Raw genomic sequence first — 53,258 nt, 5'->3', positions numbered from 1 at the left:
TACCTTTCACTGGACACGCAAATCGATCGGATGTTCGTTTACTGGGATCTCCGAGACGTCCGTTGTCGGCAGTAGACGCTCACGTTCTCCAACATGCGGCGTGCCACACAATCGGACCGGGTGAAAGCTCATGGCAGGAACCGACCACGAAAAAGCGCTGGACACCGCGCTCGCACAGATCGAGCAGAAATTTGGCAAGGGCGCGGTGATGCGCCTCGGCGAGCGGCCCAATGAGCCCATCGAGGTGATCCCTACAGGATCGACCGCACTCGACGTCGCCCTCGGCGTGGGTGGTCTGCCGCGCGGCCGAGTGGTGGAGGTGTACGGCCCGGAGTCGTCCGGCAAGACGACCCTGACCCTGCACGCCGTGGCGAACGCGCAGAAGGCCGGCGGCCAGGTGGCCTTCGTGGACGCCGAGCACGCCCTCGACCCCGAGTACGCCAAGAAGCTCGGCGTCGACACCGACAACCTCATCCTGTCCCAGCCGGACAACGGCGAACAGGCTCTGGAGATCGTCGACATCCTGATCCGCTCCGGCGCGCTCGACCTCATCGTCATCGACTCCGTCGCCGCCCTGGTGCCGCGCGCCGAGATCGAAGGCGAGATGGGCGACTCCCACATGGGTCTGCAGGCCCGCCTGATGAGCCAGGCACTGCGGAAGATCGCTGGCGCGCTCAACCAGTCGAAGACCACCGCGATCTTCATCAACCAGCTCCGCGAGAAGATCGGCGTGATGTTCGGCTCCCCGGAGACCACGACCGGTGGCCGGGCACTGAAGTTCTACGCCTCGGTGCGCCTCGACATCCGTCGTATCGAGACCCTGAAGGACGGCACCGACGCGGTCGGCAACCGCACTCGCGTCAAGGTCGTCAAGAACAAGGTGGCGCCGCCCTTCAAGCAGGCCGAGTTCGACATCCTCTACGGGCAGGGCATCAGCCGCGAGGGCGGCCTGATCGACATGGGCGTGGAGAACGGCTTCGTCCGCAAGGCAGGCGCCTGGTACACGTACGAGGGCGACCAGCTCGGCCAGGGCAAGGAGAACGCCCGCAACTTCCTGAAGGACAACCCCGACCTCGCCAACGAGATCGAGAAGAAGATCCTGGAGAAGCTCGGAATCGGGGCACCGGCGAAGGCCGCAGCCGCCGAGGACACGGGCGCCGCCCCGGTCCCTGGTGCCGCCCGGACCTCGGCGGGAAACGCCGCCTGACAGGCACGGGCGCGGCCTGACCGGAGGCAGGCTTCCGGCGTGTTCAGCATCTCGGCATGCTCCACGGCCCAGATCCGCTCGCGTCCCTGTTCCGTGCCGAGAACCTGCTCGTGCGCGTCCGGGCGATACCAGCCCATGGCGAGGCGCAGAGGACACCGCGCCCGGCAAGGAACCGATGACCGCGTCAGGATCCGGTTGGTCGGGAGCGGCCGGACGCGTCGGGGATGCCGGGCACTTCGGGCATGGCTCTCTCCTCGCGGGGGTCGGCTGGAGGCACAGGTGACTGGGGAGCACGGGGAGTTGTGCATCTCACGTGAGCGGAGGTATTCCGTCGCGCAAGATCCGGGCCATTCCCGGACCAAGTCGCCAACCGCTACCGAAAAATCTCCCTTTGCCGCAGTTCAGAGCAGGCGCCTCGCGTGTACCACCAGCAGACGAAGAATCTGCTGGCAGTACAGCCTCTAACACCAATCCCGCGTCGGCCCGTACGTCGCTGACAGACCCATTGCCACCCTTGAATGTGCAGGACATCAGCTACTAAGGAGTTACTAAGCCGCTACTAAAACCCTCGCAGCAACCATCCGGCCCGACAGGCCTCGTGCCTTCGCATTGCTTCAGAAACTCGGATGAGCCTGGACGAAGCAAGCCTCCATGGGGTGTCCTTCGCCGCCCAACCTCCGCACAGCTCTTCGGTGTTCTCAGCCGGGTCCGACACGGATCCCACGCTCGATCTCCGGCACGCTTCCTGCACGCAGGACGGCGACCAGTGAGCGAGAACGTGCCGCGCCGATACGCAGACGCTTACGGAGCGCCTCCGCAGAGATTGGCCGCCGGTGGGTCTGCCAGTGCCGGGCGTCTTCCGCTCGGGCGCGCTCCAGGAGATCGTCATCGCCGTCGGCCCAGGCACAGGGTTCGGCTGCCGGCACGCTACGCAGCCACCCTCCGGTGGAGCCCGAGCTGTCGCGCACCGCTGTCGGGGCGACGTCGGCGACAGCACGCATCCCATTGATCGCCTGTAGCAGGCCGGGGCCGACCTCGGCCCAGCCGATCAGCAGCAGCGGGCCCACGGCGTCGAACGCCGCCCTCCCGTACGCGCCCGCAAGCAGCGGTTCCGTGACGTTGAGGGCGAGGGTGAGCAGGCTGGCCAGGAGCAGCAGCCTGCGGGCCGGGCGCAGCGTCTCCGCGGTAGCCCCGTAGAGGGCGAGGTAGCGGATCGCCAGCAGTAGCGCCAGGACCGACAGGTCCACGGCCGGTGCGACGAGTGGGGCCACCCAGGCGGACACCCCCAGGCGCAGGGCCAACGTCCATACGTTGCCGAAGCCGAAGAGGAAGACCAGGCCCACCACCATCCCGGTGATCACGGTGACGGCGCGGAAGGCCAGCTGCTGCTCGCGCTGTGTGCCCGGCCGCGTCGGTGTCACCCGGGGCTCAGACATGATCGCCGACCCCGATCCGCTGGTGGGTTTCCTGGGCGCGTTCGGCCGCGGCGCTGGCACCATAGCGGCGCGGCATCTCCTGCGACGTCCAGCCGAGCAGCAGCATCAGGTCGCCGGTGTCGGCGCCGGCACGCTTCCATTCATGGGCGAAGGTGTGCCGCCACCGGTGCGCGTGCAGCTTGACCAGCCCGGCCGCAAGCCCCCGACGCTTCAGCATGATCTTGATGCCGTTGGGGGCCAGCGGCCGCATCCCCCGCTCAGCCAGCCACAGCTCCGGCAGGGCGGCCGCCTTGTGCCTGGCGCGGGCCCGTAGATAGCGGCTCACAGCCCGCGCGGTCTTCGGCCCGAACCGCACCCGCCGGTCCTTGCTGCCCTTGCCGTGGTAGTGAACGGATTCCGTGGTCAGATCGATGTCGTCGAGCAGAAGATTGCCGACCTCGGACAGGCGCGCGCCCGTGTTGCAGTACAGGCGGATGATCGCCTCGTCCCGCAGCTGGACAAAAGCCTTGCCCTTGCACGTGCCGAGAACCTTCGTGGTCTCCTCGTCACGGATGACCGGAATCAGTTTCTGCGGCATCTTCGGCTGCCGGACCCGCTCCATCGGCGACCGGTCGATCTCGCCCTCGTCGAGCAGCAGCCACTTGAAGAACTGCTGCAGCGCCTTGTGCTTGTTCAGCGCGGTCGACGCCGACCGCGTCTCGATCATCCACGCCTGGAACGCCTCGACATGCGCGTGCGTGACGTCGACCGGATCCTCGGCCGCCGCGTCGGCGTCCGGATCCGGCGAGTACTCCCCCAGGAACCGTGCCAGCTGCGCGGCCGCCAGCAGGTAGTTGTACCGGGTGGTCTCCGGGTAGTTCCCCGACCGCAGCGAGCGGTCCCAGTCCCGCAGGAAGCTCGACCATGTCGTCGACAGCCCCGCAGTGATCTTGTCCAGGTCCAGCAGCGGCATCCTCGTAAACCTCCGAGTAAAGGTGCCGATGAGCGGCATGCTCAACCTCGAAGACCGGAAACGACCCAAACGAAAAGGGTCCCCGCAGGCTTTCACCTGCGAAGACCCTTCGCTCTGTCGGGACGACAGGATTTGAACCTGCGACCCCTTGACCCCCAGTCAAGTGCGCTACCAAGCTGCGCCACGTCCCGATGCCCGTTGTGACCTGGGGTTTTCCCTGGCTGAACGTGCACCGAAACAATACCGCACTTGGGTCGGTGGTCGCGCACTCCTTTTGTTCCGCGGCCCCACCCGACGCCCCACCCATGGCCACCGTCCGAGTTCCCCACCCAGTTGCCACTGAGCTCACTGGCCGCCGCCGAGAGCTCGGTGGGAGCGCGACCCCCGTGCGCCGCGCTCCCACCTGTTCCCGGATGATGCCACGCGGCACTGACAACGCCCCTCAACGGTCCGAAGGGCCGTCAGCCGCCGGCCGGAAGCCCCAACTCCGGGTAGGACTCCAGCAACCGGGTCGGAGCCGCCTGTCGCCAGGAGTCCGCCAGGATGTCGCTCAGTTCGGCCGTGTCCTCAAGGGCGGCGAGCCGTACCCGCACCCACGCGAAGCCGGCCTCGTGGTCGGCGATCCAGAACTTCTCGGGCTCCGCGACGACCAGTTCGTCGCGCTCCGTCTTCGGACAGCGCACCGCTATGGACGTCTCCTCCTCGGGCAGGGTGGCGAACATCTTCCCCGCCACCCTGAAAGTGGGCATGCTCCAGGCGATCTTCTCCACCGTGTCCGGGAAGGAGAGACAGATTCGGCGTACGTCCTCGGCATCCTGCATGGAACGCACCGTAGCCAATGCCACTGACAAACTGCCGTGCGCGGGCTCAGCCCACGGGTGCGACCTCCGCCAGGGCCTCCAGCACCGGCCGGATCAGCGGGTGGTCCTCGGCCCCTCGGCGTACCGCGGCGAAGACGCGGCGGGTGGGCGCGACGCCGTCGACGGGGCGCACGACCACTCCCGCGAGGTCCATGCCGTGCAGGGCGGAGCGCGGCACGAGGGCGACTCCCGCGTCCGCCGACGCGAGCGCGACGACCGCCCGGAAGTCGTCCGAGGAGTGTTCGAGGCGGGGCTGGAAGCCAGCGTGCTCGCAGGCCAGGACCACCACGTCGTGGCAGGGGTTTCCCGGGTACGGGCCGATCCACGGGTCCTTGGCCAGCTCCGCGAGCGGCACCTCCGTACGGTCGGCGAGGCGGTGGGTCTGCGGCACGACGGCGTCGAACGGCTCGGCGTACAGCGGGATGTGCGCGAGACGGGGATCGTCGGCGTCCGGGGCGCCCCGGTACTCGACGGCGACCGCCACGTCGACCTGCCGGTCGAGCACCATCGGCAGGCTGGCGTCGCCCTCGGCGTCCTGGACGCGGATGCGGATGCCGGGCGCGGTGCGCGCGAGCCGCGCCAGGGCGGGCGCGACGACGAGGCCGATACCGGTCGCGAAGGAGGCGACACTGACCGTGCCGGCCGAGCCCCCGCTGTAGGCGGCGAGTTCCGCCTCGGCCCGCTCCAGCTGTGCGAGGACGGCGTTGGTGTGGCTGAGCAGGATCTCGCCCGCGGGAGTCAGCCGTACGCCCCGGGCGCCGCGCTCGACCAGGCGGTGACCCGTCTCCTGTTCCAGGGCCGTCAGCTGCTGGGAGACAGCCGAGGGGGTGAGGTAGAGCGCGGCGGCAGCGGCCGTCACCGTACGGTGGTCCGCCACCGCTCGGAGGATGTGCAGCCGCCGCGCTTCGATCATGTGACCGATTCTCTCAAAGGTTCACGCCCACCGGCGCAGGCACGGGCTCAGGCCTCCGCCTGCACGGGTGCCTGCGCCGGTGCGTGCGCCTGCGTCTGCGTCTCGCGCTCCAGCTCCGCGCGGGCCGCCACGAAGGCGTCCACGGCGCGGTTCACGTCCTCGGTGGAGTGCGCGGCGGACAGCTGGACGCGGATACGGGCCCGGTCCTGCGGCACCACCGGGTACGAGAAGCCGATCACGTACACACCGCGCTCCAGGAGCAGCTCCGCCATCCGTCCTGCGACGGTCGCGTCGCCGATCATCACCGGGGCGATGGCGTGGTCGCCGGGCAGGATGTCGAAACCCTCCGCGGTCATCCGGGAGCGGAACAGCGTGGTGTTCGCGGCGAGCCGCTCGCGCAGGTCGTCCGCCGCCTCCAGCAGGTCGAGGACCTTGAGCGAGGCGGCGGCGATCACCGGGGCCAGGGTGTTCGAGAAGAGGTACGGGCGTGACCGCTGGCGCAGCAGTGCGACGATCTCGGCGCGGGCGGCGACGTAACCGCCGGACGCGCCGCCGAGGGCCTTGCCGAGGGTGCCCGTCACGATGTCGACCCGGTCCATGACGCCGTGCAGTTCGGGGGTGCCCCGGCCGCCGGGGCCGACGAAGCCGACGGCGTGCGAGTCGTCGACCATCACCATCGCGTCGTAGCGGTCGGCGAGGTCGCAGATCTCGCGCAGCGGGGCCACGTATCCGTCCATGGAGAAGACGCCGTCGGTGACGATCAGCCTGCGGCGGGCGCCTGCCGCGTCCTTCAACCGCTGTTCCAGGTCGGCGAGATCACGGTTCGCGTAGCGGAACCGGCGGGCCTTCGACAGGCGGATGCCGTCGATGATCGACGCGTGGTTGAGGGCGTCGGAGATCACCGCGTCCTGCGCGTCGAGCAGCGTCTCGAACACTCCGCCGTTGGCGTCGAAGCACGACGAGTAGAGGATCGTGTCCTCCTGGCCGAGGAACGCGGACAGCCGCCCCTCCAGCTCCTTGTGCACCTCCTGCGTACCGCAGATGAAGCGCACGGACGCCATGCCGTAGCCCCAGCGGTCGAGCGCCTCGTGGGCGGCGGCCACGACCTCCGGGTGGTCGGCGAGGCCGAGGTAGTTGTTGGCGCAGAAGTTGAGGACCTCGCCGGGGCGGCCGCCCGCGGTGACAGTCACGGTCGCGGACTGCGGGGAGCCGATGACGCGCTCGGGCTTGTGCAGTCCCGCGGCGCGGATCTCGTCGAGGGTGGTGCGGAGGTCGTCGCGTACGGAGTCGAACATCATCATTCCTTAGAGAGTCCGGAGCTCTTGGAGAGTCCAGAGCCTTCAGTTGGAGAGTCCAGAGCCTTCAGGGAATCCAGAGTCTTCAGAGAGTCCAGTCGAGGACGACCTTGCCACCGCGGCCGCTCGCCGCGTCCGCGAAGGCCGCCTCGAAGTCGCGGTGGCCGTAGCGGCCGGTGATGACGGGCGCGAGGTCGAGGCCGCCTTCGAGGAGGACCGACATCGCGTACCACGTCTCGAACATCTCGCGGCCGTAGATCCCCTTGATCGTGATCATGGAGGTGACGATCCGGGACCAGTCGACGGCGAACTCCTCGGACGGCAGCCCGAGCATGGCGATTTTGCCGCCGTGCGTCATGTTGGCGAGCATGTCCCGCATCGCGGCCGGGTTGCCGGACATCTCCAGGCCCACGTCGAAGCCCTCGCGCAGGCCCAGGGCGCGCTGTCCGTCGGCGATGCTCGACTCCGCGACGTTCAGCGCGAGGGTGGCGCCGACCTTGCGGGCCAGTTCCAGGCGGTCCTCGCTGACGTCGGTGACGACGACGTGCCGGGCGCCCGCGTGCTGGGCGACGGCCGCCGCCATCAGACCGATGGGACCCGCGCCGGTGATCAGTACGTCCTCTCCGACCAGCGGGAACGACAGCGCGGTGTGTACGGCGTTGCCGAACGGGTCGAAGATCGCGGCGATGTCCAGGTCGACGGGGACCCGGTGCACCCAGACGTTGGACGCGGGCAGCGCGACGTACTCGGCGAACGCGCCGTCGCGGCCCACCCCGAGCCCCACCGTCGCGCGGCACAGATGGCGCCGTCCCGCCTGGCAGTTGCGGCACTTCCCGCAGACGAGGTGGCCCTCGCCGCTGACCCGGTCGCCCACGGCGATGTCACCGACCTGACGGCCTGTCTCCACGACCTCGCCGACGAACTCGTGCCCGAGCACGAGCGGCGCCTTGACGGTCTGCCGCGCCCAGCCGTCCCAGTTGCGGATGTGCAGGTCGGTGCCGCAGATCCCGGTCCTCAGGACCTTGATCAGCACATCGCCGGGCCCGACGACCGGTTCCGGTACGTCCATGAGCCGAAGTCCGGGCTCCGCCTTCTCCTTGACCAGCGCCTTCAACGGAGCTCCCGTGGGTGAGGTCCCGGATCCAGGCATGCCGAAGGACGCCCGCACCGAGGAGTGGAGTGCAGTGGAGTGAAGTGGAGGATTCGATCAGCAATCTGCCGTACGCCGGCGCCCCGGGTCCATCGAGGTTTTCTTAAGCTCTGCCGCAGCTTTCCTTCACACCGGTGCCGGCGGGACCCGTACCGCCGGGACCTGTACCGGCGGGACCCGTACCGGCGCGACCCGTACCGGCGGGCCCTCGATCAGAACCCGCCCTCCCGCAACGCGATCTGCTCGACCAGCTCCGCCGCCATCGCCTTGATGGTGTCCAGCCCTGACCTGCCCCACGGCCGGGGCTCGACATCGGCGACGCACACGGTGCCGAGCGCGATGCCCGTGCGGTCGAGGAGGGGGGCGCCGAGGTAGGAGCGGATGCCGAACTCGTCGACGACCGGGTTGCCTGCGAAGCGCGGATAGTCCCGGACGTCCTCCAGGACAAGTGCCTTGCGGCGGACCACCACATGGGGGCAGAACCCGTAGTCCCGGGTCATGTGACGGCCGAGCCCCAGCCGCGCGCCCTCCGCACGTTTCGCGGCTCCCCCGGCTCCCGCGGTCGCGGCGGTTCCCAGGGGATGCAGTCCCGCGAAGAACTGCCGCTCCTCGCCGATGAAGTTGACCATCGCGTACGGCGTACCGGCCACCTCGGCGAGGCGCTCCGCGAACGCGTCGAGGGCCGGTTCCGGGCGCTCTCCCAGGCCCAGCACGCGCAGGCGGCTCGTTCGGGCGGGGGCCTCCTTGTCCTCGGGCGTGAGCAGCAGCCGACCGGCCGGGCGCGGCGGGTCGTAACTCATGTGTGTGCTCCGTGACTCATGTATGTGCTCCGTGGCTCGGGGCGTGCGAGGGCGCGTGGGCGAGCAGGTGGCGGACGAGGGTGAGCAGGGTCTGCACCCCCGAGCTGGAGATCCGCGCGTCGCAGCGGACCACCGGCACGCCCGGGTCGAGGTCGATGGCCGCCCGCACCTCCTCGGGGTCGTAACGGAAGCCGCCGTCGAACTCGTTGACGGCGACGATGAACCCGAGGCCGCGCTGTTCGAAGAAGTCGACGGCCGCGAAGCAGTCCTCCAGGCGACGGGTGTCCGCGAGGACGACCGCACCGAGCGCGCCTTCGGAGAGCTCGTCCCACATGAACCAGAACCGCTCCTGCCCCGGCGTGCCGAACAGGTACAGCACATGGTCCGGATCGAGGGTGATGCGCCCGAAGTCCATCGCGACGGTCGTCTCGACCTTGTTCTCGATGCCGTCGAGGTTGTCGGTCGCGGCGCTGACCGTGGTCAGCAGTTCCTCCGTGCTGAGCGGCGCGATCTCGCTCACCGCGCCGACGAAGGTGGTCTTGCCCACTCCGAAGCCTCCCGCCACCAGGATCTTCAGCGCGGTGGGGAACGGGTCAGAGCTGTCGTCGTAGTCCATCGAGCACTGCCTCCAGAAGAGACCGGTCAGTGGGGTTGTGGTGGAACGTAGGGGGCTTCGTGGTCAGCGCCCCGCAGTCGACGAGGTCGGACAGCAACACCTTGGTCACCGCTGCCGGCAGCTTCAGATGCGCGGCGACCTCGGCCACGGACACGGGGTCCCGGCACAGTTCGAGTGCCTGGGTGTGCTCGGGGCCGAGGTAGCCGAGGGGGGTGACGCCGGTGGCCATGACATGGGACAGCAGGTCGAGCGCGGTGCTCGGCCGGGTTCGGCCGTTGCTGACCTGGTAGGGACGCACCAGGCGGCCGGCCGCGCCGTCGAGCCAGGGCCCGTCGCCGGCCGCGGCCACGTTCAAGGCCTCATCGCCGACGGTTCGACGGAGTGCTGACGCGGCGCGGTCATCAGGTACGGGCGGACGCTCTTGACCAGCATCGCCATCTCGTAGCCGAGTACGGCGGCGTCGGCGTCACGTCCGGCGAGCACGGCCAGGCAGGTGCCGGAGCCCGCGGTGGACACGAACAGCAGCGTGGAGTCCAGTTCGACGACGACCTGGCGCACGTCGCCGCCGTCGCCGAAGCGGACGCCGGCGCTGCGCCCCAGGGAGTAGAGCCCGGAGGCCAGGGCGGCCATGTGGTCGGCGCTGTCGGGGTCGAGTCCGTGCACCGACTTCACCAGGCCGTCGCAGGAGAGCAGCACCGCGCTTCTGGTGTGCGGTACGCGCTGCACCAGGCCACTCATCAGCCAGTCGAGATCGGATGCGTGGCCGGTCGGCACATCGCTCGCCATGGGGGATCGACTCCTTGAAGTACGAAGGTCTGCGGGAGCGGAGGAGGTATGGACGGAGGTACGGGCAGAGGTACGGGCAGAGATTCGGGCGGAGGCAGCATGGGTCATCCGGCTGGTGTGCTCCCGTCGGGCCGGGTGGTGAGGTCATGGCCGGGCGCGGGCGCGCTCTCGCGCGTGGCAAACCCCTCGAACGGTTCGAGTAGTTCGGTTCGTTCAATTGGTTCAAGTCGTTCGGGGGGTTCGGGTCGTTCGTGTGCTGGACGCGCTTCGACGAAAGCCATTCCCGGCATTCCCGGTGTTCCCGGCGTTCCCGGCGTTCCCTCCAGGTGAGCCTGGGACGGACGCATGGGCTCCGCGTCCGCGCACTGGGCCTCGGCGAGCCCGATGCCACGCTGGAACGCCGCCATCAGACCGGGGTCGTGTCCGACGACGAACTCGGACTCCTGCCGGGGCACGGGCCCGCCGCGCAGTTCGGGTACGAGGTGCTCCTGGGCCCGCCGCTTGGGCAGTTGGGGCCGGCTCATGCTGCCGCGCACCACGCCGTTGCGCGGTACGGGCGGCGTGGCCGCGTTCTCGGCGACGGCCCGCCTGTCGTCGGGCCGGATGCCGGGAACGGCCTCCGCGGGGTTGGCCCTCGTCTCGGCACCGCGCACCGGAAGCGGGACCGGGCCGCCTCCACCGTTCACGACCGTCAGCCCGACCGGCGTACCGTCCCGCTGAGCCCGCGTCTGACGCCGCGTCTGCGTCGCCTGCGCCTGTGTCGCCTGCGCCTCTGCCGTCTGTGCCTCTGTCGTGTGCGTCTGCGCGGGGGCTGCGGCCCTAGGCCCCTGGGGCGGATGCCCCGCAGTCTCCTGATCCGCCCCAGGCGCTACGTAGACATGTGCCGGTACGTCGCTCTGCGCCTCGCCCTGTACACCACCCTGCGGCCGGTTCTCGGCCCCGAGCAGTTCCTGTGGCACGACCAGTACGGCCTGTACTCCGCCGTAGATGTTGGTCTGCAGCCGGACCGCGACCCCGTGCCTGCGCGCGAGCTGCGAGACCACGAACAGGCCGATCCGGCCGTCCTGCAACAGGCGCGCGACGTTCACCTGGTCCGGGTCGGCGAGCAGCGCGTTCATCTTGTGCTGCTCGGCCGGCGGCATGCCGAGCCCCCGGTCCTCCACCTCGACGGCGAGCCCGGCCGTGACCACGTTGGCCCGCAGCAGCACCTGGGTGTGCGGCGCCGAGAACACCGTGGCGTTCTCGACGAGTTCGGCCAGCAGATGGATGACGTCGGCCACGGCGTGCCCGCGCACGGTCCCGTCGATCGGCGGTACGAGCTTGACGCGCGAGTACTGCTCGACCTCCGCGGTCGCGGAACGCAGCACCTCGGTCATGGAGACCGGGTTGCTCCACTGCCGGCGCGAGACGGCACCGCCGAGCACCGCGAGGTTCTCGGCGTGGCGCCGGATGCGGGTGGCGAGGTGGTCGACGTGGAAGAGGCCCTTGAGCAGGTCCGGGTCCTCGATCTCGTTCTCCAACTCGTCGAGGATCGAGATCTCGCGGTGCACGAGGGACTGGAGTCGCCGGGCCAGATTGACGAAGACCTCGACCTTCTGCTCGCTGCCCGCGTGGCTGGAGAGCTGGGCGGCCCGGACGACCGCGCTGACCGCGCCGTCGTGGGCGGACGCCAGATCGTCGGCGAGCAGGTCGAACTCGTCGGCGTCCGGGGCGGGCCCGGGGCGCGGCCGACGGGCGGGCGGCCCGTCACCGCGGCGCAGCGCCTCGACGAGGGTGCGCAGCTCCGCCTGGCCGCGTGCGCTGGTGCGGCGCAGCGTCCCGATGCGGTCGGACACGGACCGGGCGGCGCGGTCGGCGGCCACGGAAGCGATCAGGATGCCCGCGAGAGCGACCGCGCCGGCTCCGGCGAGTACGCCCCACAGGACGGGATCTGGGCGTGCGGCGGTCGTGCGGACGGTGAAGAGCACGGCGGCGCTCGCGCTGAGCGCCACCGCGATGGGCGGCAGGACCGCGAGGCGGAGCAACTGGGGTCGTATGTGGGTCTCGGGCAGTGTGGGGGTGGTGCGGGCGACCGGTCGCCCGTGCCGCCCGCCCTCGCGGCGGTCTGCGTGGGCGGCCGGTGCGCGAAGGTGAGACATCGACGTCCTCGTACTGGTGTGTCGGGGCGGTGGGGGCTCCCCCGGTCTGCGATCACGGCGTACGCCGGCTGGGGCGTACGCCATCGCTGCGCCGGTCGAACGAGCCGGTGAGATCGGCCCTGTGTCGCTCAGCGGCGACTCACAGTAGTCGGCACCGTGTCACGTGTGGTGGGCAGTTGCCGAAGTCCGGCCGCCGACATGCCCCTTTGGTGTGAGCGTTCGTACGACAGACCGATAAGCCCGTCGAACGCGCGCTCCCACTACTCAATGAACCGATCAGACCTGGTCAGAAGCGGTCAGCAAAAAAGGCGAGGGCCGAGGAGCAGTGTGCTCCTCGGCCCTCGCCGACCGCCTTCGGACGCGTCCGGGCGCGCCCGCGTCACCCGGTCGGGACCGATTCCGGGTCCCCGGTGCCCTCCGCCTTGTCATGCGGTGCGTCACGGACCGTCTCCGCGGCGATGACGGCGGTGGGCCAGCCGCCCCGTGGCTCCAGGGCCACACCGCGCCACCAGGGCTCGGACGGAACGGTCTCGGCCGTGGGTTCGAAGGGTTCGCCGGGCCGGGGCAGCGCGATCCGGGCGCCGACCGCGCGGGCCGCTGTGACGGTGCCCTCGCCGGGCTCGGCCCAGGGGTGGATCGCGAGGTTGAACGTGGCCCAGTGGATCGGCATCATCACGCCGGAGGGCTTGCCGCCCTGGAGGTCGAGGTGGGCGCGCATGCCCTCCTCTGGCGTCATGTGGATGTCAGGCCAGAACTCGCTGTACGCGCCGATCTGGATCATCGTGGCGTCGAAGGGACCGTGCTCGGCGCCGATGTCCGCGAAGCCGGCGAAGTACCCGGTGTCGCCGCTGTGGTAGATCCGGTGCTCGTCGCCCGCCACCGCCCAGGAGGCCCAGAGGGTGTGCTGCGTGTTGCGCAGACCGCGGCCGCAGAAGTGCCGGGCCGGTGTGGCGGTCAGGGAGATGCCGCCGACCTTGGTCGTCTCGTGCCAGTCGAGCTCGCGCAGCCGGTCCGCCGGGACGCCCCAGTGCTCCAGATGGGCGCCGACGCCCAGAGGCACCGCGAACACCGTGTCCGTGTCGGCCAGCGCCTTGATCGTGGGCATGTCCAGGTGGTCGTAGTGGTCGTGGGAGATGACGACCACGTCGACCGGGCCGAGCGCCGCCAGCGGTACGGGCACGGGGTGCAGCCGCTTGGGCCCGGCGAAGTCGAACGGGGAACACCTCTCGCCCCAGACGGGGTCGAAGAGCACCCGGTGTCCGTCGATCTCGGCGAGCACGCTGGAGTGGCCCATCCAGGTCAGCCGCAGCCCGTCGGCCGGGGGCGCGGCCAGGTCGGCGAGGGTCGTGGAGTGCACCGGCACGACGCCCGCCGGAGCCCGGCGGACGCGCGCCTCCTTGTCCCTGCGGAAGTAGATCTTCGCGACTTCGCGCATGGCGCCGTCCGGACGGGGAGCGCCCTCGGGATTGCGGAAGACGCCGTCCGCGTAGTTCGGAGATCTGCGGATGCGCTCCATGCGCTCGCCACTCGGATCCGCGCCGAACGCGGCGGGGCGCAGAGCACGGAGCCCGGAACTCAGGGAACGGGAGCCGGTCACGGCACCTCCAGGTGGGTCGTCGGTCCAGGTGGGTCGTCGGTCTGAAATTCCATTATGGTCACCGCCGCCGACAGTGCCGGGTCGGGCGCGTGAGCGGGGTGGTCTCCGTGCCGGGCACGGCGAGGATCACTCCGTACGACGTCACCCGCATCGAACGTCCGTTCAGTCATCTGTTCAGTCGTGTGTTCAGTACGTTGACAGAGTCGCCCAGCGCTTTCGTTACTGACCGATCATTCAGTAACGAGGGTGCGGGACCGGCACCGGGCGCTGTGTGCTCCCGGCCTCCAGCCGGTCAAACGTTCCGAAGCCGATCCCTGTTCCCGAGTTCCGAGGAGACCTTGTGACCGCTCCGGACAATGTTCCCGTGACCGTCCCGGCCAGCGCCCCTCTGATGTCGCTCACCTGGACCGACCACGTCACCGGCCGCCAGGGGCATCTGGTCGTGGACCGGCTGGTGCGCGGGGTCTCCAGCGGCGGGCTGCGGATGCGGGCGGGGTGCACGCTCGACGAGGTCGCGGGGCTGGCCCGGGGAATGACCATGAAAGAGGCGCTGCACTACGACCCGGCGGGCCGCTACGTCCCGCTGGGCGGCGCCAAGGGCGGCATCGACTGCGATCCCCGGGACCCTCGGGCGTACGGGCTGCTCGTGCGCTATCTGCGCGCCATGCGCCCCTACATCGAGAACCACTGGACCACCGGGGAGGACCTGGGCCTCACCCAGGACCTCGTCGACCGGGCCGCGGTGGAGGCGGGGCTCGTCTCGTCGATCCAGGCCGTCTATCCGCTGCTCGACGACGAGGGGGCGGCCCGGCAGCGGCTGGCGGACGCGTTCGCGGTCGAGGTGGACGGCATCGGTCTGGACGAACTGGTCGGCGGCTGCGGGGTGGCCGAGTCGGTCCTCGCGGCCCTGGACCGGGCCGGGGTGGCGTACCGGGGGACGCGCGTCGCCGTACAGGGTCTGGGCACCATGGGCGGGGCCACGGCCCGGTTCCTCACGCGCGCGGGGCTGAGCGTCGTCGCGGTCGCCGACGTGTCGGGCACGATCGCCAACCCCGGGGGGCTGGACGTCGACGCGCTGCTCGCCGCGCGTGACGCGTACGGCACGGTCGACCGCTCCGCGCTGCGCCCCGCCGACCGTGAACTGCCCGGTGACGCCTGGCTGTCCGCCGGGGCCGACGTGCTGGTGCCTGCCGCGGTCTCGTACGCCGTCGACACCGCCAACCAGGCGCGGATCACGGCGCGTTGGATCGTCGAGGCGGCCAACATGCCCGTCCTGCCGGAGGCGGAGGAACTGCTCGCCGCGCGCGGGGTCACCGTCCTGCCGGACGTCGTGGTCAACTCCGGGGCCAACGCCTGGTGGTGGTGGACGCTGTTCGGTGACATCGGGTCCGACGCGGACGAGGCGTTCGCGTACACCCGGCGCTCGATGCGCGCCCTGGTCGACCGGACGCTCGCGCGCGCGGAGGCCGACAGGTCGACACCGCGCGCTGCCGCGCACGCCATCGTCGCGGAGCGGCTGCCGGCGATCGCGGAACGGTTCGGCTGGTACCGGTGACGGCCCCGGCCCGGCTGTGACCAACCCTCCGACGGCGCCTGCCCCGGTCACGCCATAGGGTTGCCCGGTGGCGAGAGTGCGGTTGGGCGTGGCGCAGCGGCGCGAGGAGTTGCTGCGGGCCGCCATCGGACAGATCGAGGAGCGCGGCGTGTCCGCGGTGCGGATCGCCGACGTGGCGAACGCGCTCGGAGTGAGCAACGCCCTGGTGCTCTACCACTTCTCCACGAAGGAGAAACTGGTCGCCGCCGCCTTCACGTACGCGGCCGAGGCCGACCTCGCCCGGCTGCGCAAGCTGCTCGGCCGCCGGACCACCGCGCTGCGCCGGCTGCGGGCCGCCGTCCGCTGGTACGCGCCGACGGGGCAGGCCAAGGGCTGGCGGCTGTGGATCGAGGGCTGGGCGGCGGCGCTGCGCGAGCCCGCGCTGCGGGACGTCACCCGTGACCTGGACCGGCAGTGGAAGGCCGCGCTCACCGAGGTCCTCGCCGAGGGCGTGGCCAAGGGCGAGTTCCGGTGTCCTGACCCGACGGCCACGGCGCTGCGCCTCACCGCGCTCCTTGACGGGCTCGCCGTGCAGATGACGGCGTACCCGGGCGCGGTGTCACGCGCCCGCACCCAGCAGTGGGTGGACGAGGCACTGGCCCGGGAGCTGGGCCTCGGACAGGCGGTGTCGAAGACACCGGGCGTCTGAGGCCGCGCGCGCCCCGGGCGGCGACTGCGACTGCGAGAGGGTGGTCCGGTGACGCTCGGCATCACGGGTCGAGCGGCACCGGCCACCCCTCATGTCAAACGACTGAGTCCTTCAAGCGACCGCCTCGATCCACGACTTGATGTCGCCCGGCGACAGGCTTCCCTTCGCCTCCACGCGGTCGCCCGAGGACTCCCCGCGCAGCCGCCTGCCGATCCACGGCACCAGGTACTCGCGCGCCCAGTGGATGTTGTCCCGCCGCACCTCCGACGTACCGCGCGGCGGCAGCGGCGGCCAGGGCTGGTCCGGGTCCGCGGGCACCTCAAGACCGAGGACCTGTCCGGCGCGCAGGGCGACCCGCGTGTGCCCCTCGGGCGACAGATGGAGCCGGTCGCCGTCCCAGGCCCGCCGGTCCTGGATGGTCTTGAGGGACCACAGGTCGAGCACCGGACAGTTGTACCGGTCCGCGATGGCCCGCAGATGAAGGTTGTACGTGGCGATCTTGCCGCGCATGTGCCTGAGTACGGGTACGCCCCGCGTGTCGAAGCCGGTGGTCACGAGGACCGTGCCGACGACCGACGTGAGGTCGGCGACGGCACGCTCGTAGCGCTCCGCGACCTCGTCGGGGTCGGTGCCCGGCCGGATGATGTCGTTGCCGCCCGCGCAGAAGGAGACCAGGTCCGGCGCGAGCTCCTTGGCCTGCCGCAACTGGTGCTCGACGATCTGGTCGAGCAGTTTCCCGCGAACCGCGAGGTTGGTGTAGTCGAAGTCGCCCTCGGGCCGGCGGTCCGCGAGCAGCACCGCGAACCTGTCGGCCCAGCCGACGAACGCTCCGTCCGGGCCGGGGTCGCCGACGCCCTCGGTGAAGCTGTCCCCCACCGCCACGTACGACCCGATCACCGATCTGTTGTCATTCTTCGAATCGTCTGCCACATCGGCCCATGATTCACCCGAGGTGTGAGCTACGCGACCGTAGGAAGGGGTTGACTCGCGGTGAGATAAGCCACTCGTCAAGTGTTGGTCAATCCCGGAATAAGGCGCGAGTAAAGGGACGTTACCGCAGCTCCCGGAGACGGACCCGACGGCCCGGACTGCCCGGTGGATCACCCCGGCATGTCGAAAGCCGGACCCGGGATCCCGGGTCCGGCTTTCGTGGCCTGGTGTCAGACCGAGACGCCGTTGGCGCGCAGATACGCCAGCGGGTCCACGTCCGAGCCGTAGTCCGGGGTGGTGCGGATCTCGAAGTGCAGGTGCGGGCCTGTGACGTTGCCCGTCGCGCCGGAGAGGCCGACCTGCTGACCTGCGGTCACGGTCTGTCCGGCCGATACGGACAGGGAGGACAGGTGGGCGTACTGGGCGTAGTGGCCGTCGGCGAGCTGGAGGACGACCTGGTTGCCGTACGCGCCGCCCCATCCGGCGGAGACGACCGTGCCGGCGCCGACGGACTTGAGCGCGGTACCGGTGGGAACCACGAAGTCGACACCGGTGTGGTAGCCGCTGGACCACATGCTGCCCGACATCTTGTACGGGGTACCGATCGTCGCGCCGTCGACCGGCAGCGCGAAGCCGGTGGCGGTCGAGGTGTCCGCCGCCTTGGAAGCCGTGGTCGTCTTCTTGGCGGCGGGCTTCTCCGCCTTCTTGGCGGCCTTGGGCGCCTTGGAGGCGGTGGAGTCGGAGCTCGGAGTGGCCGCGGCCTTGCCGTCGATCGTGAGCTTCAGGCCCGGGTGGATGAGGGCCGGGTCGCCGCCGATGGACGAGCGGTTGTCCGAGTACAGCTTCTTCCAGCCGCCGCTGACGTCCTGCGTGTCGGCGATCTTCGCGAGCGAGTCGCCCGAACGCACGGCGTACGTCTTGGTCGTGGCCTTCTTCGCGTCGGCCTTCTTCGCCTCGGCGGAGGCCGCGGTCCTGCTCGCCGTGTTCGCAGCGTTCGAGGCATTCGAGGCGCTCGATACGGAATCGGCGGCGGACTGCGGAGTCGCCGCGTGCGCTCCGGTCGCTCCGAGGAGCGGGAGGGCCAGCGCGGCACCCCCGGTTCCGGCGACGGCTATGGAGCGGGTGAAACGCTGGGCCTTGGGACGGCGGTGCTTACCCTTCGCGGGCATGACGAATTCCTCTCCGGCGCCTGCGAGGTGAGCTGTCGGGTGCGAGCTGGAGATGCCCGGCCGTGCTTTCGCGCGACTTAACCCCTAGCCGTTCCGAAGACCGGAACAGGCGTTTTACCTGTGGGTCCCCCGCTCCTGCCTCGTACGGGTGAGTGCGGATTCCGGGCGGCGGCAGGATTGGGCGTCCGTCCGGATTGGAGGTGAACGTAAGCGACATGAAGACGCGGGAACAACCTTCGGGGTTTCCTGTGTGCCCCGCCTTCTTGATCCCCGACCGAAATACCGGTCACCCTGCGTCGACAAGGGATCTTCACCCTTTACCAATTCCCTGAATGGAGAACGTAATTGCGTGAACATGGCGACAGCGGAACGTCACGAATATGACGCTGCTCACGGACCACCGCTCCAGGACCCTCTAACCCGGAGCGAGTTGACATGAAAGCCAATGAAATCCAATGAAAGCTTCATTACGGACACAACAGTCACATGCGACAGTCACCTGCGACGCAGCCGGATGACTGCCGCATCGAGATCCCCGCGCAGCCCCGTCCGTACTCCGTGATGCAACAGCACCGCGCCCCGGTGGATTTCACCCGTTTCAAGGCATTCGTACGACGCCGACGGGTCGAGGCCCCTCAGCCTCACCGGCGCCGCCGGCTCGCCGTAGTGCTGGGCCTGGAGCCAGGCGAGGACGACGACCTCGCCGTCACGCACGTACTGGACGGCGCTCAGCCCGCCCTCCGGCGCCCGCAGCCGATAGAGGTCGCCACGCTGCACGACCGGCCGGATCTCCTTGTAGAGCTCCACCCAGCTCCGCGCCTCGGCCAGCTCCTCCTCGCCCCACCGGGTGAGGTCGCCGCCGACTCCGAGCACCCCGGCCATCGCACTCACGAAACGGAACCGCAGCGAGCTGACACGTCCGTTGAGCTGCGTGTTCGGGCTGTCGGTGACCCAGGCGGCCATGGCCCGCGCGGGATGCACCTGGCTGAATCCGTGCTGGATGGCGAGCCGGTCGAGCGGGTCCGTGTTGTCCGAGGTCCACACCTGGTCCGTACGGGCCATGATCCCGAGGTCGATCCGGCCGCCGCCGCCCGAGCAGGACTCGAAGGCGACGGTCGGGTGCGCGGCCCGCAACCGGTCCAACAGGCCGTACAAAGCGTGCACATGGTCCACCCACAGCCGTTGCGGGTAGGCCTCGCCGGGCCATCCCGCGTCGGTGAAGCTGCGGTTGAAGTCCCACTTCACGTAGTCGATCGGCGCACTGGAGAGCAGCGCGTCGAGCTGTTCCCACAGGTACTCCTGGACCTCCTCGCGGGCGAGGTTCAGTACGAGCTGATTGCGTAGCTCCGTCCTCTTTCGTCCCGGCTGGAACTGCACCCAGTCCGGGTGGGCGCGGTACAGCTCGCTGTCCGGGTTGACCATCTCGGGCTCGACCCAGATCCCGAACCGCATGCCGAGCCCGTGCACGTAGTCGCCCAGCGGTTCGAGACCGCCCGGGAAGCGGTCCGGGTTGGGCGTCCAGTCGCCGAGCCCGGCCCGGTCGCTGGTGCGCGCCCCGAACCAGCCGTCGTCGACCACGAACAGCTCGACCCCCGTCTCGGCGGCCCGGCGCGCGAGCGCCCGCTGCTGCTCCTCCGAGATGTCGAACTCGGTGGCCTCCCAGGAGTTGTAGAGCACGGGCCGGTCCTGGTCCGCGTCCGGGATGACATACGCGCGCTGGTAGGCATGCCAGGCGCGGCTCGCCCCGCCGAAGCCGCCGTCGCTCCACAGCCCCGCGAAGACGGGAGTGACGAAGCTCTCCCCCGGCTCCAGCCGCAGCAGACCCGAGTCGTCGTACCCGGCCCCGCCGGTGATCTGCACGCGCGCGTCGGGCAGTTGGGCCACCGCGATCCGCCAGGTGCCCGACCAGGCGAGGGCGCACCCGTAGACCTCGCCCAGCTCCTCGGTCGCCGTGCCGTCGGCGTCCAGGGCGACCCACGGCAGGTGCTGGTGCCCGGTGTGCCCGCGCCGGCTGCCGATGATCTTCTCGCCGTAGGTGAGCTCGGAGCGCACCAGACGGGACTCGGCCGCCCACCGTCCGTGCAGCTGGGACAGCCGCCATCCGTCGCGCCGCGGCAGCGTCCAGGTCGCGGAGTCGGCGCGCAGCACCTCCAGGACGGGCCCTTCGTTGGCGAGGGTCACCCATCGCTCGACGACGTCGGCGCCGGCCCGCATCCGGTAGTGCAGCGTGATGCCGAGCCCGGAGTCGGAGAACCGCAGCCGCAGCTCGCCGCCCCCGGCCCCACCTTCTGGGTCGGCTCCGTCGGTCTCGTACCCCTCGAAGCGCCATTCGGTGCCGCGCCGCTCCGGGGTACGCACCGACAGTGCGGGCCGTACGAAGCGGGGGCCGCCCTCGACCGGGTATTCCTCGTGGCCGTCGAGGGTGGCCTCGAACGCCCAGTACTCCGGCCCGGGGCCCGCGGCGAGCGCCTCGGCGTCGGCGAGCTCGATCCTCGGACCCCAGTGCAGATGAACCAGCTCGTCCTCGTCACCGAGCCGCAGGCCGTAACTGCTCGTGGGCCCCGAAAGGAGCCACGTACGGCCGTCTGCGCCGATCTCTACCATCAAGCCCTCACATATTCGAACAGGCACAACCAAGTCCCAACATCATCAGGGCCCACGTGCCGTCCGGGCAACGCCTGTGGACAACTCATTGGCCCACGAACCGATGTCGTATCGTCGGGAAGGCACCTCGCCGACGAGTCGCGTCGGCGGTGGATGGGAGGAGCCCCCGTGACGCAGCAGGTCCCGTCGACCGAGCCCGAGCTGGCCGGCGTGCGCAACTTCCGCGATGTCGGCGGCCTGCCGACGACGGACGGCCGGCGGGTGGCGTACGGAAGGCTGTTCCGCAGCGGCCACCTCGCGCACGCGACGGCGTCGGACGCCGCGTTCCTCGCCTCACTGGGGCTGCACACGGTCTTCGACTTCCGCAACGCGGCGGACCAGCGGCTGGAGGGCCCCGACGTCGAGCTGCCCGGGGTGCGGAATGTGAACCTGCCGCTGACGGACCCCGCCGACGGCGCCGAGTTCTGGAAGATGGTCCGCGACGGGGATCTGGACGAGCTGCGTGCGCTGCTCTCGGACGGCCGGGCGGCGAACCGCATGATCGTGTCCTACCGCACGATCATCAAGCAGCGCACGGCCGAGCACCGTCAGGTGCTGCACGCGCTGGCCGAGGACAGCGTCCCGGCCCTGATGCACTGCGCGGCAGGCAAGGACCGGGCCGGTCTCTCCGTCGCCGTGACGCTCCTCGCCCTCGGTGTGGAGCGCGAGGCCATCGTGGCGGACTACCTGGAGTCGAACGCGGCGCACCGCCGCTACAAGGTCAACCGCAGCAGCTCCGCCGCCTCGGCCTACACGCCCGAGGTGATGGAGCTGCTCAGCCCGCTCTTCGACGCACGCGCCGAGTACCTGGCGGCGGCGTTCGAGACGATCGAGGAGACATGGGGCGGCGTCGACGCATATCTGGAACAGGCGCTCGGCGTGACCCCCGAGATACGGGAGCGGCTGCGGGAGCGGTTCCTCGACTGACCCGGCCCGGCGCCTCTACTGCCCCTTGGCCCCGAGCGTGAACAGCAGGTAGATGAAGGCGGCGAAGACATGCCCGACCGCCACGTAGATGATGAGCCGCACCCACAGCCCGCGCGGAATCTTCTCCTCCATGTCCTTCATGAGCCTTCTCCCGGGGTCGTCGTCGACGGCGTTGAGGGCGTCGAGGTCATCGGGGGCGCCGAAGCCGTCGCCGGTCCGAGGCACAGAGCGGCCGTCGGACTCTGCAGCAGGGTGTGTACGAAGAGGAGCTCGGCCCCGTCCCGGTCGGCGGCGGCGATCCGGTGCGGTGTCAGCGAGTCGAAGTGGGCGCTGTCGCCGGGCGCGAGGACGTGCGCGGTGTCCCCGAGGCGCAGCCGCAGCTGCCCCTGGAGGACGTACAGCCACTCCTCACCGGGATGGACCCGCACGATGTCGCCCTGCGCCCCGTACGGGACGTGCACGCGCAGGGACTGCATACCGCGTCCGGCGGCGCCGGCCTGCCAGTACGTCCAGCCACCGGCCCGGGTGGGCTCCATGTCGGCGGAGCGCACGACGGCGTCCCGCTCGGCGACCGTCTCACCGAGCAGCTCGGAGACGGTCGTGGCGTAGATGCGGGCCAGCGCGAGCAGCATCGGCAGCGAGGGCTGGCGCTGTCCGGTCTCCAGCCGGGAGAGGTGGGCGGGCGAGAGCCCGGCGGCGCGGGCCGCGGACTCCAGGGTGAGCGCGGCGCGGCGCCGCAGCGCCCGCAGCTGGGGGGCGACGGCGGGCAGCTGTTCCTCGGCTGCCGCCGGCTCGGACGGGCTCGTACCCTTGGCAGAGTTCATGCCCTTGGCAGGGTTCATGTGCTCCATTGAGCCGCAGGCTTGCCTCTGGGACAAATTCCTTGCCTCAGAGGCAAAAAGCCGCGGCCGGCGCCCGCGAACCCCCTACCGGGCCCTGCCGACTCCCATCGGCCCTCTACCGGCCCCTACCGGTTGGCGACCGCCTGTTTGACCAGTGTCTTCCCGAAGTCCCACATCAGCCCGCCCCCGCTGTGCGCGTCGTCCATCACGGCGGTGAACGCGTCGACGAACCGGTCCACGTCCCGCTCGCCGATCACCAGCGGCGGAATCAGCTTGATCACCTCCAGATGGTCGCCGGAGACCTGGGTGAGAATCCGGTGCCGCTGCAGCAGCGGCACGACCACCATCTGCGCGAACAGTCCCTTGCGCGCGGCCTGCAGCATCGTCCAGCGGCTGCGCAGCTTCAGCGATCTGGGCCGCCCGAACTCGATGCCGATCATCAGGCCGCGCCCGCGCACGTCGCTGAGCAGTTCGTACGTGTCGACGAGCGCCGCCAGCCGAGTCTTGAGCTGCTCTCCCGTGGCGCGGGCGTTCGCCACGATCTGCTCGTTCTCCATGACCGAGAGGACGGCGAGCCCGGCCGCCATGGCCTGCGCGTTGGCCCCGAAACTCGCGGAGTGCACGAGGACCCGGTCCATGGACGAGTAGACCTTCTTGAAGATCCAGTCCTTGCCGAGGGTCGCGCCCACGGGCACATAGCCGCCGGACAAGGCCTTCGCGACGCAGACCAGGTCCGGCTCCACACCGTCCTCGTGCTGGTAGGCGTAGAAGTCCCCGGTCCTGCCCAGCCCGGTCTGCACCTCGTCCGCGATGAGCAGCGCCTTGTGCCGGTGCAGCAGCTCCTGGGCGGCGCGCAGATAGCCGGGCGGCGACTCGTGCACGCCCTTGCCCTGGATCGGTTCGACGATCAACGCGGCGACGTCGCCCTTCTTCAGCTCCGCCGCCAGGGCGTCGAGGTCGCCGAGCGGGACCGCCGTGTCGGGCAGCAGCGGGGCGAAGCCGTCCCGGAAGCCGTCCTCGCCGTTGACGGACAGGGACCCGGTGGTCAGGCCGTGGAAGGCGTGCGCGCAGTACAGCACGCGCGGTTTCCCGGTGGCGTACCGGGCGAACTTCAGCGCGGTCTCGACGGCCTCCGTACCGCTGTTGCCGAAGAACACCCGGTCCAGGTGCGGGCTGTGGGCGAGCAGTCTCTCCGCGAGGAGTCCGGGCAGCGGCTGGCAGTCGAAGCGGGTGAGGTCGGCGAGCCCGGCGTCGAGGACGTCGTGCAGTGCCTTGCGGACGACGGGGTGGTGGCGGCCGAGGCCCATCACCCCGAACCCGGCGAGCATGTCCAGGTAGTCGTTGCCGTCCGCGTCCCAGAAGTACGCGCCCTCGGCCCGCTCGTAGACCTTGTCGAAGCCGATGGTGTGCAGCATGCGCGGCAGTTGGTGGTTCAGGTACTTCGCGTGCAGCTCGTAGCGCTCGGCTCCGCGCGCGTCGAGGAGAGCGCCGAGGTCGAACTCCTGGGACTTGCTGGTCGTCATTCCGGTTTCTCCTCGGACGCGTGCGCCTTGGCGGCCGGCTCACCGGCGGCACTCTGCTTCCCCGTGGCACCCTGTTTCCCGGCGGCCTCGCCCTCCCCGCCGGCCTGCGGCCCGGCGGCGCCCCGCCGACGGGCCGGCGTCTTCCGGGCACGCGCCGCGGCTCCCCGCCGCTCGGGAGCCTCGGCCGTGTCCGCGGGTCCGGCCCCCGCGACGGCCCCGCGGGTCTCCCCGCCGGGATCGGCCTTCCGCGACCCGGCGGCACGCCGCCCGCCGGTCGGCGCCTTCCGCACGCGCTTCGCCGCGGCCCGCCCGTCGGCACGGCCGGCAGCGGGACCGGCGCTCGAAGAGGCGTTCCGGCGGGCGTCCGGGTGGGCGTCCGGGGTGACGGCCCGGCCGGTGGCCTCCCCCACCGTCAGGCTCGCGCTGATCCGGCCCGCGATCTCGACGGGAGTCAAACCGATGTCGGCGAGCACCTCGCCCCGCTTGGCGTGCGCGAGGAACTGCTCGGGTATGCCGAACCGCCGTACGGGAACGTCGACTTCGGCGTCCGACAGGGCGAGCGCGACCGCCGCGCCCACGCCGGCGGCCCGGCTGTTGTCCTCGACGACCGCGACCATGCGGTGTCCGGCGGCGAGGCCGGGCAGCGCGGGGTCGACGGGCTTGACCCAGCGCGGGTCCACCACCGTGCAGCCGATGCCCCTGGCCGCCAGCAGCTCGGCCGCGCCCAGGCACACCGGCGCCATCACGCCGACGGCGACGAGCAGCACGTCGGGCCGCTCACCGCGGTGCAGCACGTCCACCCCGCCCACCCGGTCGACCGCGGGAATCCCGGGTCCCACCGACTCCTTGGGGAAGCGGATCAGCGTGGGGGCGTCGTCCACGGCGACCGCCTCGCGCAGCTGGGCACGGAGCTGGTCGACGTCGCGCGGCGCGGCGATCCTGAGGCCCGGCACGACCTGGAGGATCGACATGTCCCACATGCCGTTGTGTGACGCTCCGTCAGCTCCGGTGACCCCGGCGCGGTCCAGCACGAAGGTCACTCCGCAGCGGTGCAGCGCGACATCCATGAGGAGCTGATCGAAGGCGCGGTTGAGGAAGGTCGCGTACACGGCGACGACCGGATGCAGTCCGCCGGTCGCGAGCCCGGCCGCGGACACCGTGGCGTGCTGCTCGGCGATGCCGACGTCCCACACCCGGTCGGGGAACCGCTCGGCGAATTTCGCGAGCCCCACCGGGTGCAGCATGGCCGCCGTGATCGCCACGACGTCCGCGCGTTCCTCGCCGATGCGCACGATCTCGTCGCCGAACACAGAGGTCCAGGAAGGGCCGCCCGAGGGCGCGAGCGGCTCGCAGGTGAGCGGGTCCATCACACCGACCGTGTGGAAGTGGTCCTCCTCGTGCGCGAGCGCGGGCTCGTAACCGCGTCCCTTCTCCGTCAGACAGTGGATGAGTACGGGCCCGTGGAAGCGTTTCGCGCGCCGCAGGGCCGACTCGACCGCGCCCACGTCGTGCCCGTCGATCGGCCCGACGTACTTCAGCCCGAGGTCCTCGAACATGCCCTGCGGGGCGAAGGCGTCCTTGAATCCCTTCTTGGCGCCGTGCAGCGACTCGTAGAGCGTGCCGCCGACGACGGGTGTGCGCAGCAGGACGTCCTTGCCCCAGGCCAGGACCTTCTCGTAGCTGTCGGTCGTGCGCAGGGTCGCCAGGTGGTTCGCCAGACCGCCGATCGTCGGCGAGTACGAGCGTTCGTTGTCGTTGACGACGATGATCAGTGGCCGGTCCTTGGCGGCGGCGATGTTGTTCAGCGCCTCCCACGCCATGCCGCCGGTGAGCGCGCCGTCGCCGATGACCGCGACGACGTGCCCCTTCTCCCCCTGTACCTGCCGGGCCTTGGCGAGCCCGTCGGCCCAGCCGAGCGCGGTCGAGGCGTGGCTGTTCTCGATGACGTCGTGCTCGGACTCCTCGCGCGACGGGTAGCCGGAGAGGCCGCCCTTGCCGCGCAGCTTGGAGAAGTCCTGACGTCCCGTCAACATCTTGTGTACGTAGCTCTGGTGGCCGGTGTCCCACAGGATGCGGTCGACGGGCGACTCGAAGACCCGGTGGAGCGCGATGGACAGTTCCACCACCCCCAGGTTGGGTCCCAGATGTCCGCCGGTCCTGGCCACCGCCTGCACCAGGAACTCCCGGATCTCGTCGGCCAGCCGGCCTATCTCCGCCTCGGACAGCGCCTTCAGGTCGCGTGGTCCCCGGATGCTCTCCAGAATCGTCACGCTCGGGCCCCCTCTCGGTCCGTGCTGTAGCTAACTCACGGTGGCGGCGGCTGCTTGCCCCGGCACCGTGACCTGCGGCTCGCCTGACGCGACGCCGTCCGCCTCCATCTGCTCGGCGATCTTCATCGCCTCGTCGATGAGCGTCTCCACGATCTTCGACTCGGGCACCGTCCTGATGACCTCTCCCCTGACGAAGATCTGGCCCTTGCCGTTGCCGGAGGCGACTCCCAGGTCCGCCTCCCGGGCTTCTCCCGGCCCGTTGACGACGCAGCCCATGACCGCGACGCGCAGGGGCACCTCCATGCCCTCCAGACCGGCCGCGACCTCGTCGGCGAGCTTGTACACGTCGACCTGGGCCCGCCCGCAGGAGGGGCACGACACGATCTCCAGCCGGCGCTGCCGCAGCCCGAGCGACTCCAGGATCTGGATGCCGACCTTGCACTCCTCGGCGGGCGGCGCGCTCAGGGACACCCGGATGGTGTCGCCGATGCCCGCGCTGAGCAGCGCGCCGAAGGCCACCGCCGACTTGATGGTCCCCTGGAAGGCGGGACCCGCCTCGGTCACGCCGAGGTGCAGCGGGTAGTCGCTCTGGGCGGCCAACTGCCGGTAGGCGTTGACCATCACGACCGGGTCGTTGTGCTTGACCGAGATCTTGATGTCCCTGAAACCGTGCTCCTCGAAGAGCGAGGCCTCCCACAGCGCGGACTCGACCAGCGCCTCGGGCGTGGCCTTGCCGTACTTCTGGAGCAGCCGCCGGTCCAGCGAGCCGGCGTTGACCCCGATCCGGATCGGCGTGCCGTGGTCCTTCGCGGCCCGCGCGATCTCCTTCACCTTGTCGTCGAACTGCTTGATGTTGCCGGGGTTCACGCGCACCGCGGCGCAGCCCGCCTCGATCGCGGCGAACACGTACTTCGGCTGGAAGTGGATGTCCGCGATCACCGGGATCTGTGACTTGCGGGCGATGGTGGCCAGCGCGTCCGCGTCGTCCTGCGTGGGGCAGGCGACGCGGACGATCTGGCAGCCGGACGCGGTGAGTTCGGCGATCTGCTGAAGCGTGGCGCCGATGTCGGACGTACGCGTCGTCGTCATCGACTGCACCGACACGGGTGCCCCGCCCCCGACCGCCACCGGTCCGACCTGGATCTGCCGCGAGACGCGACGCTCCGCGATCGGCCGGACCGGTACCTCGGGGAGGCCCAAGGAGATGGCGGTCACGACGTCACCCGCGGTTTCCCGAGACGGTCTCACGGGCGGCCCGCAGGGACTCCTTGAGGGAGCCCATGGTGGCCAGGACCGCGGTCGGCTCGTAGCCGCAGTGCGCCATGCAGTTGGCGCAGCGCGGGTCCTTGCCGCGGCCGTACGAGTCCCAGTCGGTGTCCTCGATGAGTTCCCGGTACGTCGTGACGTACCCGTCGCTCATCAGGTAGCAGGGCTTCTGCCAGCCGAAGAGCGAGTAGTTGGGGATCGCCCACGCCGTGCAGGGGAAGTCGACCTTGCCCTCCAGGAAGTCCAGGAAGAGCGGGGAGTGGTTGAGGCGCCAGCGGCGCCGGTTGCCGCCCGAGAACGCCTTCTTGAACAGTTCGCGGGTCTGCTCGACACCCAGGAAGTGCTCCTGGTCGGGCGCCTTCTCGTAGGCGTAGGCGGGCGAGATCATCATCTCGTCCACCTTCAGGTCGTCATTGAGGAAGTTGAGCACCTCGATGATCGTCTGCGGGGTGTCGGTGTTGAAGAAGGTCGAGTTGGTGGTGACCCGGAAACCGCGCTTCTTGGCTTCCTTGATGGCGGCCACGGCCTCGTCGAACACACCCTCCTTGGCCACGGACTCGTCGTGCCGCTCCCGCAGTCCGTCGATGTGCACGGCGAACGCGAAGTAGGGGGAGGGCTTGAACTTGTCCATCTTCTTGCGCATCAGCATGGCGTTGGTGCAGAGGAAGACGTACTTCTTACGGGCCACCAGCTGCCGTACGATCTCGTCGATCTTCGGGTGCATCAGGGGCTCGCCGCCGGCGATGGACACCATCGGCGCCCCGGACTCCAGCACCGCCCCGACGGCCTGCGCCACCGGCATGCGCTGCTTGAGCACCCCGGCCGGGTGCTGGATCTTGCCGCAGCCCTCGCACGCAAGGTTGCAGGCGTAGAGCGGTTCGAGCTCGACGATCAGCGGAAACTTCTCCCGCTTGCGGAGTTTCTGTTCAGCGAGATACGTCGCGACCTTGATGGTCTGGCGCAGCGGCATGGCCATCTGGCTCACCTCCGGGGGAGCAGCAGGGAACGGTGCCATTCGAAAAAAACAGGAAGGACGGCACGAAGAACGCGGAAAGCCGATATTCCACCGCGCACCGTGCCGATCCGGACGAGTTCATGTTCTGGAGCGTCCACGACCACCCGTACGGCCGCAACCGGACGTTCGCCGGCGCGGACGGCGCTGTGGAGCGTGGCCGCCGACTCCATGTCGACCGCGATCGCGCCGGTCGCGAGCAGAGCCGGCCGTTCGGGACCGCGGACGACGTGATCGGAACCGGTGAGCGGTCCCGTGTGGACGGTGCGCCCTGGCAGGGCGCGCGTCAGCTCCTTGACGAGCAGGTCGGTGCCGACGCACGGCGTGGTGCCGTGCGGGCCCCGGGTCTCCTCGGCGACGACCAGGTCTCCCGGGTGCATACCGGGGGCGAGCCCGGCACAGAAGCCCGTGGCCAGGACGGCCGCCCGGCTGAGTGCCGGTCCGGCCAGTGCCCTGCCGACCGCCCGTTCGGCGGCCAGCGGTCCCATGCCCGTACGCAGCACGGTGACCGGTCCTTCGGCGCCGCCCCGGTCGCCGCCGGTGCGCAGGGCCAGTCGCTCGATGCCGAGCGCGCAGGCGATCAGCAGCGGGGCGGCGCCCGGTGTCGCGCTCATCAGCTCGCCCTGCCGAAGGAACTCTGGGAGCTCTGCAGGCCGGCGAACGGTTCGCCGTTGACGTACCGGCCGAGCGCGGTGAGCGGGAACACCTGCCGGTAGAGGTGGTAGTTGATCGAGAAGTCCCACGGGAACCCGGTGCCGGTGAAGTATGGCTCGTCCCAGGAGCCGTCCGCCAGCTGGGTCCGGGCGAGCCAGGCGACGCCGCGCTCGACGGCCTTGGAGTCGTGCTCCCCGGCCGCGAGCAGCGCCAGCAGCGCCCACGCGGTCTGGGAGGCGGTCGACTCGCCCCGCCCGCTCCACTCGGCGACGTCGTGGTAGGAGCGCAGGTCCTCGCCCCAGCCGCCGTCCTCGTTCTGTACGGTCTCCAGCCAGGACACGGCCCGGCGGATCGCGGGGTGCGAGCCGGGCAGTCCGGCGGCGACCAGCGCGGGCACCACCGACCCCGTCCCGTACACGTAGTTGACGCCCCAGCGGCCGAACCAGGAACCGTTCTCCTCCTGTTCCGCGAGCAGCCACTCGATGCCCCGGCGGGTGCGCGGGTCGTGGGCGAGCCCCTCGACCGCGAGCATCTCCACGACGTGCGCGGTGACGTCGGCGGACGGCGGGTCGATGACCTCGCCGAAGTCGCAGAACGGCAGCCGGTTGGGGAAGGGGCTGGTGTTGTCGACGTCGAAGGCGCCCCACGCGCCGTTCTTCGACTGCATGCCGAGGTTCCAGCGCACCCCGCGTCCGATGGCCTTCTCCACCCGCTCCGGGTCGTGGTGCTTGACGCGGCGCAGCGCGAGGACCACCTCGGCGGTGTCGTCGATGTCGGGATAGTTGTCGTTGTGGAACTCGAACGCCCAGCCGCCGGGCGAGAGTTGAGGCCTTTTGACCGCCCAGTCGCCGGGGCGGACGATCTCCTCTCCGAGCATCCAGTCCGCGGCCCTCACCAGCTGCGGATGATCGGCGGGCACGCCCGCGTCGGCGAGCGCGATGGTCGCGAGACAGGTGTCCCAGACCGGTGACTGACAGGCCTCGATCATCCGGGCCCCGTCCTCGCGCCACACGGCGAAGCGGTCCAGGGAGGCCAGACCCTCGCGCATCACCGGGTGTTCGAGGTCGTAGCCGAGCAGGTACAGGGCGATGACCGAGTAGACGGCGGGCGGCTGGATGCCGCCCCAGCAGCCGTCGTTCTCCTGGCGCTCGATGATCCAGCGGCCCGCGGTGTTCATCGCGGCCCTGCGGAGCCTGCGCGGCGCGACCTTGCGGTAGGCGTGCAGGGCCCGGTCGAGGCGCTGGAACACCCCGTCCCAACTCGCCACCGGGGCGAAGGGCTTGACCGGGTTGGGGTCGCGGGGGTCGGTGTGCAGCTCGTCCAGCGCGAAGGGCGCGGGGCGCACCGGGCGCTTCGCCGAAACGACGGTGAGCGGCACGATGGTCTGCCGGGCCCAGCAGCCGAAGTCGTAGATGTTGAGCGGCGCCCACTTCGGGAAGTAGATGAGCTCCGGGGGGAGTTCGGGGAGGTCGTCCCACTTCCACCAGCCGAACAGGGCGAGCCAGATCCGGGTGAAGACACGGGCCGCGGCGATGCCGCCCCGCTCCCGGATCCACGCGGCGGCCCGCGCCATGTGCGGATCGTCCGGCGCGTCACCGGCAAGGCGCAGGGCGACGTACGCCTCGACGGTGGTGGAGAGTTCCCCCGGTCCGCCGTAGAAGGAGGCCCAGGTGCCGTCCTCGCGCTGCTCGCCGCGGATGAACAGGGCCGCGGCGTGGGTGGTCTTCTCGTCGTCGATGCCCAGGAACTGACGGAGCAGCAGGTCTTCGGCGTCCATGGTGACGTTGGTCTCCAGGTCGCCCTTCCACCATCCCTCGGCGTCCTGCGTGCTCAGCAGGAAGCCGGTGGCGCGCTGTATCGCGCGCGCGGCGGCGTCTCGGACATCGGCTGTCCCGGCTGCCGCGGGAGTCGATTCTGTACGGATGTCGCTGGCCGAGGCAGCGCGGGGCGGCAGTGCTCCGGTGCTTCCGTCGGTCGTCGCTGTCATGGCTTCCCCTTCGTGCAGTGGTGTGTCTCTGCTGTGGGTCCGCCGTCGGCCGGTGCGCGTGACTGCGCAGCACCGGCCGGCGACTACGCGAGGTGTATTCGACCGATAGTGATCATCTCTTTCGTACGACGACGAAGTCGGCGAGCTCCACGAACTGGGCTCGTACCTGTTCGGGCATATGGATGGTGTCGAGCGCCTCGACGGCGACGGTGTGCTGCCGGCGCGCCTCCTGGGCGGTCCACTCGCGGCCGCCGGCCTCCTCGATGAGCGCGGCGCGTGCGGCGAACTCCTCCTCGGAGAAGTTCTCGAAGTCGCTCCTCTTGGCGTCCGCCGCGAGCAGTTCGCCGAGCCGCTCGGAGGCCGGGCCGCCCGCCGCGAGCGCGGCCACGACGGGCAGGGACTTCTTGCGCTGGCGCAGGTCGCTCCAGGTCTGCTTGCCGGTGGCCACCGGGTCGCCCCAGATGCCGAGCAGGTCGTCGACGGCCTGGAAGGCGAGGCCGAGGTGGTAGCCGTACTTCTCCAGCGTGTCGGCCGTGCGGTCGTCGGCGCCGCCGAGGACCGCGCCGATGGAGGAGGCGCAGGCGAGCAGGGCGCCGGTCTTGTTGCCCTCCATCTCCAGGCACTCCTCGACGCTGACGCGGTCGCGGTGCTCGTAGGAGATGTCCTGGGCCTGGCCGTCGATCAGCGCGCGCGTGGCGGTGGTGAGGCGGCGGGTGGCACGGCCCGCCTCGACCGTGCCGATCTCCAGGAGCAGTTCGTTGGCCAGCGCGAACAGGGCGTCGCCGACGAGGATCGCCTGGGCGGGGCCGTGCACCTTCCAGACGGTGTCGCGGTGCCGGCGCTGCTCGTCGCCGTCCATCAGGTCGTCGTGCAGGAGCGAGAAGTTGTGCACCAGTTCGACGGCGACCGCGCCCGGCACGCCCACCTCGGGGGCGGCGCCGGCGGCCTGGGCGGACAGCACGGCGAGGGCGGGCCGTACGGCCTTGCCGCCGTCGCCGTCGGCGGGGTTGCCCTCGGCGTCGATCCAGCCGAAGTGGTAGGCGGCGACCGTGTCCATGGGAGGTGCGAGGCGGTCGATGGCCGCCCGCAGTACCGGTGAGGCCAGGGTCCGGCCACGCTCCAGGAGCGCGGTCACGTCCACCGCGTCGGCAGCCTTCGATGCCGGGGGCACAGTGGGCACAGTCTCTCCTCTATTTGCGATACGGGGGGTGCGGGCACCGGTCCCCGCGCTCTGATCGAGCGTCACGCCGCCTCCTCGAAGAGCTCGACGAGGTGGTCGCGAGGCCGGCCCAGGGCGTCGAGCGCCGCGTCGGCCGCGCTCACGCCGCTGCGGACCGCACTCTCCATGGTCGCGGGCCACCCGGTGGCGGTCCACGCGCCGGCCAGGTACAGGCCGGGTGCCTCGGTGCGGGCGCCGGGCCGCAGCCGGCCGACGCCGGGGGCCGGAGCGAACGTCGCGGTTCGCTCCCTGGTCACGAAGAAGTCCTGGACCGCCGCGTCCCGGGCACGGGGCAGCAGTCGCTCCAGCTCCGGCAGATACCGCTCGCGCAGCGCCGAGACGGGTTCGTCGATCTCGTCCTGCGCGACCGACTGGGACAGCGCGAGGTACTGGCCCTCCTTGAGCCCGGACGCCTCGGTCCGGTCGAAGACCCACTGCACCGGGGAGCCGAGGGCGGCGAAGAACGGCCGGCTGAGCACCTTCCGGTCGTACACGACGTGGATGTTGAGGATCGGCACCGTACCGATGTCGAGCAGCCGCTCGGGGGCGTCGAGTGCGCCCTCGGGCAGCAGATCGTGGGCCTCGCGCTGCGGTACGGCGAGGACGACCGCGTCGGCGTCGAGCGTTTCGCCGGGAACCTGAACGCGCCAACGCCCGTTCTCGTGTGGGGAGATGGATCCGTCTTGGTGGATGGGTCCGGGTCGGGAGATGGAGGTGACGCGTGTACGGACTTCGGTACGGACTCCCGCGGAGTCGAGCGCCTTGCGGGCCAGCCGGTCGTGCAGTTCGCCCAGAGGGACGCGCGCCCAGCCGATGTCGGCCGCGCCCGGGGCGGAGAGCAGACCGGTCTTGAACACCATCGCGGCGAGGCCGAGCGACGCGTCGCCGGCCACCGCGTTGAGGGTGGCGACCCCCACCAGGTCCCACAGTGCCTCGATGGCCCGCTCGGACTGACCGTGCGCGGCCAGCCAGCCGCCGAAGCTCTGCGTGTCGAGCGCCGGATCGGCGAGGTCGAGTCTCTTGAGCGCCAGTGCGGCACGGCCGACCTTGGCGCGCTCGGCGAGCGACAGATGCGGGTAGGTCGCGAGGCTGCGCGCCAGATGCAGGGGGACGGGCAGCGCCGTCCGGCCGATTCTGCCGAGCCGTCGTCCGGGTTTCGCCCCGGCGTCCAGGACCGGCACGTCGAGCCGGGCCTGCAGCGGCGCGAGGTCCGCTCCGTCGACGCGGCCGAGGAACCAGCGGTAGGCCGTGCAGCAGCGCAGGTACACATGCTGGCCGTTGTCCACGGTGAGTGCGTCACGCTGGAAGGAGAAGGCGAGCCCGCCGAGGCGGGGCCGCCCTTCGAGCAGCGTCACCCGCACTCCCGCGTCGGCCAGCGCGAGCGCCGCGGTGATCCCGGCGAGCCCCCCGCCGACCACCACGGCCGTCGCGGGGCGGCTCGCCGAGTCGGCGTCGAGGCCCTCGTCCTGTGTGGCGTCGTTCATCGTGCACCTTCCCCCGCGGCCTCGCCGTGCCGGTGGAACGGGGCACGGGCGGCCGTCGAAGTCAGGGACGCGGCGTGGGGGCGGAGGGTTGCGCACCGCTTCCAGGCGCTCGGTTCACCCCGTCCGGCTTGTCTGTCTCGTCCGTCTTGTTCGTCCTGGACCGGAGTGTCCATCAAGCGCGCCTCCTGATGGTGCGGCGGGAGACGTGCCGGGCGTCGAGTCCGGACAGGCCCCGCACGGCGACGTACGCCTTCTCGCGTCCGGGCAGTGAGACCCGGCCGCGCAGGACGGCCTCCGGGTCGCGCTCGATGCGGTCGAGGAGGCGGCGGTAGATGCCGGCCATCGCGGCGACGCAGGCGCCGCTGCGGCGGTCCAGCATCGGCAGCAGGCGGTAGCCCTCCGCGAACAGCGCGCGGGCCCGGCGCACTTCGAAGTGCACGAGGCCCGCGAAGTCCGAGCCCTCCGGTGGCCGCGGCCCGTCGAACCCGGCCGAGCAGCCGAACTTCGCGAGGTCGTCCGCGGGCAGATAGGTACGGCCGCCCTCGGCGTCCTCCCGAACGTCCCTGAGGATGTTGGTGAGTTGGAGCGCGAGCCCGAGCGTGTCCGCGTACTCCGGCGCCCGCTCGGCTCCGCGCGCCCCCGATTCCGTACCGAAGACGCCGAGCGAGAGCCGGCCGATGGCGCCGGCGACGCAGCGGCAGTAGACCTTCAGGTCGTCCCAGGTCTCGTACGTCTCGCCGCGGACGTCCATGAGGACGCCGTCGATGAGTTCGTCGAGGCCGTCGAGCGGGACCGGGAAGTGGTCCGCCGTGTGCCGCAGGGCGACGGCGACCGGATCGGTGTCGTCCTCGTCCACCGCGCGGTCACGGATCCGGGCGAGCAGCACCCGGGTCTCCTCAAGCCGCGCCGCCTTGACCTCGGGGGCGAGCGCGCCGTCACCGATGTCGTCGACGCGCCGTGAGAACGCGTACAGCGCCGACATGGCACGCCGCTTCGGCGTCGGCAGCAGCCTGATGCCGTACGCGAAATTGCGGGCCTGCTGCCCGGTGATGGCCTCGCAGTAACCGTATGCGGCGAGTACCGGTGCGGACATGTGTGGTTCCGACTCCACGGTCCGGATCACCCCTTTCCTCGCAGAGTCACTCCCACCTCGCGCAGCAACTGGATCTTGCCGGGCTTCGGCGGGCCGGGAAGTACGTCGTATTGGGCGGCGGCGATCGCCCGGATCGCCGCCCTCCCTCCTGCCACGAACCCCGCGAGCAGCAGCTTCAGCCTGCCGTGGACGCTACCCACAAGGGGGGTGCCTTCATTCAGGAGGTTCCCGGCGCGTTCTGTTTCGTATGCAACCAGTGCGCGCGCCGATGCGCCTGCTGTGGCCGTGGCGAGATCCGCCTCCTGGACGTGAAAGCGCTTCATGTCCTGGGCGGGAAGGTAGATGCGGTCGCGGCCGAGGTCCTCGGCGACGTCCTGGAGGTGCTCGACGATCTGCAGGGCCGTGCAGACGGCGTCGGAGCGGCGGACCCGCTCGGGGGTCGAGGTACCGGTGACGGAGAGGACCAGACGGCCGACCGGGTTGGCGGACAGCTCGCAGTAGGCGAGGAGGTCGTCGTAGGTCTCGTACCGCTTGACGATCTGGTCCTGGCGGTTTGCCGCGATCAGGCCGAGGAAGGGCTCGGGGGTCAGGCCGGTGCGGCGGACCGTCGGCTGGAGCCGGCGCAGGAGCGGGTGGCCGGGAGTCGAGTCGAAGACCCGGTGCAGATCCGCCTCGAAGGCGTCGAGCAGGAGGAGCCGGTCCTCGGCCTCGTCGGGCGGGACGCCCAGGAGGCGGGCGTCCTGGCCGCCGGGGGCCAGGTCTCCGTCGCCGATGTCGTCGACGAGCCGGGCGAAGCCGTAGACGGCCATGAGGTCGGCGCGCCAGGCCCTGGGCAGAAAGAACGGCGCCACGGGAAAGTTCTCGTCCGCGGCCTTGTCGAGGGTGCTGCGCTCCGGGTCACCGGCGCGCGCCGTGCCGGCTGGCGTCATCGCTCGCTGCCCGGGCCGGGAGCGGTGGACCCGCAGACGGCACACGCACAGCGGCGCTGGAGAGTTTCCGTAGCCATTGCCGTCACATCTCCCGTTCTACACTGCCGACCCAATACTGCCCATTTCGGACACGCCGCCCGGTTGTCCGCGCAGCAGACCCCTCTCCGGGCGTCGCGCATTATCGCCCCACTTGCCGCGAATCAGCACCGGTACAGCTTACGTTGTACAACCCGGCACGCCTCGTCGGGGTGTCCCGCACATCACAAGAACACACCGATTGGCGTCAAGATTCCTAAGGACGCCGAGAGTTGGCTCTTCCTTTGCAGACGCAGGGCCCCGTCGAACCGTTCCGACGGGGCCCCGAGTGCTGTCACGCGATGCGGGCTACTTGCCCGTGAACTTCTCGTACTCCTTCAGAACCTCGCCGGTCGGGCCGTCCAGGCGCAGCTCGCCGCGCTCCAGCCACAGGACGCGGTCGCAGGTGTCACGGATCGACTTGTTGTTGTGGCTGACGAGGAACACCGTGCCGGCCGATTTGCGCAGCTCCCGGATCCGGGCCTCGGAGCGCTTCTGGAAACTGCGGTCGCCGGTGGCGAGGGCCTCGTCGATCATGAGGACGTCGTGGTCCTTGGCGGCCGCGATGGAGAAGCGCAGCCGGGCGGCCATGCCGGAGGAGTAGGTGCGCATGGGCAGGGTGATGAAGTCGCCCTTCTCGTTGATGCCCGAGAACTCGACGATGTCCTGGTAGCGCTCCCTGATCTGCTCCCGGGTCATGCCCATGGCCAGGCCGCCGAGAATGACGTTCCGCTCGCCCGTGAGGTCGTTCATCAGGGCCGCGTTGACGCCGAGGAGGGAGGGCTGGCCGTCGGTGTAGACGTGGCCCTTCTCGGCGGGCAGCAGTCCGGCGATGGCCCGCAGCAGGGTGGACTTGCCGGAGCCGTTGGAGCCGATCAGGCCGATGGCCTCACCGCGGTAGGACTTGAAGGAGACGCCGCGGACGGCGTGCACCTTGCGGACGCCCCGCTCCTCGCCGCGCCTGACGATGCGGCTGAGGGCGGAGGTGGCGCTGCCCTTGCCGGTCCTGGCGCCGTTGACGCGGTAGACGATGTGCAGTTCGTCCGCGATGACGGTCGGGATCGCGCTCCCGGTGTTCTGCTCAGCCACGGCCGTAACGCTCCTCAGCCTTCCAGAAGTACACGAATCCGCCGACGGCGACGAGGACGGCCCAGCCGCCCGCCACCGCCCACACGTGCGGCGGCAGGTTCTCGGAGCCGTAGCCGTCGACGAGCGCGAAGCGCATCAGGTCCATGTAGATGGCGGCCGGGTTCCACTGCAGGATGTCGGCGATCCACTCCGGGTGCTCTTCGAGCATCACGGGGATCGAGAACATGACCCCGGACGCGTACATCCACGTACGCATCACGAACGGCATGAGCTGGGCCAGGTCCGGGGTCTTGGAACCCATCCTGGCCATGATCATCGCGAGGCCGGTGTTGAAGAGGAACTGCAGCACGAGGACCGGGACGATCAGCAGCCAGGACAGCTGGGGATAGCTGCCGAAGCCGACCGCCACGACGAACAGCACGATCATCGAGAAGAGCAGCTGCTGGAGCTGCTGCAGCGAGAACGAGATCGGCAGCGCGGCGCGCGGGAAGTGCAGCGCCCGGACCAGGCCGAGGTTGCCGGAGATCGCGCGCACCCCCGCCATCACCGAGCTCTGCGTGAAGGTGAAGGTGAAGACACCCGTCACCAGGAACGGGATGTACACCTCCCGGGACATGCCGCGGTCGGCCTTCAGGATCAGGCCGAAGATCAGGAAGTACACGGCCGCGTTCAGCAGCGGTGTGGCCACCTGCCACAGCTGGCCGAGCTTGGCCTGGCTGTACTGGGCGGTGAGCTTCGCCTGCGAGAAGGCGAGGATGAAGTGACGCCGTCCCCAGAGCTGGTGGACGTACTCGACGAGGCCGGGCCGGGCGCCGCTGACGGCCAGCCCGTACTTGGCGGCGAGGTCCGCCGCGGTAAGCCCGTCATCGGGGGACGGAGGGGCGCTCACCGCGACGCCGCCGTCATGCGTTGTCTCACTCACAAGGGAAACTTTCGTCCTCAAGATGCGCGGCCTGGTAGGGCGTAGGCCAAAGACAGGGACCGGGGTACGGCCCGAATGCTCTCAGATATCGAGCTTGTCAGATGACGGGTGGCCGGCCCAGTCGGGTCAGGCGCCATACCGTACGCCACTTCATGGGGCGCCGGGGCCCGCACGGACTGGTCCAGCCCTCCTTGAAACCGCCGAACCAGGCCTGCAGGGCCGGGCGCGACGGGCGACGGGCGAGCGTGAGCAGCATCCACACGCCGAGGTACACGGGGACCAGCGGCGCGGGCAGGTTCCGGCGGGCGAGCCAGACGCGGTTGCGGGCGACCATCCGGTGGTAGACCGCGTGCCGCGAGGGCGCGGTCGTGGGGTGGTTCAGCACCATGTCCGAGCGGTAGTCGATCATCCAGCCCGCGTCGAGGGCCCGCCAGGCGAGGTCGGTCTCCTCGTGGGCGTAGAAGAACTCGTCGGGCAGCCCGCCGACCTCGGCGAGCACCTTCGTACGGACCGCGTTGGCGCCGCCGAGGAAGGTGGTGACACGGGAGTTGCGCATCGGATCGGAGGCGCGGAGCCGGGGCACGTGGCGGCGCTGGGTGATCCCGGTCTCGGGGTCGGCGATGCGGAAGCTGATGATGCCGAGTTCCGGGTCGGCCGCGAAGGCCTGCCGGCAGAGTTCGGCGGTGTCGTGGTGGGCGAGGAGGCCGTCGTCGTCCAGGAAGAGCAGGACGTCCACGTCGGTGCCGCCCGGGCCGAACGCCTCGATGCCGACGTTGCGGCCGCCGGGGATGCCGAGGTTCTCCGGCAGTTCGACCGTACGGAGCCCCGGTGCGGACCCCGCGACGTCCGGGACGGGCGAGCCGTTGCCGACCACGACCACCTCGACCGGGTCGCCGTCCTGCTTGGCGACCGAGTCGAGGAGGGCACGGAGCTCGTCGGGGCGGTTGCCCATGGTGATGATCACCGCGCCGACCTTCATGGCCGTGCTCACTTCAGCCTGCTCGACGCGAGGATGGACACCAGGTGCAGCACGGTCTGCAGCACCGCGATGCCGGCCAGGACCGCGACGCCGAGCCGCGAGAAGAACAGGTCGTCCCGAACCGTGTCCAGGACCGCGAGGACCAGGATGAGCAGGGAGGCCTCTATGCCGAGGACGAGCCGGTGGAACTTCAGCGCGCCCGCGGCCCGGCGGGCCAGCGCCATGCCGGAGGAGCGCGGCTCGGAGGCCGACTCCTGGACCGGCGCCTTGCCCGTCTGGTGGCGGGCGACACCGACGAGGTCGGTCTCGGACTTGATCAGGACGGCGCCGAGGGCGGCCAGGGTGCCGAGGAAGGCCCACAGCCAGTCGATCCGCCCGGTGCCCCACAGATCGGCGGCGCGCAGACCGAAGCCGACCAGGACGGCGGCGTCGCACAGGTAGGCGGCGACGCGGTCGACGTACACCCCGGTCATCGAGTACTGCTTGCGCCAGCGGGCGAGTTCGCCGTCGACGCAGTCGAACAGCAGGTACAGCTGGACCATGAGCACACCGAGCACGGCGCCCGGGATGCCCGGCACCAGCAGGGCCGGCGCGGCGAGCACGCCGAAGACGGTCATCACATAGGTCAGCTGGTTGGGCGTGACCTTGGTGTTCACCAGGTGCCGGTCGATGCGCAGCGAGATCTCGCGCATGTAGAGCCGGCCCCCCCAGTGCTCGCCGCTGCGCCGGTCCTTCACACCCGGCGGGTGGACGACCGGGCGAAGCTCAGCTACCGATGGCTTTTGCATAGTCGGCGTATGCGTCCCTGATCTGGTCGGTGGAGAGAGCGAGGTGTTCGAGGATGGTGTAGCGGCCCGGCCGGGTGCTCGGAGCGAACTCCACGACCTGGACGAACTCGTCCGGGGTGAAGCCGATCTCCTCCGGCAGCACGGGCAGCCCGTGGCGGCGCAGGACCTCGGCCATGTACGCCGACTCCTCGCGGGCACCGCGCAGGTGCATCGCGAAGGCCGCGCCCAGACCGCACTGCTCGCCGTGGCTGGCGGCGCGCTTGGGGAAGAGCAGGTCGAAGCCGTGGTTGATCTCGTGGCAGGCGCCGGACGCCGGACGGGAGTCGCCCGCGACCGACATGGAGATGCCGGTGAGGACCAAGCCCTCGGCGAGCACCTGGAGGAAGCCGTCGTCGCCGACGCCGCCCGGGTGCCGCAGCACGGCCTCGCCGGCCTGGCGGGCCATCGCGGCGGCGAGACCGTCGATCTTCTCGCCCTTCTCGCGGTTGGCCAGCTCCCAGTCCGCGACCGCGGAGATGTTGGACAGGGCGTCGCCGATGCCGGAGCGCACGAAGCGGACCGGGGCCTCCCGGATCACGTCGAGGTCGATGACGACGGCGATCGGGTTCGGCACCCCGTACGAGCCGCGGCCCGCGTCGTTGTCGAGGGTCGCGACCGGTGAGCACAGACCGTCGTGCGAGAGGTTCGTGGCGACGGCGACCAGCGGGAGGCCGATCCGGGCCGCGGCGTACTTCGCGCAGTCGATGATCTTGCCGCCGCCGAGGCCCACGACCGCGTCGTAGCGCCCCTTCTTCATGGCGTCGGCGAGCTTGATCGCCTCGTCCAGGGTGCCGCCGCCGACCTCGAACCAGTCGGCGCCCGGCATCGCGGGGGCCAGGCGTTCGCGCAGCTTGGCGCCCGAGCCGGCGCTGATGGCGACGGCCAGCTTGCCGGAGTGCGAGATGCGCTGGTCGGCGAGGACGGCCGCGAGGTCGTCCAGGGCGCCCGGACGGATGTCGACGACGACCGGCGAGGGGATGAGCCTCGTCAGTACTGGCACGCGATCTCACGTCCCTTGGCGAGGTCGTCGTGGTTGTCGATCTCGACCCACTTGACGTCGCCGATGGGGGCCACGTCGATACGGAAGCCGCGGTTCACGAGCTCCTGGTAGCCGTGCTCGTAGAACTGCTGCGGGTCCGCTTCGAAGACGGTCTTCAGCGCGTCGGCCAGTTCGTCGGCCGCGTCGCCCTCGATGAGGGTGACGCCGATGTACTCACCGGTCGCCTCGGCCGGGTCCATCAGCTTGGTGATCTTCGTCATGTCGCCCTCGGGGCCGACGACGACCTTCATCTCCTCGTCGGCGAGGGACTTCACCGTGTCGAGGGCGAGGATGATCTTCTTGCCGTCGCCGCGGGCGGCGAGCAGGGTCTTCTCGACGGAGACCGGGTGCACGGTGTCGCCGTTGGCGAGGATCACCGAGTGCTTGATCGCGTCACGGCCGCACCACAGGGAGTAGGCGTTGTTCCACTCCTCGGCCTTGTCGTTGTCGATCAGGGTGATCTTGACGCCGTACTTCTGCTCCAGCGCCTCGCGGCGCTCGTAGACCGCTTCCTTGCGGTAGCCGACGATGACCGCGACCTCGGTCAGACCGATCTCGGCGAAGTTGCCGAGGGTGAGGTCGAGCACGGTGATGCTGTCCTCGTCGCCCTCGGGCCCCACCGGCACCAGGGCCTTGGGCAGGACGTCGGTGTAGGGACGCAGACGCCGTCCGGCGCCGGCAGCCAGCACGAGGCCGATCATGCGGGTTCTCCTTCATCGTGTACGGCGGGAGCGCCGCGCCTGTGGGCGGTCACCCAGTAGCGGATGCTCTCGAAGAGCACCAGCAGTGCCACGGCCACGGCGAGAACCGTGAGCGCGACCTTGAAATCTGTGGCGGTGAGCAGCGCGGCCAGGACGGCGACCAGCAGCGTCCTGCCTTCGTGCCCGCCGATCGCCCGCACCAGCCAGTGCGGCGGCGCGCCTGCGCCCCCGCGGATGCGGTACACCGTGTCGTAGTGATGGTAGGCGACCGCGGCCACCAGCCCGAAAGCTGCTGGAAGGGCGCCGTTCACATCGGCCTTGGCCGCCAGGATCAGGACGGTGCCGTATTCGGTGGCGCGGAAGAGCGGGGGGAGCAGCCAGTCGAGGGGGCCCTTGAGGGGGCGTGCGACGACGTCACCCGACACCAGGACGTACGCGACGGCGCACACGACAGTCGACCAGCCCGGTCCGTCGATCCAGGCCGCGAGGACCACGACGACGGCACCGGCCAGGGCGAGAAGCCGGGCCAGGACGGGGAGAGGGCTCGGTATGACGCGTGCCAGCGACTCCGCCAGGGGCCCGCTGTCCGCGAGGTCCGCCAGCGCCCGCGCGGCCTGGTCCGTCCGCTGTGCCCGGCGGGTCAGCGAGCGCAGCACCCGGCCGGCGGTGGTGTAGCAGGCGGCGAAGGCGCAGCCGACGAGCAGCACGTAGAAGGTGATGCGGGGCGTCGTGAGCGCGGTGAGTACTGCGATCATCGCCCAGCGCTCGCCGATGGGCAGGACGATCATCCGGCGCAGCCAGACCGTCCAGCCGACGCCGTCGAGCCGGTCCGAAAAGGCGGCCGTGGGGCTGGAGTTGGCGGTGGCACCCGGGCCCGGCGTGCTGTTGACGTGCGCCTCGTTGAAGGAGAAGTCGACCACGTGCCGGCAGGTCTGCAGGACCATCGCGCCGAGGGCCAGCGCCCATACGTCGTCGCCGCCGCGGGCGGCGCCGAGGGCGAGGCCCGCGTAGTAGGCGTACTCCTTGGCCCGGTCGAAGGTCGCGTCGAGCCAGGCGCCGAGCGTGGAGTACTGCAGGGAGTAGCGGGCGAGCTGGCCGTCCGTGCAGTCGAGGACGAAGGAGCACAGGAGCAGCAGGCCCGCGGCGACGAAGCCGGCCCTGGTGCCGGTCGCCGCGCAGCCGGCCGCGATCAGCGCGGTGAGCAGCGACGCCGTGGTGACCTGGTTCGGGGTCAGGCCGCGGCGGGCGCACCAGCGGGCGAGGTAGCGGGAGTACGGGCTGATGCAGTACGTGGTGAAGAAGCCGTCCCGGGACTTCACCGCCGTACGCAGCCGGATCGCTTCCTCGTCCACCGAGGCGACGGCCTGCCGGGCCTCGTTGCGGGCCTGTGGGTCCCTGGGGACCTCGGCGACGAGTTCGCCCAGTTCGGGGCGGTGCAGATCGGTGTCGAGGGCGTCCGCGACGCGGTCGGTGACGATGCCGACCACCACGGAGCCGTTCGACGCGTCCGTGGAGGCGGTGCGCAGCGCCCGGCCGAGCGCCGCACGCGCCGCGGGCTTGGCGGTGACGGCGCCGGGGATCGCGGCGGCGTCGAAGCGGGGGTCGGTCAGGCCGAGCCGCAGCGCGTGGACGTGCCCCACGAAGCGGGCGTCGACGACGGCGACCCGCTGGTCCGCGGGGACGGCCGCGAGGAGCGTCTCGGCGTCGGCCGCGTCGGCGGCGGCCCGCACGTCATAGCCGAGCGACCGCAGATCGCCTTCGAGCGACGACCCGGGGACCGGCTGACCGGTGAGGATGGCGGTCGACAGACGAACTCACTCCTCTGGGTTCCGGCGTACGCGACGCCGGGCATGTGCGTGGTGGGGGTGCGCCCCGGGCCAACTACGGCCGGGCGGCACGTCGGCAGAGGCTATCGGATGATGAGAAGCAGCCGTTCACCGGCCGTTCACGGTCCGATCAACAGGATCTGATCGGCGCGCCCGCCACGATCATCATCGTGGATTCGGGCCCCCGCCCACAAACCGCGGCCCATTCCGGCGCAATCCACGGCATAGCTCCCGCGCCCTCCGAAAGGACTGCGGACCCGGCATAGGGTGGGCGCCCATGACATGGCTGATCACAGGTGGAGCTGGATACATCGGGGCGCATGTGGCGCGGGCCATGGCCGAGGCCGGGGAGCGCGTGCTCGCGCTCGACGACCTCTCGGCCGGGGTTCCGTCGCGGCTGCCCGAGGGGATCCCGCTCGTGCAGGGTTCGTCCCTCGACGGGGAGTTGCTGAAGCGGGTCCTCGCCGAGCACGCGGTGACGGGTGTGGTGCACCTGGCCGCGCGCAAGCAGGTCGGCGAGTCCGTGGCCCAGCCCGCGCGCTACTACCAGGAGAACGTCGGAGGGCTCGCCACGCTCCTGGACGCGGTCGCCGGGGCGGGTGTGGAGCGTTTCCTCTTCTCGTCGTCCGCGGCCGTCTACGGCAACCCGGACGCGGAACTCATCACGGAGGACACTCCGTGCGCCCCGATGAGTCCCTACGGCGAGACGAAGCTCGCGGGTGAGTGGCTGGTGCGGGCCGCCGGCCGCGCGCACGGCATCAGGACCGTGTGCCTGCGCTACTTCAACGTGGCGGGCGCCGCCGCGCCGGAGCTGGCGGACACCGGCGTCTTCAACGTGGTCCCGATGGTCTTCGACCGGCTCACGCGCGGCGAGGCCCCCCGGATCTTCGGCGACGACTATCCGACGCCGGACGGCACCTGCGTACGCGACTACATCCATGTCGCCGACCTCGCCGAGGCACATCTCGCGGCGGCCCGGCGGCTGTCCTCCGCGGACGCCGCGGGCGATCTGACGGTCAACATCGGCCGCGGCGAGGGTGTCTCGGTGCGCGAACTCGTGACGCTCATCGGCGAGGTCACCGGCGACACCCGTCCGGTGCGCGTCGAGCCGCGCCGCCCGGGTGACGCCCCGCGCGCGGTCGCCTCGGCGGCGCTGGCCGCCGGCGAACTGGGCTGGACCGCGCGGCGCGGGGTGCGCGAGATGGTCGAGTCGGCCTGGCGGGGCTGGCAGCTGCACCACGCGTGACACAGTGCGTGACACGGGGACGTGGACGTGAGGGACGCGAACGTGGACGGCCCGGCTTCCGGGTGGGATTCGGACTGGCTTCCGGCCGGCGCCGGGCCCGGTTCACCGCTGCGGGTGAAGTACGGATAGCTCCCGTTCTGGACGGTTCCGTGCCGGTAGCGGCGGGAACGATGGGGTGTCCGGCCCCTTTCGGCGTCCGGTCGGCACAGGGCGTGATGTCCGGTTCGGCCGCGCGGCGGAACCGGATGCGCGGGACCCGCGTGGTGCCGGGAGTGCCGGTTCGGTACGGCAGACTTGGGGCTCGAAGACCGATGCGAAGGACGGGTATGCCGATCACTCCTGCCACCGCGACGCACAGTTCGTCGAACGGCGCCGCTGAAGCCATCTTGCTCGAACTGGTCGACGAGGACGGCGTCACGATCGGCACGGCGGAGAAACTCACAGCTCATCAGCCGCCCGGTCAGCTGCACCGGGCGTTCTCCGTCTTCCTCTTCGACGAGCGGGGCCGGCTGCTGCTGCAGCAGCGGGCGCTGGGCAAGTACCACTCCCCCGGTGTCTGGTCCAACACCTGCTGCGGGCACCCGTACCCCGGCGAGGCCCCCTTCGCGGCGGCCGCGCGCCGGACGTACGAGGAGCTGGGAGTCTCGCCGTCGCTGCTCGCCGAGGCGGGCACGGTGCGCTACAACCACCCGGACCCGGCGTCGGGGCTGGTGGAGCAGGAGTTCAACCACCTCTTCGTCGGGATGGTGCAGTCGGCTCTGCGGCCCGACCCCGAGGAGGTCGGTTCGACGGCCTTCGTGAGCGCGGCCGAGCTGGCCGAGCGGCACGCGGCGGACCCGTTCTCGGCGTGGTTCATGACGGTGCTGGACGCGGCCCGGCCGGCGATCAGGGAGCTGACGGGCGCCCCTGCGGGCTGGTGACCGCCGGCCCGCGTCACAGCGGGCCGTCAGACCACTCGTGCGACGGTGAGGGGCAGCGCCGACCAGATCACCTTGCCCCCCGCCGCCGTGTGCTCCACGTCGCACACCCCGCCCGCCTCCTGTGTGATCTCGCGTACGAGGAGGAGGCCGCGGCCGCCGGTCCGGCCGTGGTCGGCCTCCAGGGCCGTCGGGCGGTACGGGTGGCTGTCCTCCACGGAGACCCGCACCCACTCGGCGCCGACGGCCACCTCGACGGCGAGCATCGGGGAGAGCACCGCCGCGTGCCGGACGGCATTGGTCACCAGCTCGGAGACGATCAGCAGCAGCCCCTGCACCACATCGTCCGAGACCGGTACGCCCTGGCGGACCAGCAGGTCACGGACCGCGTGCCGCGCCTGCGGCACCGAGGCGTCGACGGCGGGAGCGGTGAACCGCCAGACGCCCTCGTACGGCAGAGGGCCCGGCGGTCTCTCTCCGCGGGGCGCCTTCCCGCCGCCTTCGGGACGGTGGCCGGGCCCCCGTCCCTGGTCGTCCATCGTCCGGTCGCCGCCCTTGCGCTCGATTGTCACCACACGTCGAGTGTTGGTAACGCGCTGGTGCGGACCGGATGACTGAACAGAAGTCAGCGAGTATCGACGGCTTCTGACCGCCGACGCATGACACCGTCAGCCGTGCGACCGGTCCTGTCCCTCTTGTGTCGAATCGGGAACTCTTCGGGTTGTACGGGTTTGGTCGGAGACGAGACTGACGATGCGCCTGCCGCCGTACCCGGTCGCCACCAGGCCCAGCCCGTCGAAGAGCAGCGCCAGCGAGAAGAACGTACCGATGACGTACTTGCTGCTGCTCGGCCAGGACGCGAGCACGAGGATGCCGAGCAGCAGATCGAAGGCGCCCTGCACGAGGGACCAGCCGAACTGGGGGCCGCGCACCACCATGCTGCCGACCAGGCGGAAGACGCCACCGGTCAGGAACAGCAGCGCCGCGAACATGGTCAGCGCCTCGGCAGCGGCCTCCGGCTTGCTGATGATCACGACGCCCGCCGCGATGTTCAGGGCCGCGACCACGACGCCGAGCCAGAAGAAGTTGGAGGCGCGGGCCTGCACCGCGTGCAGCAGGCCGACCACGCCGCCGATCAACAGCAGCCAGCCGAACAGCACCATCGAGGTCAGCGTGGCGAGCCCGGTGTAGACGAGGCCGACCAGGCCCGCGAGCACCAGGATCACGCCGAGCACGGCGAGCCAGCCGAAGCTGCGGCTGAGGTCGGCGGTCCCGTCCCTGGATTTGGACGCGGATGCCCGTTTCGACGGGGGTACGGACTCGGGTCCGGCCGTGGACTCGCGTGCGGACTTGGACTTGGACCTGATCATCAGCCCTCCTCGGACCTGCCTGCCCCCTGTCCTCACGCGTACCCGCCCCCTTCTTGATCGTACGTTCGGGGCGCACGGATAGCATCCGGCCATGGAGCCGCAGCTGCTGCACAGCGTCGCCGACGGCGTCGCCACCGTCGTCATCCACCATCCGGCCAAGCGCAACGCCATGACGGCGGCCATGTGGCGGGCGCTGCCGCCGCTGCTCGACGCGCTGGCCGCCGACCCGGCCGTACGCGTGCTCGTGCTCACCGGCGAGGGCGGGACCTTCTGCGCCGGAGCCGACATCTCCTCGCTGCGGGATTCGGCCGGGGAGGCGCAGGGCCTCGCCGTGGGGGCGGAGGACTCGCTCGCCGCGTTCCCCAAGCCGACGCTCGCCGCCGTACGCGGCTACTGCGTGGGCGGCGGGTGCCAGCTCGCGGCGGCGTGCGATCTGCGGTTTGCGGACGAGCAGGCGTCGTTCGGGATCACACCGGCGAAGCTGGGGATCGTCTACGCGGCGTCCTCCACCCGGCGGCTGGTGTCCCTCGTGGGGCCCGCCACCGCCAAGTACCTGCTGTTCTCGGGCGAGTTGATCGACGCGGGGCGGGCGCTGCGCACCGGTCTGGTGGACGAGGTGCTGTCCGGCGGCGAGCTGGACGAGCGGGTCGCGGAGTTCGCCCGGATCCTCGCGTCCCGCTCACAGCTGACCCAGGCCGCCGCGAAGGAGTTCGCCGACGGCCGCACCGACCGGGACGCGCACTGGGCGCGGCAGGCGCGGGACGGCGACGACACCGCGGAGGGGGTCGCCGCGTTCCTGGAGCGCCGCCGGCCCGCTTTCACCTGGACGACGTCGCGCCAGGAGCCGCGTTAGGGATCGTCTCCGGAGCCGCGTCAGGAGTCGCTTCAGGAGAGGGCGAAGCGGCTCCGTGAGCGGAACCGTTCGACGAGGTGGGCGGGTGCCTTCCGCGGGGAGCCCGAGTCGTACGGCGGCTGGGGGTCGTACTCCACCGCCAGCTGTACGCCCTGGGCGTGCTCGTCGCCCGCGATCCTGCCCAGCAGCGTGAGGCCCATGTCGATGCCGGCCGAGACTCCGGCGGCCGTGACGTACTTCCCGTCGGTCACGACCCGCTCCGCCGTCGGTACGGCGCCGAAGCGCTCCAGATGGCCGACGGCCAGCCAGTGGGAGGTCGCGCGGCGTCCCCGGAGCAGTCCGGCTCCGGCCAGCAGCAGCGAGCCGGTGCACACGGACGTCGTCCAGGTGCTGGTCGCGTCGGCCGTGCGCAGCCAGTCGAGGAGCACCTCGTTCTCCATCTGCGGCGTCTGCCCCGGACCTCCCGCGACCACGACGATGTCCGGGTGCGGGACCTCGGCGAGGGTCCGGTCGGCTGTGACGGCGAGGTTGCCGGTGTCGGTACGGACCGGCCCCCGGCGCTCGGCGACGAAGACCGTCTCGGAGCCGGGGAGGCGGCCGAGGGTCTCGTAGGGGCCGACCGCGTCCAGGGCCGTGAAGCGGTCGAAGACGACGATGGCGATCTGCATGGGGGGCCTTCGCTTTCTCATGGGGTGCTGACGGGGTTCTGGTGGGGCACCCGTGAGCTCGTGCCTGCCTTGCCTGCCTTGCCTGCCGGTGCCGGGCGGAAGCGCCGGCGGTACTCCGCCGGAGCCACGCCGAGCGCCTTCACGAAGGCCCGGCGCATGGCCTCCGGGGTGCCGTAGCCGCTGGCCCGGGCGATCTCCGCGACGCCGTCGGCGGTGTCCTCCAGGAGACGGCGGGCGTGTTCGAGGCGGACCGAGTCGACATAGCGGCCGGGGGTCGTGCCCGTCTCGGCCTGGAAGGCGCGGGCGAAGTGGCGGGGGGACAGCCGGGCGCGGGCGGCGAGCGTCTCGACGCACAGGTCGTCGCCGGGGTGTTCGACGACCCACTGCTGGACGTCCCTCAGCGGGGCGCGCCGGGCCGTCTGCGCGGACAGCTGGGCGCTGAACTGGGACTGGTTCCCCGGGCGTCTGAGGAAGACGACGAGGTGGCGGGCCACCGTGAGGGCCGTCTCCCGACCGACGTCCTCCTCGACGAGCGCCAGGGCGAGGTCGATCCCGGCGGTGACCCCGGCCGAGGTGGCGACCCGGCCGTCGCGTACGTAGATGGGGTCCGGGTCCACCTCGACGGCCGGGTGGTCCCGGGCGAGCCGGTCGCAGTACGCCCAGTGGGTCGTCACCCGGTGCCCGTCCAGGAGGCCCGCCTCGGCCAGCAGGATCGCCCCGGTGCAGACGGAGACCAGGCGCTCGGCGTCCGGGCCGTGCTCGCGCAGCCAGGCGATCACCCGTGGATCGGGGCCGCGCGCGCCGCGCCCGCCCGGGACGAGCAGGGTGTGCGGGGCCGGGGCCTCGGCGAGGGCATGGTCCGGGACCAGGGTCAGGCCGCTGGAGGTGCGTACCGGCCAGCCGTCCAGGGAGGCGGTGCGGATGCGGTACGTCTCCCCCGGCTCCCCCGCCTGCGTGTCGACGCCCGCGAAGACCTCCACGGGGCCCGTGACGTCGAGGCTCTGGACGCCGTCGAAGAGGACGACGAGGACGGTGCGGTGCGGCATGGGCCCGATTCTTCGCGCGCACAAGGATGGCCGCAATGACGAATACCCCACCTTCTCTGCCATGGGCCCGCCCTGGCCGCCGGTCGATCGCCGCGCCGATCGCCGCGCGAGGGCCGGGCGGGGACCGGGCGAAGGGCCGGGCGAAGGGCCGCGCGGAGGCCTCGGGTGCGCCCCGCCATTCGCCCCGGCAATCGCCCTGCCATTCGCCCTGCCATTCCCTGCGTACCAACCAGTCGGTAACATGCCGGTCCATGACCACAGCCCTGCCGGAGCGTGCCGGACGCCGATGTCACAACGTCCTCAACCCACTGCACTCGTGCCAGTACTTCTCGCCCGATCTCGGCAGGGAGCTGGCCGGGGTCGGGGTGACGGACCGCAGCGCCGCCTACTTCGCGGTGCGTGCCGCCGCCATGGGGCCGGTGGGCGCCGGCACGGTGACGGCGACGTTCTACAACTTCCGCCACGAGCTGGTGGCACGGCATGTGCCGATGGTGTGGCGGACCGCCTCTCCCGAGGTGGCGCTCGCAGCCCGTGAGCGCGCTGCGGACGCGACGCTGCGACGGCTGCTCGGTGACGAGGTGATCGCCTCCGAGGAGGTCGCCGAGGCGGCGCGGCTCGCGCTGCGCGCCACCGAGGCGTGCACCAGGACCGCTCGCCCGCTGTACGCCGCCCACGCGGACCTGCCGGTGCCCGACGAGCCGCACCTCGCGCTCTGGCACGCGGCCACGCTGCTGCGCGAGCACCGGGGCGACGGGCACCTCGCGGTGCTGCTCGACGCGGCACTCGACCCCGTGGAGGCGCTGGTGAGCCACACCGCCACCGGCAGGGGCATGGCCCCGAAGTGGGCGCTGTCCACCCGCGGCTGGCACCGCGACGACTGGGACGCGGCCGCCGGCCGGCTCCGGGAGCGGGGACTGCTCACCGCCGAGGGCGAGTTGACGCAGGACGGTGTGGCCCTCCGCAAGGAGATCGAGGTCCGGACGGACCGCCTCGACGCGGCTCCGTACGAGCATCTGGGCGCCGCGGGTGTCGAACGGCTCACGGAGCTGGCCACGGGTCTTGTCTCGACGGCACTGGCCGCCGGCGCGTTCCCCGAGGGAATGATCGGCAAGGCCTGAGCCCCGCTCGGGCACCGGTCCGCGCAACTCCCAGCAGGCGGGCCGGGGTTTGGGGCGCGGATCCGAGGTACCCGTATGTCTCCCGGCCGTACTGATCGGGAGACGAAAGGGGTAAGTCGTGTTCCGTGCCATCGCAGACGTGTTGCGACAGATCGGCGGGGCCGTCGCCACGGTGGTGACGCTTCCGTTCCGGGCCCTGGCCCGGCTGTTCGGCGGCGCCTCCAGTTCGACGCGCAGGGGCGGACGGATGCGCAGGGCCTGACCGAAGACCACTGCGAGGAGCCGGACACGCCGATGACGTGTCCGGCTCCTCGCATGTCCGGGCCGCCCTTGATCCCCCGTTGTCGGTGCCACCTGCCACAATTGCGGCGCAACCTCAGTCAAGAAGGCGGTACGGGAATCGTGACCACAGAGCTGCCACCCCTCGCAGGGTCCATCGAAGGCAGGATCGCCGAGGAGCTCGGCGTACGGGAGCGGCAGGTCAAGGCGGCCGTCGACCTGCTCGACGGCGGGTCGACGGTGCCCTTCATCGCCCGCTACCGCAAGGAAGCGACCGAGATGCTCGACGACGCGCAGCTGCGCACGCTCGAAGAGCGGCTGCGCTATCTGCGGGAGCTGGAGGAGCGGCGCTCGGCGATCCTCGACTCGGTGCGCGAGCAGGGCAAGCTCACCGAGGAGCTGGCGGAGCGGATCCGGGGCGCTGAGACCAAGGCGCGCCTTGAGGACATCTACCTGCCGTTCAAGCCGAAGCGGCGCACGAAGGCGCAGATCGCCCGTGAGGCGGGCCTGGAGCCGCTCGCCGAGGGGCTCCTCGGGGACCCGTCCGTCGACCCGGTCGCCGCGGCCACGGCCTTCGTCGACGCCGACAAGGGCGTCGCCGACCCGCAGGCCGCTCTGGACGGCGCCCGCTCGATCCTCACCGAGCGGTTCTCGGAGGACGCCGACCTGATCGGCGAGCTGCGCGAGCGCATGTGGACGCGCGGCCGGCTGGCCGCCAAGGTCAAGTCGGGCAAGGAGGAGGCGGGCGCCAAGTTCGCCGACTACTTCGACTTCGCCGAGCCCTTCAAGGAGCTGCCCTCGCACCGCGTCCTGGCCATGCTGCGCGGCGAGAAGGAGGAGGTCCTGGACCTCGTCCTGGAGCCCGAGGAGCCGTCCGAACAGCCCGGCCCGTCCTCGTACGAGCCGATCGTCGCGCAGCGCTTCGGGATCGCCGACCGCGGCCGTCCCGCCGACAAGTGGCTGGCGGACACGGTCCGCTGGGCCTGGCGCACCCGGCTGCTCGTCCACCTCGGCATCGATCTGCGGCTTCGGCTGCGCACGGCCGCCGAGGACGAGGCGGTCAACGTCTTCGCGACGAACCTGCGCGACCTGCTCCTTGCCGCCCCGGCGGGCACGCGCTCGACGCTGGGTCTCGACCCCGGGTTCCGTACGGGGGTGAAGGTGGCCGTGGTCGACTCGACCGGCAAGGCCGTCGCCACGGACGTCATCCACCCGCACGTCCCGGCGAACAGGTGGGACGAGGCCGTCGCCAAGCTCGCCCGCCTCGCCAAGGAGCACGCGGTCGAGCTGATCGCGATCGGCAACGGCACGGCGTCCCGCGAGACGGACAAGCTCGCCGCTGAACTCATCGCCAAGCACCCGGAGCTGAACCTCACCAAGGTGATGGTGTCCGAGGCGGGGGCTTCCGTGTACTCGGCGTCGGCGTTCGCGTCGCAGGAGCTGCCCGGCATGGACGTGTCGCTGCGCGGCGCCGTCTCCATCGCGCGCCGCCTCCAGGACCCGCTCGCCGAGCTGGTGAAGATCGACCCGAAGTCGATCGGGGTCGGCCAGTACCAGCACGACCTGTCCGAGGTGAAGCTCTCGCGCTCCCTCGACGCGGTCGTCGAGGACTGTGTGAACGGCGTGGGCGTGGACGTGAACACGGCGTCGACGCCGCTGCTCTCCCGCGTCTCCGGCATCACCTCCGGGCTCGCCGAGAACATCGTGGCGCACCGCGACGCGAACGGCCCTTTCACGTCCCGCACCGCCCTGAAGAAGGTGGCCAGGCTCGGCCCCAAGGCATACGAGCAGTGTGCGGGCTTCCTGCGGATCCGCGGCGGTGAGGACCCGCTGGACGCGTCGAGCGTGCACCCCGAGGCGTACCCCGTGGTCCGTCGGATGGTGAAGACGGCGGGGAGCGAGGTCGGCTCGCTGATCGGCAACACCGGGGCGCTGCGCTCGCTGCGGCCGACCGATTTCGTGGACGAGACGTTCGGGCTGCCGACGGTGTCGGACATCCTGCGGGAGCTGGAGAAGCCGGGGCGCGACCCGCGGCCCGCCTTCAAGACGGCGACCTTCAAGGACGGCGTCGAGAAGATCGCCGACCTGGTCCCCGGGATGGTCCTCGAAGGAGTCGTCACGAACGTGGCGGCGTTCGGGGCGTTCGTGGACGTCGGTGTGCACCAGGACGGTCTGGTGCATGTCTCGGCGATGTCCAAGACGTTCGTGAAGGACCCGCGGGACGTGGTGAAGTCCGGGGACATCGTGAAGGTGAAGGTGCGGGAGGTCGACATTCCGCGCAAGCGGATTTCTTTGACCTTGCGGCTGGACGACGAGGCGGCGCCTGCGGGGGCTGAGGGCGGCTCCGGAGGGCGCCCTCAGC

The 53,258-nt window shown here is 70.9% G+C and carries 49 protein-coding genes, 1 tRNA gene and 1 riboswitch; of the genes, 10 read left to right on the top strand and 40 right to left on the bottom strand.

The window, feature by feature from the left end:
• Positions 1 to 130: 130 nt before the first annotated feature.
• Positions 131 to 1,207, top strand: a complete 1,077-nt coding sequence (recA, locus tag AOK01_RS07150) for a recombinase RecA (RefSeq protein ID WP_055509611.1) — start codon at positions 131 to 133, stop codon at positions 1,205 to 1,207.
• A gap of 698 nt (positions 1,208 to 1,905) precedes the next feature.
• Here the strand turns inward: recA and AOK01_RS07145 are convergent.
• The 13 genes from AOK01_RS07145 to AOK01_RS07085 all read right to left on the bottom strand — a co-directional run bounded on the left by AOK01_RS07145 (position 1,906) and on the right by AOK01_RS07085 (position 13,750).
• The gene (locus AOK01_RS07145; RefSeq protein ID WP_213862061.1) at positions 1,906 to 2,643 is read right to left on the bottom strand and encodes a SpdA protein; all 738 of its coding nucleotides are present in this window, start codon (positions 2,641 to 2,643) and stop codon (positions 1,906 to 1,908) included.
• On the bottom strand, positions 2,636 to 3,595 hold the full coding sequence (locus AOK01_RS07140) for a tyrosine-type recombinase/integrase (RefSeq protein ID WP_055509609.1): 960 nt from the start codon (positions 3,593 to 3,595) through the stop codon (positions 2,636 to 2,638). The genes AOK01_RS07145 and AOK01_RS07140 overlap by 8 nt, the downstream gene beginning before the upstream one ends.
• A gap of 117 nt (positions 3,596 to 3,712) precedes the next feature.
• Positions 3,713 to 3,786: transfer RNA gene (locus AOK01_RS07135), tRNA-Pro, on the bottom strand.
• Positions 3,787 to 4,056: 270 nt separating this feature from the next.
• Positions 4,057 to 4,416 (bottom strand): MmcQ/YjbR family DNA-binding protein, encoded by a 360-nt coding sequence (locus AOK01_RS07130; protein WP_055509607.1) that lies wholly within the window; start codon positions 4,414 to 4,416, stop codon positions 4,057 to 4,059.
• 46 nt (positions 4,417 to 4,462) lie between these two features.
• Positions 4,463 to 5,368 carry a LysR family transcriptional regulator gene (locus tag AOK01_RS07125; RefSeq protein WP_055509605.1) on the bottom strand — a complete coding sequence of 302 codons (906 nt, stop codon included), beginning with the start codon at positions 5,366 to 5,368 and terminating at the stop codon, positions 4,463 to 4,465.
• A gap of 47 nt (positions 5,369 to 5,415) precedes the next feature.
• The gene (locus tag AOK01_RS07120) at positions 5,416 to 6,663 is read right to left on the bottom strand and encodes a glycine C-acetyltransferase (protein WP_055509603.1); all 1,248 of its coding nucleotides are present in this window, start codon (positions 6,661 to 6,663) and stop codon (positions 5,416 to 5,418) included.
• 85 nt (positions 6,664 to 6,748) lie between these two features.
• Positions 6,749 to 7,777, bottom strand: coding sequence for an L-threonine 3-dehydrogenase (tdh, locus tag AOK01_RS07115; RefSeq protein ID WP_055509601.1), 1,029 nt, complete (start codon positions 7,775 to 7,777; stop codon positions 6,749 to 6,751).
• A gap of 248 nt (positions 7,778 to 8,025) precedes the next feature.
• Positions 8,026 to 8,613: a GAF domain-containing protein gene (locus AOK01_RS07110; RefSeq protein ID WP_055509599.1), complete on the bottom strand. Its 588-nt coding sequence runs from the start codon at positions 8,611 to 8,613 to the stop codon at positions 8,026 to 8,028.
• Positions 8,614 to 8,629: 16 nt separating this feature from the next.
• Complete coding sequence (locus AOK01_RS07105) at positions 8,630 to 9,229, bottom strand: GTP-binding protein (RefSeq protein ID WP_055509597.1); 600 nt, start codon at positions 9,227 to 9,229, stop codon at positions 8,630 to 8,632.
• Positions 9,207 to 9,578, bottom strand: a complete 372-nt coding sequence (locus AOK01_RS07100; RefSeq protein ID WP_055509594.1) for a DUF742 domain-containing protein — start codon at positions 9,576 to 9,578, stop codon at positions 9,207 to 9,209. Before AOK01_RS07100 ends, AOK01_RS07105 begins: the two co-directional genes overlap by 23 nt.
• Positions 9,579 to 9,580: 2 nt before the next feature.
• The gene (locus tag AOK01_RS07095) at positions 9,581 to 10,015 is read right to left on the bottom strand and encodes a roadblock/LC7 domain-containing protein (protein ID WP_055509592.1); all 435 of its coding nucleotides are present in this window, start codon (positions 10,013 to 10,015) and stop codon (positions 9,581 to 9,583) included.
• A 104-nt stretch (positions 10,016 to 10,119) separates the two neighbouring features.
• Positions 10,120 to 12,153 (bottom strand): sensor histidine kinase, encoded by a 2,034-nt coding sequence (locus AOK01_RS07090; protein ID WP_055509590.1) that lies wholly within the window; start codon positions 12,151 to 12,153, stop codon positions 10,120 to 10,122.
• A gap of 379 nt (positions 12,154 to 12,532) precedes the next feature.
• Positions 12,533 to 13,750 (bottom strand): MBL fold metallo-hydrolase, encoded by a 1,218-nt coding sequence (locus AOK01_RS07085; RefSeq protein WP_055509589.1) that lies wholly within the window; start codon positions 13,748 to 13,750, stop codon positions 12,533 to 12,535.
• A 391-nt stretch (positions 13,751 to 14,141) separates the two neighbouring features.
• Between AOK01_RS07085 and AOK01_RS07080 the strand changes: the two genes are divergently transcribed.
• Together AOK01_RS07080 and AOK01_RS07075 are read left to right on the top strand one after the other, a co-directional pair.
• Positions 14,142 to 15,305, top strand: coding sequence for a Glu/Leu/Phe/Val dehydrogenase dimerization domain-containing protein (locus tag AOK01_RS07080; protein ID WP_055509618.1), 1,164 nt, complete (start codon positions 14,142 to 14,144; stop codon positions 15,303 to 15,305).
• Positions 15,306 to 15,372: 67 nt separating this feature from the next.
• Positions 15,373 to 15,993, top strand: coding sequence for a TetR/AcrR family transcriptional regulator (locus tag AOK01_RS07075; RefSeq protein WP_245702150.1), 621 nt, complete (start codon positions 15,373 to 15,375; stop codon positions 15,991 to 15,993).
• 111 nt (positions 15,994 to 16,104) lie between these two features.
• Here the strand turns inward: AOK01_RS07075 and AOK01_RS07070 are convergent, their stop codons facing one another.
• From AOK01_RS07070 to AOK01_RS07060, 3 genes are all read right to left on the bottom strand, one after another.
• Positions 16,105 to 16,890, bottom strand: a complete 786-nt coding sequence (locus AOK01_RS07070; protein ID WP_055509585.1) for an SGNH/GDSL hydrolase family protein — start codon at positions 16,888 to 16,890, stop codon at positions 16,105 to 16,107.
• A gap of 263 nt (positions 16,891 to 17,153) precedes the next feature.
• On the bottom strand, positions 17,154 to 18,092 hold the full coding sequence (locus tag AOK01_RS07065) for a LysM peptidoglycan-binding domain-containing M23 family metallopeptidase (protein ID WP_055509582.1): 939 nt from the start codon (positions 18,090 to 18,092) through the stop codon (positions 17,154 to 17,156).
• A gap of 2 nt (positions 18,093 to 18,094) precedes the next feature.
• Positions 18,095 to 18,270: riboswitch (cyclic di-AMP (ydaO/yuaA leader) on the bottom strand.
• A 317-nt stretch (positions 18,271 to 18,587) separates the two neighbouring features.
• Positions 18,588 to 20,696: an alpha-galactosidase gene (locus tag AOK01_RS07060; RefSeq protein WP_055509580.1), complete on the bottom strand. Its 2,109-nt coding sequence runs from the start codon at positions 20,694 to 20,696 to the stop codon at positions 18,588 to 18,590.
• 168 nt (positions 20,697 to 20,864) lie between these two features.
• Here AOK01_RS07060 and AOK01_RS07055 point away from each other — a divergent pair, with 168 nt between their 5' ends.
• A complete protein-coding gene (locus tag AOK01_RS07055) occupies positions 20,865 to 21,662 on the top strand; it encodes a tyrosine-protein phosphatase (protein WP_055509578.1) in 798 nt (265 codons plus the stop codon).
• Positions 21,663 to 21,677: 15 nt separating this feature from the next.
• Here AOK01_RS07055 and AOK01_RS07050 read toward each other — a convergent pair whose 3' ends face one another.
• The 20 genes from AOK01_RS07050 to AOK01_RS06960 all read right to left on the bottom strand — a co-directional run bounded on the left by AOK01_RS07050 (position 21,678) and on the right by AOK01_RS06960 (position 43,381).
• Positions 21,678 to 21,803 carry a DUF6126 family protein gene (locus AOK01_RS07050; protein WP_055509576.1) on the bottom strand — a complete coding sequence of 42 codons (126 nt, stop codon included), beginning with the start codon at positions 21,801 to 21,803 and terminating at the stop codon, positions 21,678 to 21,680.
• A complete protein-coding gene (locus tag AOK01_RS07045) occupies positions 21,800 to 22,486 on the bottom strand; it encodes a helix-turn-helix domain-containing protein (RefSeq protein WP_055509616.1) in 687 nt (228 codons plus the stop codon). The genes AOK01_RS07050 and AOK01_RS07045 overlap by 4 nt, the downstream gene beginning before the upstream one ends.
• A 143-nt stretch (positions 22,487 to 22,629) precedes the next feature.
• Positions 22,630 to 24,027, bottom strand: coding sequence for an aspartate aminotransferase family protein (locus AOK01_RS07040; protein WP_055509574.1), 1,398 nt, complete (start codon positions 24,025 to 24,027; stop codon positions 22,630 to 22,632).
• Entirely contained in the window at positions 24,024 to 26,297 is a 2,274-nt protein-coding gene (gene dxs, locus AOK01_RS07035) for a 1-deoxy-D-xylulose-5-phosphate synthase (protein WP_245702149.1), read from the bottom strand. Before dxs ends, AOK01_RS07040 begins: the two co-directional genes overlap by 4 nt.
• Before the next feature lie 30 nt (positions 26,298 to 26,327).
• Entirely contained in the window at positions 26,328 to 27,512 is a 1,185-nt protein-coding gene (ispG, locus tag AOK01_RS07030) for a flavodoxin-dependent (E)-4-hydroxy-3-methylbut-2-enyl-diphosphate synthase (protein WP_055509572.1), read from the bottom strand.
• Positions 27,513 to 27,516: 4 nt separating this feature from the next.
• Entirely contained in the window at positions 27,517 to 28,539 is a 1,023-nt protein-coding gene (gene hpnH / locus AOK01_RS07025; RefSeq protein ID WP_055509571.1) for an adenosyl-hopene transferase HpnH, read from the bottom strand.
• A 5-nt stretch (positions 28,540 to 28,544) separates the two neighbouring features.
• The gene (locus tag AOK01_RS07020; RefSeq protein ID WP_055509568.1) at positions 28,545 to 29,189 is read right to left on the bottom strand and encodes a phosphorylase family protein; all 645 of its coding nucleotides are present in this window, start codon (positions 29,187 to 29,189) and stop codon (positions 28,545 to 28,547) included.
• Positions 29,189 to 31,216, bottom strand: coding sequence for a squalene--hopene cyclase (gene shc, locus AOK01_RS07015; protein WP_055509566.1), 2,028 nt, complete (start codon positions 31,214 to 31,216; stop codon positions 29,189 to 29,191). The genes AOK01_RS07020 and shc overlap by 1 nt, the downstream gene beginning before the upstream one ends.
• 112 nt (positions 31,217 to 31,328) lie before the next feature.
• Positions 31,329 to 32,462 (bottom strand): polyprenyl synthetase family protein, encoded by a 1,134-nt coding sequence (locus AOK01_RS07010; protein WP_079103225.1) that lies wholly within the window; start codon positions 32,460 to 32,462, stop codon positions 31,329 to 31,331.
• Positions 32,459 to 33,919, bottom strand: a complete 1,461-nt coding sequence (gene hpnE / locus AOK01_RS07005) for a hydroxysqualene dehydroxylase HpnE (protein WP_055509562.1) — start codon at positions 33,917 to 33,919, stop codon at positions 32,459 to 32,461. Before hpnE ends, AOK01_RS07010 begins: the two co-directional genes overlap by 4 nt.
• Entirely contained in the window at positions 33,916 to 34,092 is a 177-nt protein-coding gene (locus AOK01_RS46460; protein WP_359396687.1) for a DUF6380 family protein, read from the bottom strand. The genes hpnE and AOK01_RS46460 overlap by 4 nt, the downstream gene beginning before the upstream one ends.
• On the bottom strand, positions 34,092 to 35,042 hold the full coding sequence (hpnD, locus tag AOK01_RS07000; protein ID WP_055509559.1) for a presqualene diphosphate synthase HpnD: 951 nt from the start codon (positions 35,040 to 35,042) through the stop codon (positions 34,092 to 34,094). The genes AOK01_RS46460 and hpnD overlap by 1 nt, the downstream gene beginning before the upstream one ends.
• Positions 35,039 to 35,941, bottom strand: a complete 903-nt coding sequence (gene hpnC / locus AOK01_RS06995; protein ID WP_055509558.1) for a squalene synthase HpnC — start codon at positions 35,939 to 35,941, stop codon at positions 35,039 to 35,041. The genes hpnD and hpnC overlap by 4 nt, the downstream gene beginning before the upstream one ends.
• Positions 35,942 to 36,325: 384 nt before the next feature.
• Entirely contained in the window at positions 36,326 to 37,105 is a 780-nt protein-coding gene (locus tag AOK01_RS06990) for an ABC transporter ATP-binding protein (protein WP_055509556.1), read from the bottom strand.
• Positions 37,098 to 38,027: an ABC transporter permease gene (locus AOK01_RS06985; protein WP_055509554.1), complete on the bottom strand. Its 930-nt coding sequence runs from the start codon at positions 38,025 to 38,027 to the stop codon at positions 37,098 to 37,100. Before AOK01_RS06985 ends, AOK01_RS06990 begins: the two co-directional genes overlap by 8 nt.
• 97 nt (positions 38,028 to 38,124) lie before the next feature.
• Positions 38,125 to 39,018: a glycosyltransferase family 2 protein gene (locus tag AOK01_RS06980; RefSeq protein WP_079103224.1), complete on the bottom strand. Its 894-nt coding sequence runs from the start codon at positions 39,016 to 39,018 to the stop codon at positions 38,125 to 38,127.
• Positions 39,015 to 39,743, bottom strand: coding sequence for a CDP-alcohol phosphatidyltransferase family protein (locus tag AOK01_RS06975; protein ID WP_055509550.1), 729 nt, complete (start codon positions 39,741 to 39,743; stop codon positions 39,015 to 39,017). Before AOK01_RS06975 ends, AOK01_RS06980 begins: the two co-directional genes overlap by 4 nt.
• Before the next feature lie 28 nt (positions 39,744 to 39,771).
• A complete protein-coding gene (locus AOK01_RS06970; RefSeq protein ID WP_055509548.1) occupies positions 39,772 to 40,833 on the bottom strand; it encodes an iron-containing alcohol dehydrogenase family protein in 1,062 nt (353 codons plus the stop codon).
• Positions 40,821 to 41,573, bottom strand: coding sequence for a phosphocholine cytidylyltransferase family protein (locus tag AOK01_RS06965; protein WP_055509546.1), 753 nt, complete (start codon positions 41,571 to 41,573; stop codon positions 40,821 to 40,823). The genes AOK01_RS06970 and AOK01_RS06965 overlap by 13 nt, the downstream gene beginning before the upstream one ends.
• Positions 41,570 to 43,381: a DUF5941 domain-containing protein gene (locus tag AOK01_RS06960; RefSeq protein ID WP_055509544.1), complete on the bottom strand. Its 1,812-nt coding sequence runs from the start codon at positions 43,379 to 43,381 to the stop codon at positions 41,570 to 41,572. The genes AOK01_RS06965 and AOK01_RS06960 overlap by 4 nt, the downstream gene beginning before the upstream one ends.
• Before the next feature lie 295 nt (positions 43,382 to 43,676).
• Here AOK01_RS06960 and galE point away from each other — a divergent pair, with 295 nt between their 5' ends.
• Both galE and idi read left to right on the top strand, forming a co-directional pair.
• Positions 43,677 to 44,645 (top strand): UDP-glucose 4-epimerase GalE, encoded by a 969-nt coding sequence (gene galE / locus AOK01_RS06955; protein ID WP_055509542.1) that lies wholly within the window; start codon positions 43,677 to 43,679, stop codon positions 44,643 to 44,645.
• Between the two features lie 326 nt (positions 44,646 to 44,971).
• Entirely contained in the window at positions 44,972 to 45,565 is a 594-nt protein-coding gene (idi, locus tag AOK01_RS06950; protein ID WP_055509540.1) for an isopentenyl-diphosphate Delta-isomerase, read from the top strand.
• A gap of 26 nt (positions 45,566 to 45,591) precedes the next feature.
• On the opposite strand, the gene AOK01_RS06945 is transcribed toward idi, so the two are convergent.
• Positions 45,592 to 46,101 carry an ATP-binding protein gene (locus AOK01_RS06945; protein WP_055509615.1) on the bottom strand — a complete coding sequence of 170 codons (510 nt, stop codon included), beginning with the start codon at positions 46,099 to 46,101 and terminating at the stop codon, positions 45,592 to 45,594.
• Positions 46,102 to 46,230: 129 nt separating this feature from the next.
• Positions 46,231 to 46,932 carry an HdeD family acid-resistance protein gene (locus AOK01_RS06940; RefSeq protein ID WP_079103223.1) on the bottom strand — a complete coding sequence of 234 codons (702 nt, stop codon included), beginning with the start codon at positions 46,930 to 46,932 and terminating at the stop codon, positions 46,231 to 46,233.
• A gap of 91 nt (positions 46,933 to 47,023) precedes the next feature.
• Between AOK01_RS06940 and AOK01_RS06935 the strand changes: the two genes are divergently transcribed.
• Positions 47,024 to 47,785 carry an enoyl-CoA hydratase/isomerase family protein gene (locus AOK01_RS06935; protein WP_055509538.1) on the top strand — a complete coding sequence of 254 codons (762 nt, stop codon included), beginning with the start codon at positions 47,024 to 47,026 and terminating at the stop codon, positions 47,783 to 47,785.
• Positions 47,786 to 47,817: 32 nt separating this feature from the next.
• Here AOK01_RS06935 and AOK01_RS06930 read toward each other — a convergent pair whose 3' ends face one another.
• Entirely contained in the window at positions 47,818 to 48,453 is a 636-nt protein-coding gene (locus AOK01_RS06930; protein ID WP_055509536.1) for a DJ-1/PfpI family protein, read from the bottom strand.
• A 17-nt stretch (positions 48,454 to 48,470) separates the two neighbouring features.
• A complete protein-coding gene (locus AOK01_RS06925; protein WP_079103222.1) occupies positions 48,471 to 49,499 on the bottom strand; it encodes a GlxA family transcriptional regulator in 1,029 nt (342 codons plus the stop codon).
• A 251-nt stretch (positions 49,500 to 49,750) separates the two neighbouring features.
• Between AOK01_RS06925 and AOK01_RS06920 the strand changes: the two genes are divergently transcribed.
• The 3 genes from AOK01_RS06920 to AOK01_RS06915 all read left to right on the top strand — a co-directional run.
• Complete coding sequence (locus AOK01_RS06920) at positions 49,751 to 50,617, top strand: SCO6745 family protein (protein ID WP_055509534.1); 867 nt, start codon at positions 49,751 to 49,753, stop codon at positions 50,615 to 50,617.
• Between the two features lie 118 nt (positions 50,618 to 50,735).
• Positions 50,736 to 50,879, top strand: coding sequence for an LPFR motif small protein (locus AOK01_RS46095; RefSeq protein WP_169800106.1), 144 nt, complete (start codon positions 50,736 to 50,738; stop codon positions 50,877 to 50,879).
• A 140-nt stretch (positions 50,880 to 51,019) separates the two neighbouring features.
• Positions 51,020 to 53,258: Tex family protein (locus AOK01_RS06915; protein ID WP_055509532.1), on the top strand; the 2,239-nt coding region annotated here is incomplete at its 3' end.

It is taken from the genome of Streptomyces aurantiacus, assembly GCF_001418335.1.
Lineage (GTDB): Bacteria > Actinomycetota > Actinomycetes > Streptomycetales > Streptomycetaceae > Streptomyces > Streptomyces aurantiacus.
The sequence above is the reverse complement of the archived record's forward strand: the minus strand, read 5'-3'. Positions and strand labels throughout refer to the sequence as shown.

Bases quoted from the DNA above. Each gene is read 5' to 3' on its own strand.
- recA (WP_055509611.1), top strand. From the start codon at position 131: ATGGCAGGAACCGACCACGAAAAAGCGCTGGACACCGCGCTCGCACAG.
- AOK01_RS06925 (WP_079103222.1), bottom strand. From the start codon at position 49,499: ATGCCGCACCGCACCGTCCTCGTCGTCCTCTTCGACGGCGTCCAGAGC.
- hpnE (WP_055509562.1), bottom strand. From the start codon at position 33,919: ATGAACGACGCCACACAGGACGAGGGCCTCGACGCCGACTCGGCGAGC.
- AOK01_RS07110 (WP_055509599.1), bottom strand. From the start codon at position 8,613: ATGAGTTACGACCCGCCGCGCCCGGCCGGTCGGCTGCTGCTCACGCCC.
- AOK01_RS06930 (WP_055509536.1), bottom strand. From the start codon at position 48,453: ATGCAGATCGCCATCGTCGTCTTCGACCGCTTCACGGCCCTGGACGCG.
- AOK01_RS07045 (WP_055509616.1), bottom strand. From the start codon at position 22,486: ATGAACTCTGCCAAGGGTACGAGCCCGTCCGAGCCGGCGGCAGCCGAG.
- AOK01_RS06965 (WP_055509546.1), bottom strand. From the start codon at position 41,573: ATGATCGGCCTCGTGCTGGCTGCCGGCGCCGGACGGCGTCTGCGTCCC.
- AOK01_RS07140 (WP_055509609.1), bottom strand. From the start codon at position 3,595: ATGCCGCTGCTGGACCTGGACAAGATCACTGCGGGGCTGTCGACGACA.
- hpnH (WP_055509571.1), bottom strand. From the start codon at position 28,539: ATGGCCATGCCGCTGCGCCAGACCATCAAGGTCGCGACGTATCTCGCT.
- galE (WP_055509542.1), top strand. From the start codon at position 43,677: ATGACATGGCTGATCACAGGTGGAGCTGGATACATCGGGGCGCATGTG.
- AOK01_RS07080 (WP_055509618.1), top strand. From the start codon at position 14,142: ATGTCGCTCACCTGGACCGACCACGTCACCGGCCGCCAGGGGCATCTG.
- AOK01_RS07105 (WP_055509597.1), bottom strand. From the start codon at position 9,229: ATGGACTACGACGACAGCTCTGACCCGTTCCCCACCGCGCTGAAGATC.
- AOK01_RS46460 (WP_359396687.1), bottom strand. From the start codon at position 34,092: ATGGACACTCCGGTCCAGGACGAACAAGACGGACGAGACAGACAAGCC.
- AOK01_RS07120 (WP_055509603.1), bottom strand. From the start codon at position 6,663: ATGTTCGACTCCGTACGCGACGACCTCCGCACCACCCTCGACGAGATC.
- AOK01_RS06940 (WP_079103223.1), bottom strand. From the start codon at position 46,932: ATGATCAGGTCCAAGTCCAAGTCCGCACGCGAGTCCACGGCCGGACCC.
- AOK01_RS06920 (WP_055509534.1), top strand. From the start codon at position 49,751: ATGACCACAGCCCTGCCGGAGCGTGCCGGACGCCGATGTCACAACGTC.
- shc (WP_055509566.1), bottom strand. From the start codon at position 31,216: ATGACAGCGACGACCGACGGAAGCACCGGAGCACTGCCGCCCCGCGCT.
- AOK01_RS07095 (WP_055509592.1), bottom strand. From the start codon at position 10,015: ATGGCGAGCGATGTGCCGACCGGCCACGCATCCGATCTCGACTGGCTG.
- AOK01_RS06935 (WP_055509538.1), top strand. From the start codon at position 47,024: ATGGAGCCGCAGCTGCTGCACAGCGTCGCCGACGGCGTCGCCACCGTC.
- AOK01_RS07020 (WP_055509568.1), bottom strand. From the start codon at position 29,189: ATGAGCGCGACACCGGGCGCCGCCCCGCTGCTGATCGCCTGCGCGCTC.
- AOK01_RS07145 (WP_213862061.1), bottom strand. From the start codon at position 2,643: ATGTCTGAGCCCCGGGTGACACCGACGCGGCCGGGCACACAGCGCGAG.
- AOK01_RS07060 (WP_055509580.1), bottom strand. From the start codon at position 20,696: ATGGTAGAGATCGGCGCAGACGGCCGTACGTGGCTCCTTTCGGGGCCC.
- AOK01_RS07125 (WP_055509605.1), bottom strand. From the start codon at position 5,368: ATGATCGAAGCGCGGCGGCTGCACATCCTCCGAGCGGTGGCGGACCAC.
- AOK01_RS07130 (WP_055509607.1), bottom strand. From the start codon at position 4,416: ATGCAGGATGCCGAGGACGTACGCCGAATCTGTCTCTCCTTCCCGGAC.
- AOK01_RS07040 (WP_055509574.1), bottom strand. From the start codon at position 24,027: ATGACGACCAGCAAGTCCCAGGAGTTCGACCTCGGCGCTCTCCTCGAC.
- AOK01_RS07050 (WP_055509576.1), bottom strand. From the start codon at position 21,803: ATGAAGGACATGGAGGAGAAGATTCCGCGCGGGCTGTGGGTGCGGCTC.
- hpnC (WP_055509558.1), bottom strand. From the start codon at position 35,941: ATGACGCCAGCCGGCACGGCGCGCGCCGGTGACCCGGAGCGCAGCACC.
- AOK01_RS07090 (WP_055509590.1), bottom strand. From the start codon at position 12,153: ATGTCTCACCTTCGCGCACCGGCCGCCCACGCAGACCGCCGCGAGGGC.
- AOK01_RS06945 (WP_055509615.1), bottom strand. From the start codon at position 46,101: ATGGACGACCAGGGACGGGGGCCCGGCCACCGTCCCGAAGGCGGCGGG.
- AOK01_RS07065 (WP_055509582.1), bottom strand. From the start codon at position 18,092: ATGCCCGCGAAGGGTAAGCACCGCCGTCCCAAGGCCCAGCGTTTCACC.
- idi (WP_055509540.1), top strand. From the start codon at position 44,972: ATGCCGATCACTCCTGCCACCGCGACGCACAGTTCGTCGAACGGCGCC.